Consider the following 57,671-nt stretch of genomic DNA (forward strand, 5'->3'; position numbering starts at 1 on the left):
TTGGAACAGGAAACAGTGCTCGTCTCCGGTGGCCGCCGGGGCCTGGACATCGAACTGGATCCCCGCGACCTGATCCGGCTCACGGGAGCCATCTCGGCACCGATCAGAACGGGCCGGTAGCAGGCACCCGCGATGGTTGGTCCCGGTCCCCTAATCGACGACGAACCTGTTGCGGATTGTGCCGAGCCCCGTGATGCCGCATTCCACAACGTCTCCCGGCTGGAGGAAACGGGGAGGCTTGAATCCGAGGCCGACACCGGGTGGTGTGCCTGTAAGAATCACGTCACCGGTTTCAAGAGTGATGGTGGTCGCCAGATAGAAAATCAGCTCACTGATGTTGAAGATCATGTCGGCGGTGGAACCAGTCTGGCGCGCCTCCCCGTTCACGGTGGAGGTGACACTCAGGTCGTAGGGATCAGGAATCTCTTCTGCCGTCGTCAGCCACGGGCCAATCGGGCAGAACGTGTCGGCACTCTTCGAGCGGGAGAACTGCCCGTCTGACTTCTGAGCGTCACGGGAGGAGACGTCGTTGGCCACGGCATAGGCAAAAACGTGGGCGGCGGCATCCTCGGGGCTGACACGCTTCGCCGGCTTGCCGATGATGACCGCCAGTTCGGCTTCGTAGTCGGCCTGATCCGTTACCCGCGGACCGATGACGACATCAGCGAAAGGTCCGTTGAGCGAGCTGGAGTACTTCGCAAAGATGAGGGGCTGCTCGGGCGGAACGGCTCCCGTCTCCTGCGCGTGACTTGCGTAGTTGAGGCCAACGGCCAGAATTTTGCCCGGGCGGACGACGGGGTTGAGAAGCTCTTCTTGTGCCACCTCGAGGGTGGGCACTGTCCCGGCCAAGCGGTTGTGCACGTTGTTGATGTCTTCAATGAGTGCCCGGGTGTCCGGGTAGCTTAGACCGAGTGAGGTCAGAGACGTCCACTTGCCTGAATCATCGCTGACAATAAAGTCCGGGCCGCCGTCGACCATTGTTCGTGCAATTCTCATCTTGTTTCTCCTGACTGTCCGGCGCTTGCTGCATTTACCTGAATCACAGCAGCGTCTTCCTTAGCCACGGGACCACGCCCCAGGCCGAAGAACTCGGCCGTACTGAGGCCGTCCAGGACCTGAGCTATGAGTTTCTGTTCGCGTTTGACGGTGGCGCGGGTGGAGGCGGCAACGTTTTCCCGCAACTCCCACGGAACAACAACCACACCGTCCTCGTCCGCCACTACAAGGTCGCCTGTGTTCACGCTGACTCCCCCGCACGAAACGCCTGCGCCCCAGGTGCCCCCGCATGCCTTGTGCGGACCGGCGGCAGAGATCGCCGCGCTGTAGACCGGAAAGCCACGCCGACGGATTCCCGCGACATCACGGATAGCCCCGTCAATAACGGCCCCCACCACTCCCCGACGTTGGGCAGCAACCGTCAGCACCTCTCCCCAAACTGCCCGGTCAGCGAATCCGCCCGCATCCACCACGAGCACGGCGCCTGACGGGACAACCTCAAGGGCCTGGTGCAGGGAACCGCTGTCACCCACCACAACCCGCACACAAAAAGCACGGCCAACCAGTCCGCTGCCCGTTTGGGGACGGATGCGGGAGGACATGATCCCCTGGCGCCCATTGCTGTCGGAGATTGCAGGCGTGCCGAAGGCAAGCCACTCCTCTGGCATGGTTTCCCCAGTCATGCATCCATCACCCCTCCACGGGCAATGTTGGAGGCGGGGCCTGGCCCGCCGGGGACGACGAGGTCTGCTTCAAGCCGCCGCCCGCAACCCGGACAATAGAAGTACCGGATGGCAACCATGACCTCCTCCCCCTCGGCGTAGTCCTCTCCGCGAATGGGGCCAATCATGGATGCGGGCATTTCTTCGTAAACGCAGCCGGGCCGCAGATCGGCGGCGGCCGGGCCGAGAATAGTGCCACATCTGACACAAGACATGGTGTCCCTCCCGTGATCGATGGCAACAATGTCCCAATAGTGCACCGCTTCACGTTCAGCACCACTCCCGGGATCAGTGGCGGCCATCCATTGCACCCCCGGGAGCGGATGCTTCTCGACGAAGGGCATGGCCCTGTCCAAACGTTGCTTTCGCAGTTCCTGTCGCGTGACGTCGGTCTGCTCGCGGTCCGGCTCGGGGGTGTTTCCGGCGGTCAGGACAACGCCGTAGGTCCTGGCTGCCTCATCTGCGGAGACAAGCCCCGTTCGAACGTCTTTGAGCACTTTGTCCGGATCCCGGTCCAGCGGATCCCCGAATCCGCCGCCGCCTTGCCAGTTGTGATACTCCACGGTGTTTGGACCGAATTCGATCTTCGAACTGTTGAGCGGGCCAACCGTCCGTTCGCCCTGGATCTGGCCAAGGGTCCCGACGAGACCGGTGTTTTCCGTCTCCTGGTCAAGCCTGGCAGCGTCGAGGAACCGAAGGTAGCGTACGGTGGCGCCGGGCAGCCCTCCGGCCAATCCGATGGCGTTCGGGGTGAGCGATCCCACTCCGGCGAAAGATGTCGACAGCGGGCCCTTGGCCTCGTAGGGAACAATCGCCACCTCACCTGACACTCCACCCCTGAAGCGGCCGGCTCCACCGGAATCAGTCAGTTGGCGACGGAACAGGTACAGAAGCGGGTAGGCGTCTTCTGTCGCTTCGATCGAGGGGATGTTCGCAGTGGTGTTGATGATGATCCCGCCCGTATCGACTCCATCTGCATACGTTCTCGCCCCTGTTCCGGCAGCAAAGTGGCTCGCTTCGGGGGCGACTGTGAACGTTCCGTCCCGGTTCACTCCCACCATGGAGACGCCAAGGGAGGTGGCACACCAGCTGGCCATCGCTTGCTCGTGGTGCTTTGGGCTGGCCAGAAGCATTCGGGACAGCACAACGAGCACGAGGTTCAATGTGACGATGATTGCGGAGATGGTGGACATCGACACCGGGGTGGGGAACTCGGCAGTCACGATGGTGCGGGGCGGCGCCTTGATCTCGACACAGTCGGCAGCGCCGTCGTTCCATGTCAGGTCGTACCCAAGCGCGATGCAGACGCCGGATAAGACGGCCGCCCGAAGCCCTCCGAACGCAGTGTTGGCAAAGCCCTCCACCTGCGCGTCGGAACCTGCAAAGTCGAGGGTCAGGTGGTCGCCTGTCTTCGTCAGGGTGCAAACGATCTGACGGACGTTTTGCTTATGTCCATCGTGGTCCAGATACTGCACTTCGCGCCACTGACCGTCCGGCAACGACCGGAGCCGGGAACGCATCCGCCCGGCAACATGGCCGATGCCGCGACGCATTACCTCATCAACAACAGAAGGCCCCACCTCGTCGGCAACCTCCAGCAATCGGGTGCGCCCGACCTCATTGGCCACAAGCTGCCCCCGCAGGTCCAGTTCGGCCAGGGGTTCGCGCACCTGGGCCATGATGAGGTCGACGATGTCCTCCCGAATCTCGTGGGCTTCTACGATTTTCGTCGGCGGAAGGCGGAGCCCCTCGTCAAAGACCGACCTGGCGGTCATGTTGAAACCCCCGGGTTCGCTGCCGCCAATGTCGAGCCAATGGCCCGACGAGCCCACCCAGGCACGAAGCTCCCCCGAATGGTGGACCGGCGCGACAGTGGCGACATCCGGTTGGTGCGTCGCCCCCAGGTACGGGTCATTGCAGATGAACATGTCCCCCGGGTTGATGCCGGGATGCTGCTCGCGTTGCTTGATGACCGAGCCAACGATGAGCCTTAGTACATGGGCCTGGGTCGAGATATACGGGCCCATGGCAACCAGCTTCCCGTCCGGTAACGTGATGCCAGTGCTGGCATCATAGGCGCCGACGAGGATCGGCGACCCGGAGGTGCGCATGTACTTGATGCCCATTTCCTCCGTGATATCGAGCAAACGGTGCCACACCACCTCGAACAGCACCGGGTCGATTTTTTCAGTCATCGGTTTCTCCTGCAGCCTCGAGGGAAATAATCAGGTTGCGCAGTTCGTCGACCTGCGCAGTCGCTCCTGGGGGAACTGCGACGCTGGTACCCGGTTGTTCGATGATTGCCGGTCCCGAAAAGTCGTGGCCAATCTCCAATTGGTTGCCGGAGTAGATAGCGGTGGTAATCCAGCCACCCTTCTCGGGCCAGTAGACATCGCGGCGGTGCATCGGAGTGTCCAGCTGCGTTATGGCGGGAGCGGCCCCCTCTTGCCCCACCTCGATCCCGCTGGCGGCAGTTGCATCGACCCCTATCCGCAGAATACGAGGCACCGCATCCTTCAGCCGGGCTGTCTTTCCAAACAGCACTTCATAGCGCTCGCCGAACGCTTTGGTGAAGGCATCAACGATTGAGCCGCTGACTGCATCGTCTCCGTGCAGATGCACACGGACGTCGTGCAGTTGCCGTTCATAGCGCATATCCGCCCACCGCGTAATGCCGATCCGATCGGTGGTGACGCCTTGGGCGTTGAGCGCGGCGATGGCGTTCTCAGCGACGTCTTCGAAGCTTCTGACCAGTACCTCGTCGTCGCGTCCGGCTTCAGTGCTGATGGACCGCTGAACGGTGCGGATAGTGTCCGAGATCACCACACCATAGGCGGAGAAGGCAGTAGCGCTGAGCGGAATCACCAGGCGGGACACTCCGGCTGCCCTGGCATAGGACGCCGCGTGCACAGGTCCCGCTCCGCCATACGCTGCCAGTATGAATTGACGGGGGTCATAACCCCGCTCAAGTGTTGCCTTGCGGATGAGATCCCCCATCTGCGAGTCCACTACTCGGCGGATCCCTGCCGCTGCCGCCACGACGTCCCCATCGAAGAGTGGATCGGCGATGTAATCCTTGATTGCGGTCTCTGCCAGGTCGAGCCGTAACTGGATCCGGCCCTCGAGGAACCGTGTGGGGTCAAGGTAGCCGAGCACGGCGTCCGCATCGGTGACCGTTGGCCTCGTACCTCCCCAGCCGTAACAGGCCGGCCCAGGTGATGCCCCAGCTGACTCCGGACCGATCCGCAGGCGCCCGGCGTCTTCCCAGGCGATACTTCCACCGCCAGCGCCGATGGACACGACGTCGATCATGGGCGAGAGCAGCGTGTATTGGTTGATGATGGTCTCCGGGGCCATCGACCAGCGGCCATCAACGATGAGGCCAACCTTGAAGGTAGTACCACCCACGTCAGTAGCGATGACGCGCTCCTGCTTCATGGCCGCCGCCAGCTTCTGCACGGCAACCATCCCACCGGCCGGGCCGGACTCGATGGTGCTCACAGGGAGAACCGACGGGATATCGCTCACTCCTCCGCCTGCCTGGAAAATGAGAATGGGAACGAGCAGGCCTTCCTCCGTGAGGCGCTGATTCAGTCGCTCAAGGTACTTCTCCAGCGTCGGTGCTATGAATGCATTAACCACCGTCGTCGATGTGCGCTCGTATTCCCCCGTAACCGGCGAGATCTCACTGGACAACGAGACGTGCGCGTCAGGGGCTAAGTCACGGATCACCTCGCGCACCAGCTGCTCATGCTCTGGCCTTTGATGGCTCCACAGCAACGTGACGGCGAACGAGGTGACTCCTTGGTCAAGTAGGCTCCGGACGCCGGACTCTACGTCCTCTCTCCGAAGAGGCTCGATAACCCGACCGGAGCGGTCGACCCGTTCGGGAAGTTCGACGATCCTTTCCCGTGTGACGATCTGCGGCGGTTTATCGGTCGCCCGCAAGTGGCGGCGCTCAGTGAGCCCAAGCCCTGCCACCCGGCCACGCGCACGCATAATCAGGATCTCATCGCCGAAGCCCCTCGTTGCAAGAAGGCCGACCACGGCGCCCTGCTGCCAGGTAAACATCACATTCGTGGTCTGTGTGGTCGCATGCGAGAAGCGCTCGGTCTCTGACAGCAGCTCGGACAATGAAAGCCCGAACTGTTCCGCGGCCCTCGTCACGCCGTCGAGCAGCCCTTCCATCAGGTCCGGCGGCGTAGTGGGCGACTTAGCGATCACTTCGCGCTGGGTTGTCCGGTCAAGAACGACGACGTCGGTAAATGTCCCGCCGATGTCGACCCCAATAACGAAAGGCATTTTGCTTCCTCCATGACTGCCGCAAGGACTGGATCTTCCATGGTGCACAATCGTTTGCGCTAATATACAAACGAAGAACCCCGGGGGTCAAGATCTGTGGCAGCAGTACATTTGGATGTGGTGGAAGCGAATGAAGTTGGGCGAAAGAGAGAGCATGGAATCAACTAATCGCAAGACGACAATCAAGCACATCGCTGAGGCGGCAGGCGTGCATCCTTCCACCGTCTCCCGTGCCCTCAACGGTCTGCAGGAGTCGCGGATACCGCAGGAAACGGTTGATCGCATCCACAAAGCCGCGGCTGAGCTTCAGTACGAACCCAACCCGTGGGCGCAGAGCCTCCGTACCAAGAGGGCCATGATGATCGGACTGGCGATTCCCCGCTTCACCGACTACGTGCTCGCTCAGATGTTTGAGTCCGCGCAAATCCGGGCGACGGAATTCGGGTATGACACACTGACGGCGGGAGCGGAGGTCGGAGGAAAGGGCAATGCCGCGATCAAGGGTTTGATGGACAGACGAACGGACGGTCTGATCCTTGCCACAGCAAAGATCCATGACGAATACCTCGCGGAGATAGAGCGAAGCGGTGTTCCGTTCGTGCTGCTCAACCGCAGGTCCGGTGCCTACCCGGCGGTGACCGGCGACGACGAACTTGGCGGCTATCTCGCGACCCGCCACCTCATTGAGCAGGGCCATCATCGCATTGGCCACATCAGCGGTCCGCTGACCGTCAGCACAGCGGACAGCCGCGCGCGTGGCTATCGGCGTGCAATCGAGGAAGCAGACCTGCCCATCGGTCCTGAATTGATGCAGGAGGGGCGGTTCGACGCCCGGTCGGCTGGTGATGCTGCTGAAGCGCTCCTGAGCCTCCCCGAGCGCCCGACAGCCATCTTTGCGGTCAATGACATCAGTGCACTCGCCGCCATGGCCACCGCCCGCCAACGCGGGCTCGCTGTCCCTGAGGATGTCGCCGTGGTTGGCTACAACGACTCGGAAGTCAGTTCGCTCCTTCCCATCCCCCTCACGAGCGTCCGGGTTCCCCTGTTGGACATGGGGAGCGCCGCCGTCGACCTTCTCCTGGCTCTGATGAACGGCAAGCCTGTCGAATCGATCGTGAAAGTTCCCGAGCTTATTCCCCGGGAGTCGTCCTTGTTCTCCCGGTCCTAGCGTGACCAGGCACACTGGAGGAGCCGATAGACGCAAGCTCTATCCCCCGACCAGGAGCCAGTTGTAAATCTGTGGAACAAAGGTAATAAGAACGGTCAGCGCCAGCAGCGCGATGATAAACGGCGTGACTGCCACCGAGAGCCGCCCCATCGGCACTTTGCTGATGGACATCGCGACAAAAAGGCTTGCCCCGACAGGCGGGGTGGCCAGTCCCAGCGTGAGGGCGAGCACGGTGACGACTCCGAAGTGCACGGGATCGACGCCATAACTGATCGCGGCGGGCAACAGCACAGGGGTAACGATGATGATTGCGGGAACCGGGTCGAGCGGCATACCCACCAGCAGCAGCACAATCAGGGCAATCAGCAGGAACACGGTCTGGCTGTCGGTGATCGACAACATTACTTCCGCTACGAGGCCTGGCAGGCGCGAGTAAGCCAGCGCCCAGTTGAGCACGGACGACGAGGCAACGATGATCATGACCGTAGCGGTCATGACCACTGAAGCTCGAAGCACATGCAGGGCTTTCTCCACGTTCAGTGTGCGGTACACCAGGCCCACGATGAGAGCGTAGAAAACGGCCACCGCCGCCGCCTCGGTTGGAGTGAAGATTCCTCCGAGGATACCGCCGATGATGAGTACCGGCATAAAGAGCGCAATGAGCGCGTCCCGGACGGAAATCGCCAGGTCCTTTCCCTCCAGCACCTGGTCAGGACGCAATTTCGGGGTAACGAAGCCCTGCCGCCTCAGAAGCACGAAGTTGGTGATCATGACGGTGACACCGATCAGGATTCCAGGGATGATGCCGGCGATGAACAGGTCCCCGATGGAAGTCTGGCTTTGAACACCGTAAATGATAAAGGGGATGCTGGGCGGAATGACGGCGCCCATGAGCGAAGCGGCCGTAATCGTTGCCACCGAGAACTCCCGCTTGTACCCGTCCCGTTGCATCTCGGGAATCATGGTGATGCCAACTGCCGCGAGATCGGCTGCAGCAGCACCGCTGACTCCGCCGAAGACCATTGATACCAGTACGGCGACCTGGGCCAGCCCCCCGTAAATCTTTCGCAGGAGATACCGCGTAAGCCGGACGAGCCGTTCAGTAAGCCCGACTTCGTTCATGAGGTAACCTGCGAGGACGAACAGCGGAATGGCCATCAGAGTGAAATCGTCCATTCCCACGAACAGCCGCTGGGCAACTACAGTCAACGGCGCAGGGGTTGCCAGCATGATGTAGATAAGCCCGGTTCCGATGATGACTATCGCCAACGGCACACCCAGGGACATCAGGCCAACGAATCCGCCAATCAAAATGCCAGGCATCAGATCTCCTCCAGTTCAGGGTCAGCAGGCGGAGGAGGGACCGTCGAGAACATGCGGACAATCCCTTGCAACCCCATAAGGGCAAACCCCACCGGAATTGCCAGATAGGCCCACGCAATCTGGATCTGCAACGCCGGGCTCACCTGATTCCGATCGAAATTGGCAGCTGTCCCCTCAGCCCCGTACCAGACGACAGCGACGCTCACGATGACCGTGATAAATTCGCCGATCCTCCTCGCTACCTCGTGGCTGAAACCGGGGATCCTGCCAAGCAGGGATTGGAGCGCGGGATGCTCGCTGCGCCGGTGTGCGCAGGCAAGCCCCAGGAATACCAGCCAGATTGACAGGTATCGGGCCAGCTCCTCGCCCCAACTCAGTGAGGCATTGAGCACGTAGCGGAAGAAAACCGATGAGAGCACCACTCCCACGACGCCGACGAATAGCAGACTGCAGACCCAGAGCAGGACCTTGTCCACCAGGCCGAGAACCCGATCCAGCCCCTTCACCACACGTGCCCCTGGGGTGGACCGGGAGGGTGGGTCGCTTCCGCTCTCGGCCTTGCGGGCAGGTTCTAAGGTCATTCCCTCAAATCCCGGATGGTATTCAGCATCTCTTCTGCATCCAGATCGGCTGCCCATTTGTTCCAGACGGGCTCGAGAATCTCCAGGAAGGCCTGCTCATTGATCTCGGATACCTGTACGCCGGCACCCTTCACCGCTGCGATGGCGTCCTCCTGCAGGTCCACAAAGAACTGGCGTTCGTACGTCGCAGCCTCGGTCATGGCCTCGGAGATAGCCTCCTGCTCAGCCTGGTTCAGCGTGTCCCAGAAATCTGCTGACACGATGACCGGCCGGGGCTCCGCAAGGAATGCCGCCTCCGGAGCAGTGGCATGCTTGATCAGTTCGAAGAGCTTCAGTGAGTTGACGGAGCCCCAGTCCAGGGTTGCACCCTCGATGACTCCCGTCTGGATCCCGGTGTAGACCTCCCCATAGGGCATTGGCGTAGGGTTCGCGCCCAGGGCCCGGAGTGCGTCCGTCAGCGCGGGATTCTCGATGGAGCGCAGCTTGAGTCCGTTGAGGTCGGAGGGTTCACTGATCGGGACATCCACTGTCTGAATGGAGCTGTCTCCCGTGCTGAACCAGTCGAGCACATGGAATTTGCCTTCGTTGCGGATGCGCTCCGCAAGCTGATCGGCTGCCGGCGAGTCAACGATGCGCTGCATGTGCGCCTGGTCCTGGATGAGGAACGGCAATTCCAGCAGGTTCATCACCGGCGCGAGAGTTGCGAGCGCCCCGGCACCCACACCGACATGGATCGAACCGTCCAAAATCGACTCGTTGATATCACGTTCCTGGCCCAGTTGTCCGCCAGCGAAGACATCAACGGTGATCTTGCCATCGGTCTTCTCTTCCACTACCTGCTTGAACTTTTCCGCGCCGTCAAAATAGGGGAACGATTCGGGAGTAATCAGGGCGAAGACGAGCTTCCGCTCACGAATCTCCTCAGAGTTGCCCCCTCCTGGAGCGCCACCCTGACATGCCGTGAGAACGAGTGCTGTGGCCGCGAGCATCGCTGTAGCAATGCCGTGTTTTCTGGTACGCAATTTTCCTCTCCTTGCACTTGATCCGTGTAGACGATTCACAGGTGCTCATGAGGGGTCGCCCAGCCGGCTGTTTTCGACGGCGGACGCGACGCTCAGGTGAGCAGACCTACCTCGATCAGCGTTGAACGAACCTCTTCCTTGTCTTGTTGTGTGACGGCCGGCTCGGGGGCGCGCGTGGTTCCTCCTGGTATGAGTGCCATCTGGACGAGCGCCTCCTTCACCCGGGCAATGAATGAGAATTTGGTTTGCCCCAGGTCGCGGCTGAAAGTGTTGATGAGCGGCACGATCCTGGAGTTCATGTGCTCGACGGCCGCTGTGTGATCCCCGCTTGAGACAAGTCGGTAGAGCTGGGTCCACAAGTGAACGCCAACGTTTCCAATGCCCACCATGGATCCCTGCGATCCATACAGCAGCATGCCAAGCAGTGTGTAGGTGTTGTTATCAGCAAACACTGCCGTCTTGCCTTGCACAGCCTTGTAGTCGGCCTCGTAGGTCTCCATCGAGGTTGCTTCCTTGATACCGATGACATGCTCGATCTCGGCCAGGCGGGCAATGGTCTTTGCCGGGTAGTTGACTCCGGACGACACCGGATACTGGAACACTGTCATTGGCATGTCGATGCCCTCGGCGAGGTCCTTGAAGAACTTCACGACGACGTCTTCATTGTTGATGAACCCCCGCCGAAGGATGTTGTAGAACGGCGTGTTGATTTGGAGCACCGTCGCCCCGGCATCCTTGAGCTGATTGCCGAAAGAGATGGTGTCCTTGGTCGATGTGGGTTCCACTCCCGTCAGGATTGGAATCCTGCCATTGACCACCTCGGCAACTGCACTGACAACTTGCAACTGCTCCTCGCGGTTGAGGCTTGTGACCTCACCGGAATACCCACAGGTGAGTATCCCGTTTACGCCCGGAACGTTCACGACGTGGTCAACATATGACCTCAGCGAAGCGAGATCCAGTGATTCGTCGTCGTTAAAAGGCGTCACGACTGCAGTGACCACGCCCTCCAGTTTGACCTGTTCCATGCTCACTTCCCTCTCTCAGCGCAATCGATTGTGCGGATTGAAAAAAGGATACCTATCAGCGTGTGCGCACTGTCAAGAGGGCCTTTAGTCCCTCCGGGCCATGACCCTTGGCCCGCCCCTTTTGGGCCAGCCCCCTTATGGCCCTACGGCTCCGGAACCACTGCTCCCGGGTTCGTCCTGGGCGCCAGCTGCTGCCGCAGCCATGCCGAAACCAGCGACTCCCAGCGCTGGGGATCAACGTTCCATTCCTTGGTGTGCCTGGCCCGGCTGAAGCTTGCGAAGGTGACCATCTCGGGGTTCTTCTCAGCGAGCTCTGCCGAAGGTCCGTAGGGCACATACTCATCGTCCACACTGTGGATAATGAGAGTCGGAGTCCGCAGCTCGACAGCCCTCGCCACCCAGTCCATGGCTTTGAGGTCCACGGGAGCCGCGAGTCCCGTAAGCCTTCGGCCCAAGCGGTGGCTCATCATCAGCTGGCCATACCTGCCGACGCCAGACGGTATGCGATGAATTTGGGCATGGTGCGCCAGAACCTCCACCCAGTTGATCACGGGAGCATCCAGGACCATGGCACGGATCAGGTGCCGGTAGCGCGACAAATCGGCGGCTTGAAGACAAATCGCCCCGCCCATGGACCAACCAAAAAGGACCACCTCTTTGGCGCCATTGGAGAGGGCATAAGTAATAGCAGCCTCTACGTCGCGCCATTCCGTGGAGCCGAGCCCGTACCGTCCGTCAGGTGCAGATGGTGCCAGGCCGTCATTCCGGTAGGAGATCAGGAGGCTGGTCAGGCCATGCTCCCTCGCTGTGTGGACGGCCCGTAATCCCTCCTGGCGGGTGGCTCCCCTGCCGTGCACCATGATGGCCCAGATGTCCGTTGCCGGCCCGGCCGGAACCGTGATGGCCGGCGCTGATCCGCCGTCGACATCAATCAGCACCTCCTTTGAGGGGAGGCCGATAGCGGCGGGATCGGGGTAGGCAACCCCACTCCACCAACCACGCCTGGCAGTGGCAAGATCACCGCTGTACACCGCCTCCACTTCACGAAGCACCGTGCGCTCCGCGGGCGAATACGACAGGATCCTGCCGATCCGGGCATGGCCGCGGCCGCTGTCAAAGAAGAGTCCGTAGACCCCTTCCACAATGGCGTCATCAGTCGCGTCGAGGATGACCTGCTGCCGGTTGCCTTCGCGAATGACGGCAAGGATTTCCTGGTTCTCGTCACGGATACGGGCAGGGGTTATCACCCTCCGCGCGAAATACAGGGCGAGGGCAGAGGAACCAGCCCCCATCAGACCTGCCAGGCTCGAACCTGCAATCACTCCGCTCAGTGCCCACTTGGCACTCAGGGACTTCGATCCCGCCGTCGAGCGGTCTTTTGCTGAAGTGCCCGGGAAGGGGCGCAATGAAGCGCGGGGGGTCTCGGGGCGGCGCAGCAGAAATGCCATGCAACCATTCTTACCGCTAACTCACATCTGACACATTCCGGACATGCCGCAGCCGCATGTACTGCAGTGATGATGTGGCCGGACTAGGCTGAGGTCATGAACGATCCGATCGTCATCATGACAGAAGAACCGCTGGGTGCGGATGACCGCGTCAACATTGAACGCCTTGTGGACGGCGGTGATATTCCATTGGTGGTGCTTGTTCCGGCCAATACCGAGCGTCATATGCTCGTAGATTTCCTCGAGCACTTGTCGTTGCTGGAGATCGCCAAGGCTTTCCGGGAGTTGACAGCACACACTCCCGATCCCGAGTCTGAACGTGCTGAGGCCGCTGAGACCCTTGCTGTATCCCTTGCCGCTCTGTCCGGAGTGGGCGCAGGCGTGACAGGCGAGGTGGTGGATGGCCGCGCTGTCGACGGACTTGTGTCCAAGGTCAAGGAACTCGGTGCCAGTCAGGCTGTGGTGATTACCCGCCCCCATGCAATAGCAGACACTTTCCACACTGACTGGGCCAACAAGGCCCAGGACAGGCTGGGACTGCCTGTGCTCCATCTCTACGCAGGTTCGGGATTTATCGGCGACTCCTAGACGTTGACCAGGGTATGAGCATTCAAGGAGACCACGGCAACAGCGAGGCGCCCGTTGCGGCCCGGACCGACGAGGAATGGCGCCGGGAACTTTCGCCGGAAGAGTACCGGGTGCTGCGCCAGGCCGGAACCGAGCGGCCCTACACCGGCGAATACTGGGACACCCACACCGAGGGCGTCTACCAGTGCCGGGCTTGCGGGACGGAACTGTTCACCAGCAAGGAAAAATTCGATTCACACTGCGGCTGGCCCTCCTTCTGGGCGCCCTTGGCGGAGGGAAAAGTACGGTACATCCACGATCGCAGCATGGGAATGGACCGTGTCGAAGTGCGCTGTGCCACCTGTGATTCGCACCTCGGGCACGTCTTCGAGGGCGAGGGTTATGAAACCCCCACAGACCAGCGCTTCTGCATCAACTCGGTTTCGCTGCGGTTGGTCAACACCGAAGAGGGCTAAAGGGCGCCGGTCCGGTTTCACCCAGCACTCCTCTTGATCTGGATGACTCTTTCTGTAGACCTTGCCCAAGACTCTCTTATGCTTGATGGGTTTTTGGATTAGGGACTCTGATTGGTTGCTACGCTCGCCGTAGAAGCACCAGCGACCAGAAAGGCCACTGCCACCATGAGCATTCCCGTCATCACCAGCACCGGCGAAGCCGAGGACAAAGCAATCCAGGAAAAAGCAGACGCAGTCCAGGCGACCGCATCGTCCCAGTCTCCGGCACCTGTCACGGCCGCGCATCCCGACTGGGTCCGGTTGAAGACGGCAGCCACAGCGCTGCAGTCTCTGCAGGCAAAGGACGGCTCACTTCCCGAAGTGGTCCACCATACTGAAGCGGCAGCTCATGTTGCTGTTATTGTCGGGTCAATAAACGCCTTAGCGCCGTCGTTCCCTCACGACGCCGCCTATCTGGAACTCCTCGTACAGGACTTCGACGCCTGGGCAGACGGAGGCTTTGGCGTACCTGATTTCCTCGACTCCCTGCTGGCGTTCCAACCGCAGCAGCACCGGGAAAACGGGCTTCAGCATTTGGTCGTTTTCCCCATGTACACGCAGAACGGCAGCAGCAGCCGGCTCGTCGAGGCCGTGCTGATCGAGGTCATCTGGCCTGAATTCATCGCCGACCTTGAGGGCGGCGAGTACTCAAACAGGCTCTTTGTTCCCATCCGCTTCCTGGATTTCACCCCCGGCTACGACTCCAATTCAGCGGTCCTGTTCCCGGAAACAGTAGGCGTCCGGGAAACACCCACCTTCACCTGGGGCGCAATTTTCGCCGACCGGGAAGCCGCCAGGTTCCGTAAGGTGTTGCGCGCCGCCGCCCAAATCACCTCGCTGGAGCTTCCGCCAGAAGCCAGGGAGTTGTTGGAAGACCAGCAACTGACGCAGGAAACCTTCGTGATGTGGGACCTGATTCACGACCGCACGCATATGAGGGGCGATCTCCCTTTCGACCCCTTCATGATCAAGCAGCGGATGCCGTTTTTCCTGTACTCCTTGGAAGAACTGCGCTGTGACCTGACAGCGTTCCGCGAGTCCGTGAAGATTGAAAAGGACGAAAAAGCCAGCCTCGAAGCCCGTCGGCATGCCAAGCTCGTGCAGTACGCCGTGATCTTCGACCGGATCTTCCGCTTTGCCATCACCGGCAGCCGTGTCCGCAACTACGACGGCCTCGGCGGGCAACTCCTCTTTGCCTGGATGCACCAGCACCGGGTGCTGCACTGGACCGACAGCAGCCTCAGCATCGACTGGGAGGAAGTCTCCCAGGTGGTCATCGAACTGGGGCTCCGGATCGAGGAACTGTACTGGCGCTCCATCGACCGCCCCAAAACAGCACACTGGTTGGCAGCCTATGAGCTCGTATCCGGTACCGTGACTCCTAACCCCGCGTCCGTCTGGGCCAAGGGGCCGGAAGCTTTGCCACTCGCCGGGCCACCACGTGGACTCACTGACCAGGTGCTGGACGACGAATTCCCCCTGTCCATGTTCTATGAAGCGCTGGAGAAGAAGATGCGGCCCGTCATCGAATCCACTGCCGGAATCACAGGGACGTTTACCATCACATCCAGCACGGAGGCTTTGAACGCCCTATGAAATCCGGACGCACCCTGAACGTACTCGTCACTGGTGGCAGCGGAGCCTCGGGGGTGGCGACCGCCATGGCCCTGCGGCGCGCCGGCTTCAGGGTCCTCACCGTTGGCTCGGACAAACAACGGATTGTCGCTGCAGCTGCCCAGGCGGGCGAGGGAGTCACCCCCCTCGTCTGTGATCTCGCAAACCTGGCAGAGGTCCAGGCACTGCATTCGGATGTCACGACGGCCCATGGCGGGATCGACGGCGTTATCCACCTAGTCGGCGGATGGCGCGGCGCCAATGGCATCACTACTCAGACGGACGAGGACTGGGACTTCCTGGAACGCAATGCGGTGACCACGCTCCGGAACGTTTCCAGGGTGTTCTACAACGATCTCTCAGCATCGGACACCGGGCGCTTCGCGATGGTGTCCTCCACGGCCGTGACCTCCCCCACCGCCGCAACGGCAAACTATGTGGCAGCCAAAGCGGCGGCTGAGGTTTGGACGATGGCTATGGCTCAGGGCTTCGAGACAGACAAGGACGAGAACGAGGGTCTCCGCAGTGCAGCCGTCGTGTTTGTGGTCAAGGCATTCGTCGATGACGCGATGCGGGAAAAAGCGCCAGAGCGGAAATTCCCCGGCTTCACCGATGTCAGGGACCTTGGCGCTGCAGCCGTTGACCTGTTTCAAACGAACGCTCATGAACTGAACGGGCAGAAACTCCTGCTGGTTCCCTGACTGCTGTCCTTCCCTGACTCGGCGGCTCTTTTCTGACTGCCCTTCGCACACAGTCTGTCCTCGAAGGCACCTTCGAGGACAGACTCCCCGCGCATCCCTAAACTGAAAGTGTGACCAAAGCAATGACATCCACAGTAGAGACTTCTCCCGCCTCTGCCGCTGCCGAAACCTCCACCGGAGCTCAGGAGCAGATGCAGCTGCACGATCCGTCGGTGCGCAGTTTCGCCTCGGACAACTACTCCGGTGTGCACCCTGACGTTCTGGCAGCGCTGGCAGCGGCAAACGGCGGCCATCAGGTCTCCTACGGTGAGGATGACTACACGGCCAGGCTGCAGCTGCTGATGGAGAAGCACTTCGGTGAGGGCATCGAATGCTTTCCTGTTTTCAATGGAACAGGGGCCAACGTTCTCTCCCTGCAGTCTCTCCTGCCCCGCTGGGGCGCAGTGATCTGCGCCGCCACAGCCCACATCAATATGGACGAAAACGGGGCCCCGGAAAGAGTGGGCGGCATCAAGCTGCTCGCGGTGCCCACGGCCGACGGCAAATTGACTCCCGAGATCATCGACCGCGAGGCGTGGGGTTGGGGAGATGAACACCGCGCCCAGCCGCTGGCCGTGTCCATCACCCAAACGACTGAAATGGGGACCTGCTACACCCCTGAGGAAGTCCGGGCCATTGCCGAACACGTCCATGCCAAGGGCATGAAGCTGCACATGGACGGAGCCCGCCTTGCCAATGCGGCAGCCCATCTCCAGGTTCCGCTGCGGGCCTTTACGCGCGACGCCGGGGTGGACATCCTCTCGTTTGGCGGAACCAAGAATGGTCTGCTTTTCGGGGAAGTAGTGGTGTCACTGAATCCGGAAGCTTCCAGCGGCCTGATCTATCTCCGCAAAATGAACATGCAGCTCGCGTCCAAGATGCGCTTCTTGTCAGCGCAGTTCATTGCCCTGCTTGAAGGCGATCTGTGGCTACGGTCGGCGGCGCAGGCAAACGCCATGGCTGCGAGGTTGCGCGCTGGGGTAGAGGATATTGACGGCGTCGAACCCACCCAAAAAACCGAGTCCAACGGCGTCTTTGCCGTCCTGCCTGCGGCAGTGGCGGACAGGCTGCGGAAATCGTTCAGGTTCTATGACTGGAACGAGGCAACCCGCGAGGTCCGATGGATGTGCTCGTTTGACACCACCGAAGAAGACGTGGACTCCTTCGTCGCCGCCATTAAACGGGAGTTGACTGCCGGTTGATCAAAGAACCACGACGGCGAGTCTGCAGGAAAATGCTCCGGCCCTTGCGTACCCTGCGAAGGTGAACGCACTCGCCCAGGTTCCTGCAGAGTTTCTCCACGCTCTGGGGAGCCTTAGAAAAGCTCGTTGCAGAAGTGAACTTCGGCTCGATGAGATCCCAGCGCCTTCACGGCTGGCACCCTACGCAGTTGCCTTGGGAACCGAAGTCATGGCGCCAAGCCATCGTCCGGGGCCGGCGTCGATCCATGGGCCCGCTGCCGCAGCCCTTTCCAGGGCATCCGGCGGCGAGGAGCCCGACGACGAACTGGCCACCGGGCGCTTTATCCTCCTGTACGACCCCGATGGCTCCGCGGTCTGGGATGGGGAGTTCCGCATCGTGACGTATATCCGCGCCCAATTGGAACCGGAGATGGGCAACGACGAAATGCTCGGTTCCGTCGCCTGGACGTGGCTGGTAGAGGCCCTCGAAAACCACCGCGCGCCCTACCGTGCTGCCGGGGGAACAGCCACCCGGGTCCTCTCCGAAAGCTTCGGCACCCTCGCTGACCGCCGGGAGTCAATCGATATCGAACTCCGGGCCTCCTGGACCCCCGCCTCGTCGGACGTCCGCAGCCATCTGGAGGCGTGGTCAGACATGGTGTGTACTTTTGCAGGCCTCCCGCCGCTGCCCGACGGCGTGTCTGCCCTGCCACGCAGGCGGACCCGTTGGCAGTAATGGAGAGGGCGCAGGACATCCGGCCGTGCGTTGTCGGTAAACTGTTGGAATCATGACCCCTCACATTCCGGAACACACCACAGCCGGCGTCCCGGCTGCTGACATCAACCCGCACATCACGGTGGAAGGCTTCGACAGCCTCGTCCCGGAAGTCATTGACCTTGACTCCCCCCGTGACGGCGTGCCGCTCGTTATTGAAACTCCCGCCGGCCTCGAACGCTGTGCCGCTGCGATAGCCGCCGGTACGGGCCCAGCCGGAGTCGATGCCGAACGAGCCTCAGGCTTCCGCTACGGTCAACGCGCCTTCCTTGTCCAGATCCGCCGCGAAGGCTCCGGAACCTGGCTCATCGACCCGGAACCATTTGGGGACCTGCGGATCATCAATGACGCACTGCAGGGGGTCGAGTGGATCCTGCATGCGGCCAGCCAGGACCTGCCCTGCCTCGCGGAACTGGGCATGTGGCCCGACAAACTCTTTGACACTGAACTGGCGGCCAGGCTGGCAGGCCTCCCACGGGTAGGCCTGGCCGCGGTTATCGAGCAGCTGCTGGGCTTTGGCCTCGCCAAGGAACACTCGGCCGCGGACTGGTCCACCCGGCCGCTCCCCGAACCGTGGCTCAGGTATGCGGCGCTGGACGTGGAAGTACTCACGGAGTTGCGGGAAGAACTCATCGACCTGCTCGAGGCAGACGGCAAACTCGGATTCGCGGAACAGGAATTCGCCGCCATCCTCCAAAACGGCCAGGCGCCGCCGCGGATTGACCCTTGGCGCAAAACCTCCGGCCTTCACCAGATCAGGGACCGCCGGCAGCTGGCCGCGGTCAGGGAAATGTGGGTGGAACGGGACTCCCTGGCACGCAAGCGCGATGTTGCCCCCGGCCGGCTTCTCCCGGACTCAGCTCTGGTGGCTGCAGCCAAAGCCATGCCGTCGACCGTGCCGCAACTGTTGGGAACCAAGGGTTTCCACGGCCGGGCTGCGCAACGGGAAGCGCCGCGCTGGCTTCGCTGCATCAGCATTGCCAGGAACCTCGAGGAACTCCCTCCCCTGCACCTGCCCACCAATGCGCCGCCGCCTCCCCGTGTTTGGGCAGACAGGGATCCCGAGGCAGCCCAGCGGCTTGCAACCGCCCGGCCCCTGCTGCAGGAAGCGGCCGACACTCTCAAGCTCCCGGTGGAGAATCTGCTGACTCCGGATTATCTGCGCCGGGTGGCATGGCGCCCCCCGGCCGGGATTGATGAGTCCTCCATCGCGGACGAGCTTCGCAGGCTCGGCGCGCGTGAATGGCAGGTGGGGATCGTGTCACCCCTGATCACTGAAGCATTCCTCAATCCCCAGCCCCTGCCTTTCAAGGAGCCGAAGGAAAACCCGGCAGTAAAAGGCAACACAGACGGTCCGGCGGTGGCCTGACGAAGGCTGCGTCTTCAGGGCAGCGGCCGCCGCGGCCGCTCGACCTTGCAAGCTAAGTTACTCACGAGTAACATGGGTTTCACTTGTCGCCCGGTTCACTGCTGCCCAGGGTCATTTCGGCCCCGGACCAGTGCCGCGGCACCCATGTCTCGATGAGGAGTAGCACGTGAGCCAAAGCAGCGGTAATCCGCGGACCAACCGGAACATCAGGGACATAGTGTTCGTGGACGGTGTCCGGACACCGTTCGGCCGCGCCGGCGAGAAAGGCATCTACGCCGGCACCCGCGCGGACGACCTGATCGTAAAGTGCATCCGGGAACTTATGCGGCGTAACCCTTCGCTCCCGGCAGCACGCATAGATGAGGTGGCGATCGCGGCCACCACCCAAACAGGCGATCAAGGCCTCACCATCGGCCGGACAGCTGCCCTGCTCGCCGGCCTGCCGCGGACGGTCCCGGGATTCGCCATTGACCGCATGTGCGCCGGCGCCATGACGGCAGTCACCACCACTGCAAGCGGCATCGGTTTCGGCGCATACGACGTCGTGATCGCCGGCGGTGTGGAGCACATGGGCAACCACCCCATGGGTGAAGGGGCTGATCCCAATCCCCGCTTCATGTCCGAACGGCTCGTGGATCCGGCTGCACTCAATATGGGCAACACAGCGGAGAACCTGCATGACCGCTTCCCCGCCATCACCAAGGACAGGACGGACGCCTACGCCGTCGCCTCCCAGAACAAACTGGCAGCAGCCTACGGAAGCGGTCAGATCCAGCCAGACCTGGTCCCCGTAGCAACGATGAAACCAGGTCAGGGCTGGACTCTCCACTCCACCGACGAACCGCCACGCCCGGGCACCTCGCTGGAGGACCTCGCCTCGCTGCGGACCCCTTTCCGTCCCCACGGGCGGGTAACGGCCGGCAATGCTGCCGGACTCAATGACGGCGCAACTGCAGCAATTCTCGCTTCGTCGGATGCGGCTGAGGAACTGGGCCTGGCGGTAAAGATGCGCCTTGTTACCTTTGCATTCGCCGGCGTCGAACCCGAGGTTATGGGCATCGGACCTGTTCCTGCCACTGAAAAGGCCCTCAAGAACGCCGGACTGGGCATTGATGATATCGGGCTGTTCGAAATCAATGAGGCCTTCGCGGTGCAGGTCCTCAGTTTCCTGGACCATTTCGGGATCGACGATGACGACCCCCGGGTTAACCGCTATGGCGGTGCAATCGCCGTGGGCCACCCCTTGGCCTCCTCCGGGGTCCGGCTCATGAACCAGCTGGCCCGCCAGTTCGAGGAAGACCACTCTGTTCGCTACGGCATGACCACCATGTGCATCGGCCTGGGAATGGGGGCGACAGTCATCTGGGAGAACCCCCATCACGCGGACTACAGCGGAACGCGTCCCGGCACTGACGCCAACACTGAAGAAACCAGCACCACAACCGAGACTGGAGCCGCAGCATGAGCGCCGCAGATTTCCGCAAGCTTGCCGATCTTTTTCCGAACGAGACAGTCACCCACTCCTACGTCCAGGACATCCAGCTGCCGCCTGCAGCGGGAAAAGTCGGAGGCGAAAGTCCAGGCACGTTCGCCCTGGTGACCCTCGATAACGGGCTCGACCACTCCAAGCCCACCACCCTTGGACCGAATACTCTTGTGGAACTCGGCATGGTTCTTGAGGGCCTGCGGGAACGCGCAGCCCGCGGCGAGATCGTCGGCGTCGGGATTACCGGAAAGCCGTACTACCTCGTCGCCGGCGCGGACCTCTCCGCCGTCAAATCCTTGGACAGCCGGGAACATGGCTTGTGGATGGCCCAGCTGGGCCACGACGTTTACGCCACGCTGGCCAATCTGGGCGTCCCAAGCTTCGCTTTCATCAATGGTGTCGCCTTGGGCGGCGGGCTCGAGATTGCCCTGCAATCGACGTACCGCACTGTTTCCGCCGGTGCGGGGGCACTCGCCCTGCCGGAGGCTTTTATTGGCCTGGTCCCCGGCTGGGGAGGGGTCTACCTCCTGCCACGGCTCATCGGCCCGGAAAATGCCGTCAAGGTCATGATCGAGAACCCCCTCAGCAACAATCGCAGCCTTTCCGGACCCGAGGCCTTCCAACTGGGCGTCGCGGATGCCATCTTCGAACCTGCCGACTTCGTGGAACAGTCCATTGCATGGGCAGCGAAAGTCATCTCAGGCGAGATCGCTCCTGAACGGTCCAGCGCCGTGGACCCAACTGACCCGGTGGTTGCCCGACGCTGGGAAGCCGCCGTGGCGGCTGGACGTTCTTTTGTGGAGGCAAAAACCTCCAACGCTTCCCCGGCGCCCGGGAAGGTCCTGGACATCATGGACGCCAACCGCACCATGCGGCAGCAGGAATCGGCGGAGCTGGAATGCGATACGCTCGCTGATCTCATGCAGACCGATGAATTCCGGTCCACGGTGTACGCATTCCTGGACCTGGTTCAGAAGCGTTCCAAGCGCCCCGCAGGCGCTCCCGACCGGAAACTGGCCCGTCCGGTCACCAAGATCGGCGTGGTGGGTGCAGGGCTGATGGCCAGCCAACTGGCCCTCCTCTTCGCCCGCCAGCTCAAGGTTCCCGTTGTTATGACGGATATCGACCAGGCCAGGGTGGACAAGGGCGTGGGCTACGTCCACGCCGAAGTGGACAAGCTGCTGGAAAAGAAGCGCATCAGTCCTGACGCGGCCAACCGTACCCGCGCCCTGGTAACCGGTTCCGTTTCCAAGGAAGCCTTCGCCGACGCTGATTTCGTCATCGAAGCCGTCTTTGAGGAACTCAACGTCAAGAAGCAGGTCTTTGCGGAAGTGGAGGCCATCGTTTCAGCAGACTGCATCCTTGCCACAAACACGTCGTCCCTCTCCGTAACGGCCATGGCTGAGGACCTGCTGCACCCCGAGCGGCTGGTCGGTTTTCATTTCTTCAACCCCGTGGCTGTTATGCCGCTGCTGGAAATAGTCCGCGCCCCCAAGACCGACGACGCCGTGCTGGCCACCGCCTTCGAACTCGCCAAGGGCCTGAAGAAGACCGCCGTCCTCGTCAAGGACGCCGCTGCCTTCGTCGTCAACCGCATACTCCTGCGCCTCATGGGTGAAGTCACCGCCGCCTTCGACGAGGGAACGCCTGCCGAAGTGGCCGACAACGCCTTGCGGCCCATGGGCCTCCCCATGACTCCCTTCACCCTGGGGGCCATGGTGGGCCTGCCGGTTGCGCAACATGTCCAGGAATCTTTGCATGCCGCGTTTGGTGACCGTTTTGCCGTGTCGCAGAACCTGCAGAAGCTCATCGACAACGGGATCAAATCCATCTGGGCGCCAGGTTCGGAGAAGACGAGCCCCGACGGCAAGCCGGTCATCCCGGCGGAAACGCTGGCGCTGATGTCCTTTGGTTCCTCCCCTTCCACTGCTGTGGAAGTCCTGCACCGCACCCAGGACGCGCTTGCCGAGGAAATCGGGCTCATGCTTGCCGAAGGAGTGGTGGCAGGCCCGGAGGACATCGACCTGTGTGTCATCATGGGCGCCGGCTGGCCGATGTTCCTGGGCGGTATCACCCCGTACCTTGACAGGGTCGGTGCCTCCGAGCGGGTCAATGGCAAGCGCTTCCTCGCACCAGGGGTTGCTTCCCGTCCCGCCTGATACCCCGGGACAGCAAGGGTCAGAGGACGGCTAAAAGACCCGTTGGATAACCCGTCGAAAGACCGTGGTTGCAGCGTGGGAGGCTCCTAAAGTTCGTGGAGCCTTCCACCCCGCAGTCTGAGCACGCGCTGGCTCACTGTTCGGGCATAGGCGAGATCATGCGTGACCACCAGCACAGCAGCACCGCGCAGTGTGACCGTGTCCAAGGCTGTTTGGAGGCGCGCAATTCCGTGACGGTCCAACCCCACCGTCGGTTCGTCCAGGGCGATGACGGCGGGCTGGCGCGCAAGCACCGTGGCCAGGGCCAGAAGGCGCTGACCTGACGCCGGCAGATCGTGGGGATGGGCTGAGGCAACATTTGCCAGGCCCACGTCCTCCAGCGCCTGGATGGCACGCACTTCCGCTTCGGCACCAAACAGGCGGTCAAGCCCAAAACCTACTTCACGCAGCAGGGTCCGCTCGAACAGTTGGTCCCGCGGATGCTGAAAGAGCAGGCCGACGTCTGCGGCGATGGCCCCTGTTGATTTTCCCCGGATGGGAGCCCCTCCCACCAGCACTTCCCCGCGGTCAGGATGCAGCAGCCCGTTGACATGGCGCAGCAGCGTGGATTTTCCGGCTCCATTGGGCCCCGTGATGGCCACAATCTGGCCGGGTCCTACGTCCAGATCCACTTCGGTCAGGACGGCACGCTGCCCGCCTTGCGCGATGGGCAGGGAATAAGTGACGTTCCGGAAGCTCAGGCTGGACGCTTCAGTTCTGGCTCCCGGCGAAACCCTGTTCGCTCCCGCGGGGCTCCCATATGCCGGTTCCGGGGCGGCCGCTTCAGGACCGTAATGTCCATGATGCAATTCCTCCGACGACACCACCACGCCCGACTCTGCCAGGCCCCCGCTGAGCAGCACCTCAGCCGGCATCCCTTGGGCGGTGACCGAACCGCCGTCGAGCACCAGGCAGTGGGTGGCCTGCGAGAAAAGGCGGCCGGCCACTTGTCCGAGATGGACGACGGCGGTCCCCTTGGAAACCAGCCCGGTGATGAGGTCCAGGATCAGTTCGGCCCCCTCCGCATCGAGGGAGGACAAGGGATCATCCAGCATGAGGACCACCGGGTCGAGGATCACGCAGCAGGCGATGGCAAGGCGCCGCAGCTCGCCTCCCGAAAGGCTTCCAGGGTCCCTGTCGAGCAAGGGGGAAAGACCTGTTTGCGCGGCCACGTCAGCTACGCGACGATGCATGTTGTCGCGATCCATACCGCGGTTTTCCAGCCCGAATGCCAGTTCTTCCGCCACGGTGGACCGTATCCGGGAAAGCATTGCAGCGGCATCCTGGGGCACATAGCCCACCTGCCGGGACCAGGCTGCGGGACTGATCCTGGGGTCGTCCTCGGTACCGGCGAAGTCTAGGCGTTGGGCACCGTTGGGGATGCCGTCCCCGCTCAGTGACAGCCGTCCCCTCAGCTGGCCATCGCTTCTGAGCCAGCCTGCAAGCAGCCTGCCGAGTGTTGACTTGCCGCTGCCTGCCCCGCCCAGCACCGACGTCAGCGTCCCTGCCTGCACCGCAAGGCCTATGCCATGTACAGCAGGTGCTGTCTCCCCATGGAAAGTAAAACTTTCGATGCGGGCATCCAGAACCGGCGTCGTCATTCGTTTCCTGCCAACGGCGAGGGAAGAACCGGCACGCCGAACCAGGAAGCACTCAGCCTCAGGATTACTGCGGCAGCAGCCAGCCCCAGAACTGCACGGCGGAATGTTCGCTGCCCCCGGGTATCGGCCACCTCACGGTACGTGCTGTGGGGGCCTGGAGAATTGAATCCGCGCGCATCAAGGGCGTGGGCCCTTTCCGCTGCATCCTGGATGAGTGCCAGCACCAACGGAACCATCTGCAAACGTGCAGCAGCGAGGCGTTGGACCAGGCTGCCACCGAGGACAAGTCCGCGGGCTTCCTGGGCCTGCCGGATCCTGGCCAGCTGCTCCGTGATGGCCGGGGCCAGCGTGAGCGTGGATGCAAGGACATAGCCGAACTGCGGCGGGATCCGGCGGGTGGTCATCGTCGCAACAAGATCCGGAACGTTCACCACGAAAGAAAACAGCAACAGCACCAGGACACAGCCCGTAGTCCGCGTTCCCATCTCAAGGGCGAACGCCAGCCCCTCAACTGTGATCCGGGCCGGTCCCCATCCTGCCAGGACGGTGCGGCCCTCCGGAAAGAACAGGCCGTGCAGTACCAGCAGGGAGAACCAGAGCGGCAAGAGGATGACGGCGGAGGCAGCGAGGACCCGGCGCAGGACCCCCGCACCTACCCCCGCACCGAGGGCAGCCACCGCAACTGCGACAGACACCGGCCAGTTTGACGCCGCCACCGTGAAGGTGGCGGCCGCGCCGCAAGCAGCAAGGGTGGTGAGTGGATTGAGGCGGGAAAGCACCGGCTAGGAAGCGGCTACCGGGGCCTTGCCGGCAAGGACGTTGAAGCGCCGCACAAACGGGAAGCGGAAGGTGGCCCGGCGCGGCAGGGCGTAAACCAGGAGGGCAGCGATAGCAAACACGATGGCCTTATCCATTGGGTCTGAGATCAAGGCCTGCTTGGTGATCGCCGCGAGGAGGGTGTCCCCCATGGCGCGGAAAGCGCTGACAATGGCACCGGTCCCGGCTCCGGAAGTGCCGCCAAAAACAAACGCCGCGATGGGCGCCGAGACCACGCCCGCGATGATGCCTGTGGCGAATCCCGCAACCGGAGCCAGGTAGAAGCGGCGGAACAAACCGTAACGGGCCGCCATCCCGGCCAGGAACCCGATGAGGGCTGCTCCGGCTGCGAACGGCAGGACTGTCGGGTTGAAGAAGGACCATATGATGCTGCTCAAGGCCCCCGTGGCCGCTCCGGCCGCCGGTCCGGCCAGGACAGCGATCAGTACGGTGCCGATGGCATCGAAGTAGAAGGGCAGGCCGGTAGTGCCCATGATCTGACCCAAGGCGATGTTCAGGACCAGCGCAACAGGAATAAGGACCAGCGTGGACGTGGGCAGGGTCGGGAGCACGCCCAGGATCAGAAGGATCGCCCCGAGGAGGAATCCGCCCAAGGCCAGCAGGGTGGAGGCACTCCCCACGCCGTTGGTGATATCCGACGGCTGGGCCAGGACCAGGAAAATAAAGGTGGCCGCAATGGAAGCGGCACCCAGAAGCTCAAGCAGGCGGCGTTTTTTGTCCGCCGCCGCACCAGGAGCGGGAAGAGTAAGGGACTGCTGCGACATGGTGGTTCCTTCGGCTGGGGCCGGTACGCAGGGATTTCCGGGTACTGGCAGGGCACAACGATCCGCCTATGTCACCTCGGCGCGGGTTCCATGATACCGGCTCGCCGCCAGCCGTCCCACAGAATTGATCAGCTCATCGAAGCACTGCCCGGGGTTGTTGCCCGAGACGATCCGCGCGTTCGGCGGCTCGCCCCAGATGCCCCTGAAATCTGCCACCGTGGTGCCCATCAGCAGCGGGGAATCGGTTTCGACATGAACGGTTGCAGGCCTGGTGCTGAACTCTGTCCGTCCCACCGCCACCGCAGCGGCGAAAGCATCGTGCATGTGGGAGATGAACCCTTGGTCATAAAGGCGGTGGAACTCCATGTAGAAGCGGATGGCATCTGACAGGCACGCCACAAGCGGATTGGCTGACTGGCTGCGCTGGCCCTCCGGCTGCTCCGGCAGTACCAGCTCCGGCTCAGGCACTCCGGCGGCTTCCCCCAAACGCCGTACGTGCTCGGGCTGCATTTCAATCCGTTCCGTGGACTCCAGGGCGCAGACTATCGGCAGCTTGTCCAGGGCGACGCCCCGGTAGGCTGCGAAGACCTCCTTGGCCGCGTGCGGATCCACCGAGACGTTCCATTCGGCGGTGGGCGTGGTGTTTCCCTGATAGTTAAAACATCCGCCCATGATCACCAGACCCTTGAGCAAATGAGGCAGCTCCGGCTCGCGGCGCAGGGCCAGCGCGAAGTTTGTCAGTGGTCCGGTGATAAGGCCGGTGAGCTCACCAGGATGGGCACGCACTTCCTCCACCCAGATGTCCACGGCGTGCCGTTCGGAGATCTTCCGGGCCGGAGCAGGCAGCACCGCATAGCCCATCCCCTGCGGACCATGGGTCTCCTCGGTAGTGCGAAGCGGAATCTCCAGCGGCACCTCTGCTCCGATGGCAACCTCGATGTCCGCGGTGCCGCAAAGTTGGAGCAGTGCGAGGTTGTTGAGGGCCACCTGCCGGGCACCGACGTTTCCTGCCGTGCAGGTGATGGCCCGAATGTGCACTTCAGGGCGGGACAGCAGGTAGACGAGCGCCAATGCGTCGTCGATGCCGGTGTCAACGTCAACCAGGAGCTGCCGCATCAGAAGAGGGCAACCTTTGGCGTGAGCGGGAATATGTCGTCCAGTTCAGCGCGTTCCCCGGCCGAGGGCACCCATGCCACGGCTTCGGCATTCTCACGGACCTGTTCAGGCCTGGTGGCTCCGGCTATCACGCTTGCTACTCCCGGCTGCGCCGCCAGCCATGAGAAAGCAACCTGGACTTCGCTGAGGTTCCGTTCCGCGGCAAACATGCTGAACCTGCTGAGCTGGTCCCAGTCGGCCTCGTGAACCAGATGGGTCCGGGTATGGCTCAGGCGTGAACCCTCCGGGGCATCGCCTGGACCGTACTTCCCGGTAAGTAGCCCATTGGCCAGGGGGAAATACGGCAATACGCCGAGGCCCAAGGCCTGCGCGGACGGGATGACCTCGAGCTCGGCCCTTCTGTCCAGCAGGTTGTAGTGATTCTGGGTGGAAATAAAGCGCGCTCCGCCCAGGCTCCGTGCCACGTATTCGGCCTGGGCAATCTGCCAGCCGGCCATGTTGGAGTGGCCGATATACCGCACCTTGCCGCTGGTGACGAGGTGGTCCAAGGCGGCAAGAGTCTCCTCGATGGGAGTAAGCGGATCCGGGGTGTGGTACTGGTAGAGGTCGATCCAGTCCGTTCCAAGCCTGCGGAGGGACGCCTCTGCCGCCTGGATGATGTAACGGCGCGAGCCCCGGGCACCGAAGTCCTTGCCGTTGGCGCCCCGCATGTCCAGACCGAATTTGGTGGCGACTATGGCGTCGTTCCGCCGGCCCGCCAGGGCCTTGCCCAACATCGTCTCGCTGAGGCCTGGATCCCGACCATAGACGTCGGCGACATCGAAAAGGGTGATCCCGGCGTCGAGCGCGGCATGAACGACGGCGTCTGTTGCCTCCTGGGATTCCGTCAGGGTGTTTGCCCGGCCCAGATTATTGCAGCCAAGTCCCACAACGGAGACAGTGAGTCCGGAGGTTCCAAGCCGGCGATATTCAGTCATGCATTCACCCTATAACGCCGGCCCGAACGCCCGCCCAACGTGTGGCTGCGGGTGCTCAACCCGTTTGGCGGGAAGGGAACTCCAGGCCGTGCTCATCCATTGCGTCTTCCAGTTGGGCCATAGTCTTGACGCCCATCCCGTGCAGTTTTGTCAGGTCCGTCTGACCGAACTGCACTACCTGCTCCAGGGTTACCACGCCCGCGTGGGCGAGGGCCCTTCGTGCCGGGGCACCTATGCCCCGAGGCAGTGGTGTGTGGCCTGGTTGGATGGATTTTGGCGTCATAACAGATCCCTTCCAGTGGTTTGATACCCCCTATTAGAGGGTAAAGCCCGAAGCCGGTTTGGGCGAGTGCTTGAGCCTGAAAGCTTCCGGATCAGTGAACGGGGCGGCCCCGATACTGAGCTTCGTGAAGTCCAGATCTTCGCCGCGAATGCACACCTTGATGGCATTTACGGCTTTGTTCACATCAGGACACAGGCAGAAAATATTAAGCTTCGAGTTCCCGAATTCGGAACGGTCCACAATGCCAAGCCCCCGCCAGGCCAGGTGACTGATGAGCGCGTCCTTGGCCTTTTCCTCCAGATAGCGGTCCCGGTCGGTGCCATCCTTGGTTTTGAGGGCATATTGTGCCACCACCCAAAACTGCTCCTCATCGGGGATTTCCGCATAACCGTCCTCTGCGCACTGGGCGGCAAAGGCTGCCATAAGTCCCTCTGCTGCCTCGGCACCGGCGACGTCGGTCTCTTCGGTTTTGCTCTGGTGGCCAACCACGCCGTAGTTCATGACCAATTGGCTGTAGTCCTCATCGAACCAGGCCTCCCTGAAATTCAGGATTCCCTCGTCGTCGCGCTTATAAACCCGGATGATTCCGTTCATGCCCGTCCCTTCTTGAACCATTCCACGGCCGAGCCGTCGAATGGTGCGTGGTGTGCCTTCACGGCCTGGTAAAGCTGTTCGGTTTCGCGCAGGAGGAGCTCGACGACGTCGGCCGGGTAGTCCATCCTGACGCGGTGCTCGTCGAATTCGTCTTCGTCGTCCACGTAGACGCCGCGTTTGGTTGACCTGATGACATCCAGGTCCATGTCGATAACGTGGAACTCAACCGTCCCGGGCCGGATGCTGGTCCATCCATGCTCCAGCGCGAGGTCCACGTACACCCTGAAGTCCCCAGGGTACGTGTCGTCATAAAATGTGGCCACATACTCGCCTGCACGGGGAACCAGCAGCACGGCATCAGACTGTGCATGGAAAGCGGCACCGGGGCGCGAGCAGAAGGAACCGGCGGGCTGGAAGATCCACCAGCCATGCGGGTCCTCGCCCAGATAGGTGCCTGGAACCACCCAGTGGGCACCGCCGTCCCACTTGCGGTTCCTGGCCACCACCAGGTCCCCCCGCTGGACGCTCTCCGGGGGGATGCGCTCGTGGAGTGTCACAGTTTCGGCAGGCTGCCGGTAGTGGGGTGTTGCTGACCTGGAAGGGGACGGGCGAAAGGCACTTTTGTCCCCAGGACCTGGGCCACGACGTCGTGCGTTATCTGCTGGGAAGTCAACCCCACGCGGGCCAGGACCTGGCTCCGTGAGCCATGATCCAGGAACTCGACAGGCAAGCCAACCTCGTTCAGGGCAGTGTCCACCCCGGCCGCGCGCATCTCCTGCCGGATCCGCGAACCCACACCGCCGGCGCGGACGCCGTCCTCAATGCAGATCACCAGCCGGTGCCGTGCCGCCAAGGCCACGATGGACCGGCGGACGGGAAGCACCCAGCGGGGATCCACAACAGTCGTACTGATACCTTGGGCGCCGAGCCTGTTGGAGACATCGAGTGCAAGTTCGGACATGGCGCCAACGCTGACAATCAGGACGTCGTTCTCTGTGGAGCCGGACGGCCGGCGGGCCAGGACATCCACGCCGTCGCTGAGCCGCTCAATAGCCTCGACCTCAGCACCCACGCTGCCCTTGGAGTAGCGGACCACAGTTGGGGCGTCGTCGATGGCCACCGCCTCACGGAGCTCCTCCCGCAGCCGGGTGGCGTCCCTGGGGGCAGCCAGGTGCAGTCCGGGAACGATCTGCACCATGGCCATGTCCCACATACCGTGGTGGCTTGCCCCGTCGGGGCCGGTGACTCCGGCGCGATCCAACACGATGGTGACGCCTGCCTTGTGCAGGGCAACGTCCATCAGCAGTTGGTCAAAGGCACGGTTGAGGAAGGTGGCGTAGACCGCCACAACAGGATGCAGCCCACCGAAGGCCATTCCGGCAGCAGATGTCAGGGCATGCTGTTCAGCAATGCCGACGTCGAAGACCCGCTCCGGGTGCCGCTCGGCGAACTTGTGCAGCCCGACAGGAATGAGCATGGCGCCGGTGATGCCGACGAGGTCCGGCCTCTCATCGGCGATATCGGCAATTTCGTCGGCAAAAACGGAGGTCCACGACTTGGCTCCGACGGGATCCGTGGGCTCCCCTGTTTCAGGGTCGATAATCCCGACGGCATGGAACTGGTCAGCCTCGTGGGCGCGGGCGGGCGCGTAGCCGTGGCCTTTCTCGGTCATGGCGTGCACAATGACCGGTCCCCCATAGTTCTTGGCTGTCGAGAGGGCGTGCTCCATGGCCTGGAGGTTGTGGCCGTCAACAGGGCCGATGTACTTCATGCCGAGGTCTTCAAACATGCCCTGCGGGGCCCACCAGTCCTTGACGCCTTTCTTCATGGCGTGAAGGCTCCGGTACGTGAACTGGCCCAGCGTGCCGCCGTTCTGCAGCCTTTTCTTCCACCAGTCCATGGCGCCTTCGTAGGCGGGCGCAGCGCGGAAGGAATCGATGGTGGGACGCAACGAGGCGAGGTAGTCCGCGAAGCCGCCGACGGTAGCTGCATAGGAACGGCCGTTGTCGTTGACAACAATCACCACGCGGCGGCGCTTATCGGCTGCAATGTTGTTGATGGCTTCCCACGCCATACCGCCGGTGAGGGCTCCGTCGCCCACCACCGCGACGACGTAACGGTCGCCTTGGCCTGTCAATTGCCGGGCGCGGGAGATTCCGTCGGCCCAGGACAACGAGGAAGATGCGTGCGAGCTTTCGACGATGTCGTGCTCGGATTCAGCGCGGTCCGGGTAGCCGGAGAGACCGCCCTCCTGGCGCAGTGTGGTGAAATCCTGGCGTCCGGTCAGCAGCTTGTGGACATAGGACTGGTGTCCGGTATCAAAAACAATGCTGTCGCGGGGGGAGTCGAAAATCCGGTGCACGGCAATGGTGAGCTCCACGACCCCCAGATTGGGACCCAGATGGCCGCCGGTCTGTGAGACGCTGCCGATCAGGAAACTCCTGACTTCTGACGCCAGTTGTTCCAACTGCTCGTCGGAGAACTTACTCAGGTCGTGCGGATCCCGGATGGTTTCCAAAATTCCCAACGGCCCCTCCTTCGGATGATAGACATGCCGTTTAACTCTAACGCCTCGGACTCAAGCGGCGTGCCGGGGCAGCCGAAGGCCCCGGCGGTCTTGGACCGGCCGGGGCCTTCGGTGGTGCGGCTCTGCGCTCACGCTGTTTCCGCCCTTTGGGGGCTCAGCTTGGTGCGCTCACCTCGTACAACTCAATGTGTGCTGATCAGTTGGAGGAGATCTGGCGCAGCACGTACTGCAGGATGCCACCGTTGCGGTAGTAGTCCGCTTCACCCGGGGTATCGATGCGGAGGACGGCGTCGAAGGACTTCACTGAACCGTCTTCAGCGGTGGCTGTGACCTTCAAAGTCCTGGGCGTCGTGCCTTCGTTGAGGGCAGTTACACCTTCAACCGCGAAGACCTCCGTGCCCGTCAGGCCCAGCGTCGCCGCTGACTCCCCTGCAGGGTACTGCAGCGGCAGGACGCCCATTCCAATGAGGTTGGAGCGGTGGATGCGCTCGTAGCTCTCGGCAACGACTGCCTTGACACCCAGCAACGCGGTGCCCTTTGCTGCCCAGTCACGCGAGGAGCCTGAACCGTATTCCTTGCCTGCCAGGACCACCAGCGGAGTACCGGCGGCCTGGTAGTTCTGCGCGGCGTCGTAGACGTAGGCCTGCGGGCCATCAGTCTGCGTGAAGTCGCGGGTGAAGCCACCCTCAACCCCGTCCAGTATCTGGTTCTTGATGCGGATGTTGGCGAACGTTCCGCGGATCATGACTTCGTGGTTTCCGCGGCGCGAGCCATAGGAGTTGAAGTCTTTGCGCTCCACACCGTTGGCCAGCAGGTATTGTCCAGCCGGGGTGTCCGACTTGAACGAGCCGGCCGGGGAGATGTGGTCGGTGGTGACAGAATCGCCCAGCTTCAGCAGGACGCGGGCGCCGGAAATGTCCTGCACGGGTTCCGGCTGCGCCTTCATGCCCTCGAAGTACGGGGGCTTCCGGACATACGTGGAGCTCGGGTCCCAAGCGAAGGTGTCGCCGGCAGGGGTGTCGAGAGCCTTCCAGCGCTCGTCGCCGTCGAAAACGCCCTCGTAGCCGCGGGCGAACATGTCCTTGTCGATCGAGGAGTCAATAACCTGCTGGACCTCAACCGGGTTCGGCCAGATGTCCTTCAGGAAGACGTCGTTGCCGGCTTCGTCCTTGCCCAGGGAGTCATTGTCGAAGTCGAAGTCCATGGTGCCGGCCAGGGCGTAGGCGATGACCAGCGGCGGTGAGGCCAGGTAGTTCATCTTGACGTCCGGGTTGATGCGGCCTTCGAAGTTACGGTTACCGGAAAGCACCGCGGTGACCGACAGGTCGTTGGCCTGGATGGCCTCGGAGATCTCGGCGTCCAGCGGGCCCGAATTGCCGATGCAGGTAGCACAGCCATAGCCGACGATGTAGAAGCCAAGCTTCTCCAGGTACGGGGTCAGGCCGGACTTCTCGTAGTAGTCGGTGACAACCTTGGAACCCGGGGCAACGGAGGTCTTGACCCACGGCTTGGCCACGAGGCCCTTTTCGACGGCGTTGCGCGCCAGCAGCGCGGCGGCAAGCATCACCGAAGGGTTGGACGTGTTGGTACAGGATGTGATCGAGGCGATGGAAACCGCGCCGTGGTCCAGTTCAAACTCGCGGCCGTCTTCAGTTACCACATGCACCGGGCTGGACGGGCGTCCGTGGGAGCCGTTCGCGGCCGATATTACACGCGCGCTTTCCGTGGTGTGGGAATCGGCGTGGGTGAAGGAGGGCGGATCCGAAGCCGGGAAGGACTCCTCCAGCGATTCGTCGACGCTTCCGTCTTCAATGGCGACGTAGTTGTGGATGTCCTTGCGGAACTGCTCCTTGGCATCCGTCAGCTCGATACGGTCCTGTGGGCGCTTCGGACCCGAGATCGAGGGAACAACGGTGGACAGGTCCAGCTCAAGGTACTCCGAGAAACGGATTTCCTTCGAAGGGTCGTGCCAGAGGCCCTGTTCCTTCGCGTAGGACTCCACAAGCGCCACGTTCTCGTCCGAGCGGCCGGTGAGGCGCAGGTAGTCGAGTGTTACGTCGTCGATCGGGAACATTGCGGCCGTGGAACCGAATTCCGGGCTCATGTTTCCGATGGTGGCGCGGTTGGCCAGGGGCACCGCGGCCACACCTTCGCCGTAGAACTCCACGAACTTGCCAACAACACCGTGCTTGCGCAGCTGTTCGGTGATGGTCAGCACGACGTCCGTGGCGGTGGCACCGGCGGGAATGGAACCCGTCAGCTTGAAGCCCACAACCCGCGGGATCAGCATCGAGACAGGCTGGCCGAGCATCGCTGCTTCGGCCTCAATGCCGCCAACGCCCCAACCCAGTACCCCCAGGCCGTTGACCATGGTGGTGTGCGAGTCGGTACCGACGCAGGTGTCCGGGTAAGCACGAAGGACGCCTGCGACTTCGCGGGTCATTACAGTCCGTGCGAGGTATTCGATGTTGACCTGGTGGACGATGCCGGTGCCCGGCGGAACCACCTTGAAGTCATCAAACGCGGTCTGGCCCCAGCGAAGGAACTGGTACCGCTCGCCGTTGCGCTGGTACTCGATCTCCATGTTGCGCTCGAGGGCGCCGGAGTTGCCGAAAGCATCGATCTGCACGGAGTGGTCAATAACCATTTCCGCGGGAGCAAGCGGGTTCACCCTCTTCGGGTCACCGCCCAGCTCCTTTACGGCCTCGCGCATGGTGGCGAGGTCGACTACGCAGGGCACACCGGTGAAGTCCTGCATAATGACTCGGGCCGGTGTGAATTGGATCTCTGTATCGGGCTGGGCGTCAGGATCCCAACCCGCCAAGGCGCGGACGTGATCGGCAGTGATGTTCGCGCCGTCCTCGGTCCTCAACAGGTTCTCTAGCAATACCTTGAGGCTGAACGGAAGGTTTTCTGCACCTTCAACGGAGTTCAACCGGAAAATTTCATATTCGGTTCCGGCTACATTAAGTTTGCCTTTTGAACCGAAACTGTCCACTGTGCTCATCGCAGGACTCCTCTCGCAACAGTTTCATCTTTGTCGCGCGGTAGACAGCTTGCTAGTTAGGTCCTCCTAATTACTGCTAATTAGTCAAGGACTTAAGAATTGCAGGAGGTCAGCCGTGATTACGGCTCGCGACGCGGGACTACTACGCTCATCCTAGTGGCATCATCCCCGCGAGGTCAGCAACGCCGCAGTCTCCAAGTGATGGGTGTGGGGGTAAAGGTCAAACGCCCGTAGCTCCTGCAGGGCCCAGCCCTTGTCCTGGAAGTAACCGAGATCACGTGCAAAGGACGCCGGGTCGCAGGACACATACGCGATGGCCCGCGGGGCTGCGTCAACCAACTGGTGGACCACGGCCTTACCTGCCCCGGCACGGGGAGGGTCCAGAACCAATGCGTCGAAATTCCGTGGCTTGTGGCGAAGCACGCGCTCCACCTTTCCCTGAACGATCTCCACCTGAGGAGCCCCGTGCAGGTTCTTTCTCGCGTCACGGCTGGTGCCGGGGGCGCCTTCGACCGAAAGTACGGAGCCCGTTGTGCCTACAGCGTCCGCCAATGCGGCGGTGAAGAGGCCGGCACCGGCATAAAGATCAGCCACTACGGCCCCGGCCTCGAGGAACCCGCCGTCGTGCAGGAACCCGGTCACTGCTCCCACCAGCGTTTCAGGTGCATCCCGGTGGATCTGCCAGAACCCGTCTCCGGTCACCCTGAACTCATGGCCAGCGGCAGACTCCTGCACCCACGTGCGGCCCTTCAGCTGCTTGAGATCGCCAGTGACGGGGTCAATTGACGCAACGCAGATGTCGTCGGGGAGTTGCGCAATGATCGCGCTGATCCGTTTTGCCTTGGTTCCGGGAGCGGGTGCCAGCAGTACCAGCCGCCGTGATCCGTTGGCCGGGGCAGCCACCTCCACCCGCTCTATGCCCTGAAGATCGATGTCCCAGAGTTTGAGCGAAGTGATGCCCTCGGCGGCCAACGGCATGTCCTGGACGGGGATCACCTGGTCTGACCGATGGGCGTGCATGCCGAGCTTGCCCCCTGCGGTGACGGCGAAGCTCGCACGCGTCCGCCAGGCCAGCCCCGGGACTCCGGTGTGGGCAGCAGTTCCGGCGCGGGCAGCTGCACTGCCTACGGCTTCAACTTCGGTGACAAGCTCGACGCCGGCGAGGCGCTTGAGCTGTTCGGCGAGCACTTCGCTTTTGAGCAACCGCTGGCGTTCCAGCGACACATGGCCGAATTCGGCCCCGCCTACCGGAGGATGTCCGTGCGGCCAGGACCGGAGTGAATCTGCCGCATGCCAGAAGTGCGGAACGCGGTCAGGGGACCGTTCGAGGACCTCAACGACGTCGGCCCGCCAGAATTTGGAGGACTCCCCTGCGTCAGTCAGCCGGATCCGGACCTTTTCACCGGGGATTCCGTGCCGGACGAACACCACGCGGCCTTCATGCCGGGCGACGCAATGACCTCCGTGGGCCACGGGTCCGACGTCGACGACGAGGTCCGCATGGGTGCGGGTCTGGGTAGCGTGGCTCATTGGATATCCTGCAGTTTCTTGGCTTCCTCGGATGATTTCAGCTGCCAGGGAACGCTGGCAACCATGACCCCCGGTTCAAAATGCAACCGGGTCTTGATGCGGAGGGCAGTCTGGTTGTGGACCAGCTGTTCCCACCATTTACCTACGACATACTCGGGGATGTACACCACGATGAGGTCGCGGGGTGAATCGCGCCGCATGTTCTTGATGTACTCCATAATTGGCGTGACCGTTTCCCGGTACGGGCTGGCCAGCACCGTCAACGGGACCGGAATCTCGAGTTTTTCCCAGTCCGCCAGTGTCTGCGCTGTCTCTTCCGGGCTGATGTCCACAGTGACGGCGTCCAGGCGCGAGGGCCGAGAGGCACGGGCGTAAGCCAGCGCACGCAAAACGGGTTTTCGCACATGCGAGACCAGCAGGACAGCATGGACCCGGGTGGGGAGTGCTCGCGGCGTCGAATCCTCATCGACTGCCAGTTCCTTCGCCACGTTGTCGTAATGCGCGTGGATGCTCCACATGACGAGAAACAGCACGAACATCGCAAGCAATGCAATCCATGCTCCCTGCTCGAATTTAGTGATCAGTACGATCGTCAGGACGAGCGCCGTCATTCCGAACCCGATGGTGTTGATGGTCCGGGACTTGATCATCCGCCTGCGGACAGCCTTGTCCCGGACAAGCTTCAGCTCCCGGCCCCAGTGCCTGATCATTCCGAGCTGACTCATGGTGAAGGAGATGAAAACGCCCACAATGTAGAGCTGGATGAGCTTGGTGACGTCGGCATCGAAGGCCAGAATCAGGACCAGCGCCCCGGCGGCAAGGGCCAGGACGCCGTTGCTGAATGCCAGGCGGTCCCCACGCGTCCGCAGCTGCCGCGGCAGGTATCCGTCCTGGGCAAGGATCGAGCCGAGAACCGGAAACCCGTTGAAGGCTGTGTTGGAGGCGAAAACGAGAATCACTCCGGTGGCAGCCACCACGATGTAAAAGAAGATGGACCCGTCGCCGAAGATCGTCTCGGCAATCTGCCCGATGGCAGGTGTCTGGATGTAGTCAGCCGGCGGTGCCTTGCCATCCACCAGGAACTCGGTGGCCGGATCCAGGACGATATGCACTTTGGTTGCGTTGGCCAGATAGATGATGCCGGCGAGCATGGCTGAAGCAATGACGCCAAGAAGCAGGAGCGTGGTCGCGGCGTTCTTGCTCTTGGGTTTCTGGAAGTTCGGTACACCGTTGCTGATGGCCTCAACACCCGTCAGGGCAGCAGCTCCTGAGGAGAAGGCGCGCAACAGCAGGAAGGCGCCGGCCAGGCCAACCAGGCCCTCGTCGAATCCCTCTTCCGGAATAATGGTGAAGTTGGCCGACGGCGCTTCGCCCAGCTGGCCCGTGGCGGCCTGGAACAGACCGACGGCGGTCATGCCCAGGATGGAGGCCATGAAGATGTAGGTTGGCACGGCAAAAACCGTGCCGGCCTCCTTGATGCCGCGCAGATTGACCAGCGCCAGGATAACGACGCCGATCGAGGCCAGCATGGCTTGCTGTCCGTGCAGGGAGGGCACTGCCGTGGCCAGGTAGGCGGCCGCCGAGGACATCGAAACGGCCACAGTAAGGACGTAGTCCACCAGCAGGGCCGAGGCCACCGTCAGGCCTGCATACTTGCCGAGATTGACGTTCGCGATTTCATAGTCGCCGCCACCCGAAGGGTAAGCGTGGACGTTTTGCCGGTAGGACGCCACCACCGTCAGCAAGACCACCATGACGGCCAGGCCTACCCACGGCGAAAATGCGACGGCGCTGACGCCTGCCAGCGCAAGGGTGAGGAGTATCTCGTCCGGGGCATACGCCACCGAGGACAAAGCGTCAGAGGCAAAAATGGGAAGAGCGATCCGCTTTGGCAGCAGGGTGTGGGCCAGCCGGTCATTCCGGAAGGGCCTCCCCACCAGCACCCTCTTGGCGGCGTTCAAAATTGTCAGCACCAGACAAAGCTAGTCGGATTCGGGCGTGATGTCATGACGGCCAAGGCTGGACGGCGGATATGCCCCGCTCCCCCGGGCCCGTCCCTGCTGACGGTCTCTGCCCCCGCTGACGGTAGAGTCGTACCGGCAGCAGGATCAGCATTGAGGAGGAACCGGTGGCCCACTTCGTCATCATGGGTTGCGGACGTGTAGGGGCGACGCTCGCGCACACACTGGAGGATGCCGGCCATTCCGTGGCCATCATTGACCAGGATGACCGCGCCTTCCGCCGCCTTCGCAGCGGATTCTCCGGACGCAAAGTCACCGGAGTAGGGTTCGACCGGGAGACCCTCAAACAGGCCGGAGTGGCTGATGCCTATGCTTTTGCAGCCGTTTCCAGCGGTGACAACTCCAACATCCTGGCTACCAGGGTAGCCAGGGAAACGTTCCACGTTCCCCATGTTGTGGCGAGGATCTACGACCCCGGGCGGGCCGAAATCTACCAGCGGCTTGGAATCCCCACGGTTGCTGCAGTCCGCTGGAGCGCGGACCAGGTGTTGCGTCGCATTCTCCCCGAACAGCACCTCGCAGGAGATTTCCGCGAGCCCTCCGGCCGCCTGGTACTGGCGGAGATCGAACTGGACCCCGCGTGGGTAGGACACCCCCTGACCCAGATCGAAAGGGCCGCCGACATCAGGATTGCCTACCTGACCCGCTTCGGCGAGGGTGTTCTCCCCACGCCCGCAATGTCCTATCAGGACGGTGATACCGTCCACGCCATGCTTCGGGTGGAGCGCAGCGCCGAAGTGGCGCACCTCCTTGCCAAAGCACCTCTGAAGGAGTCTTGAGTGAAAGTCGTCATTGTTGGCGCCGGCAGTGTTGGTTCCTCGATTGCCCGCGAGCTCCTGGCCCACAAGCACGAAATCCTTCTTCTGGACCTGAAGCCGGAGGTGATCGGCCGAAGCGGATTGCGCGGGGCGCACTGGCTCGTTGGTGACGCGTGCGAGCTCAGTACCCTTCAGGACGCAAAGCTCGAAGATGCCGACGTCGTGGTCTCGGCCACCGGGGATGACAAGGTCAACCTGGTGGTATCACTGCTGGCCAAAACGGAGTTCGGTGTTGGCCGCACAGTGGGCAGAGTCAACAACCCCAAGAACGACTGGATGTTCAACGATTCCTGGGGAGTGGACGTAGCAGTCAACACCCCGCAGCTCATGACGGCGCTGGTGGAGGAAGCTGTGGAGATCGGGGACCTCGTCCGGCTCCTCACGCTGCAGACGGGAGTGTCGTCACTGGTTGAATTTACTGTGCCCCACGACTCCTATGCCATCGGGCTGACGGTTGGAGACATCAATTGGCCTGAGGATTCAACTCTGGTGGCTATTTTGCGCGACCAGGCACCCATCACGCCCACCCGGGATGATGTTATTGACGGCGGTGACGAACTGTTCTTCGTCACCACCATCGCTGCCGAGGATGAACTGCGTGCCCTGTTGTCCCCTGACTCGGACCACGAGCAGGAGGAAGGTCCGGCAGAATATTCCGCAGGCGCTGATCAGGCGTCCGAGGCTGTTCAGGCCCCCGAGGACGACGGCTTCGACGGCTGAGCGCTCTCTGCCTCAGGCAATGGGGCAGGCTTTGTTATCAGCCAGGCCACCCAGATGCCGAGGATGTAGAGCGGCGCGCCCATGATGAGCCGCATGGTGGCCAGTGCCGCGAGGCCCTCGCCCCCCATGAAATACAGGGGAACCTGAACCAGCAGCCGAAGCGCGAGGACGGCGACAATCACCCAGGTGCCCAAGGAGTAAGCCCGGACCCGTACCGGGTCCTTGCGCCAATCGAGGCCTTCGTTGCGGATGAATCCAAACAGCAGTCCGGCCACCGGCCATTTAACTGCGATGGAAACGATCATGGCGACGATATACGCGGCGTTGGTGAAGAAGCCAGGGACGTAGAAGTCCTCGGCCTTCCCTGTGGTGTTGGCAAACCACGCTGAAATTCCTACGCCCACGACGCCGGCGAAGGCCTGGGTCAGCGGCCGCCGCTGGATCAGCCTGGCTACGGTAAAGAGGGCGGCTGCTGACAGGGCCGCGACAAGGGAAACCGTCAGATTGGCAGTGATCGTGAAAGAGACCAGAAACACGAGGCCGGGCAGGATGCTCTCGGCAATTCCCTGGACACCGCCCGCGGTCTTGAGTACGTTGATGCGGCCGTCGCTGTGACGGTGGAGTCCGGCCTTTGCCGCATAGCCCTCCGCAAGGGCAGCAACGGTTGGTGACGGTGGGGGCCCATCCAAATTAGGTGCAGGGTTGCCTGAAGCCGGCGTGAGCACGGACGGCTCCTGCGACGGCTCCTCCGTCGCCTTTGGGGCCGGGGATGGCTTCGGGGCCGGAGGCGGCGTTTCGGACTCGGTCATTCGTGCTCCTGGCGGGAAAGTATTTCATAGCGGGGGTTGAACATGGTGGGAAGGCCGTCCCGGAGGGTCAGCATCCCTTGAAGCTGCAGTTCTACGCCGGCAGCGATGCCGGGGACCCGGCGTCGGCCGAGCCAGGTGACGCGCAACCTGGCGGGAAGTGCAGACGCGGCCCCCTTGACCTTTCTTTCTGCCCCTGAGGAATCAACGGACTTTTTTCGACTGCTCAATAGCCCGGCGCTTTTTGTAGCGGTATGGCGGTCCCTGACCACTGCTGTAAAGGAGGCGACGTCGGAAGCGGGAACATAGGTCACTGATTCGATGAAGCCGTGACACACCACTCTCCCCCTCTCCGGCAGTTCACTCACTGACAGGACGGGGCCTTCCGGTACTTGCGCGTGGTCAGCCAATCTGGGTGATCTCAGGTCCGCGTTCAGGCTTCTGGAATTCGGGGGCGCCTTGGGGCGTGGTGGTGGCGTCCTTGGGCAACCGCAACTGCAGGAGATCCCGCGGCGGCATCGGGTTATCACCGCGAACGACGACGATCTGCCGGAAAAGGCCTTCAAGGGCGGCTGCAGCTTCACGGTCGACGGCGGCCTCCCCGCCCAGGACCCCCCGCAGGAACCAGCGGGGGCCATCCACACCGATGAACCGTGCCACCCGGTAGCCGCGGCTGCCATCGGCCTGACCGGCAGGAAGCTTGGCAACAAGCTCCGTCCCGAAGCTGCCCTGCACCTCCTCCACCTGACCGCCCTGCCCACTGACGGACTGGCTGATCTGTTCGCGGATCTCATCCCACAGCCCCTCCGAACGGGGGGCGGCAAATGCCTGGAGTTGGAGGCTTGACCCTTGGAGGTCCATAGTGACAGCGACTACGCGCTGCGTGGCCTCTTCCACCTCGAGCCGAAGCTGAAGCCCTTCTGTGGGCGCAATAAGGAGAGCACCAAGGTCTACGTAGCCGTCCCGGTTCTCAATCTCGGAGGCATCGAACGGACCGCTGGCGCGCCGGCCCGTGGCCACCTCGTCGCCTTCGGAGGTCCCGTCGTCGGTTTCCAGCCACTCTGCCGACTCTGCCGCCTGTTCCTTCTTGGCTTTCCTGCCACGCCCAAAAACCATGGGGTTGTCTCCTTAGTTGTTCTTGTCCCACGTGGGGAGGACACCTGTCCGCGCTCCTGTGAGCCGGTTACGGTGCCGACGCCCGGCTTCTTTGAAACCTGCTGCTGGGTGGGGATTACACCGGGGATTGACCGAATCCACCGGTTGAGCCGAAGCCGCCGCTGCCGCGGACAGAATCACTGAGTTCCCCTACAGCAACGAAGTCCGCATACTCAACGCGCTGAATCACCATCTGTGCAATTCTATCGCCGCGGCTCAATTCAATGGCGTGTTCGCGATCCGTATTCAGAAGCGTCACGGAGATCTCGCCCCGGTAGCCGGCGTCGACGGTCCCGGGGGCGTTGACAATGGTCAGGCCGTACTTCGTGGCGAGGCCTGAACGGGGATGAATGAGGGCAACGTAACCCTCAGGCAAGGCAATTGACACTCCCGTAGGAACCAACCGGCGCTCACCCGGGGCCAACACCACGTCCTCACGGGACCGGAGGTCTGCGCCGGCGTCTCCGGGGTGGGCATACGACGGAACATCCAGGCCGTCGTCGAGCATTTTCAGCTGTACCGTCAAAGTCCTCTTACCGGTTGACGAGGAAGGATCCACCGGCGCATCTTCGGGCACTGTCCGCACCGCTGCTAGTTCATCAGTCACAGTCACTCACTCTATCGTCCGAGCCGGAAATCGACCTAGCCGCCGCTCGTGGCAGGAAGGAGGGGCAAAGATGAATTAGCCTGCGAAAAGTGGAAAGCTTGGCTCATGCCGGAATCCAACGCAGGTTCGCCTGCCCCCAACAGCACTCCCAGCGCCACTGTACTTTTCCGGGAAAAACTTTGGCCCACCTTTTGGATCTGGCTTATCGCGGTGGGACTGGCCGGTGCGGGCATCCTCGTGTTTGCTCCTATCAGCCTGGCTGCGGGCTTCACGGCGGCCGCCGTCCTGTTCGTCATCATGGCAGTCCTTTTGATGACGTCGACGCCCACCATTACCGTTACGCCTGAAACCCTCCAAGTGGGCCGCGCGACCATAGAACGACAGTTCGTTGGCGATGCAACAGCTTTCCGTGGCAAGGAAGCTACTGCGGAACGCGGCGTACGACTGAACGGCCTCGCCTACCTTTGCATCCGGGGGTGGGTGGACCCCGTGGTGCGGATCGAAATCACCGATCCCTCAGACCGCACTCCCTACTGGCTTGCATCCACCAGGCATCCCGACGAACTGCTTGCGGCACTTCAGCGATAACTGGCCCGCCTAGCCCTCGCATTCCTTGCAGAACTTCATTCCGTCCTTCTCCCGGGCCACCTGGGAGCGGTGCCGGACGAGGAAACAGGACGCACACGTGAACTCGTCCGCCTGAGGAGGCAGGACACGAACCAGGAGCTCTTCCCCGGAAAGGTCCGCACCGGGGAGTTCATAGCCCTCGGCAATATCAGATTCGTCCTCGTCCACCACCGCGGTTGGCTTGTCCGTCCGCCGCGACTTCAGTTCTTCAAGGGAATCTTCGCTGAGGTCTTCTTCTGTCTTCCTTGGCGCATCGTAGTCTGTCGCCATGATTTGTTTGCTCACACTCCGCTTTGGTTCGGTTGGATCCCCGGCTTCAGGGGAGCCTGTGGCCGGTTCACCGATGTAAACGTTGCGCCATCGGATTTTGTGCCCGATTTCCGCGCTATTTTTCCCTAAGAGGAATCGGAATGCCAGAACCCCGCCGCAGTTTTTCCGAACCCCGGCAGGGGGCGGGAAGTCGCGGAATATCGCGGCGCGCCATCCGTCCTAACAGCAATTGGTCCTGCCGAGTGGCAGAGTTTCGATTGTTAGTAATGCCAGGGTGGAGGATTTGTATGCAGGATCTAAGGCTTGTAGGCGTCCACGACGACGGAGAGCATCTCCTGTTGAGCGGCACCGGCGGCGAGATGTTCCGGCTGCCGATCGATGAAGCACTCCGTGTCGCGGCCAGCCGCACTTCCGCGAACGCAGCAGCGCGTGCAGCGACCGCGCCCATTGCCATGTCTCCACGTGATATCCAGGCCAAAATCAGGAGCGGTTCAACAGCCGCCGAAGTTGCTGACTTGTCCGGAATACCCCTTGCGAAGGTGCAACGGTATGAGGGGCCAGTGCTTGCCGAACGCGAATACGTCGCCCTGCAGGCCCGCAAGATCGAAGTTGCAGCTCCGGCTCCCGGCCATGACATCTACCGCTCGGCCTTCGGAGACAACCCGGCCTCCCTCGGCGAAATGGTTGCCCACCGCTTGACCGCCTATGGCGTCGAGCCTTCCACTGTCGAGTGGGACTCCTGGCGCAGGCCGGACGGAACCTGGACAGTCGTTGCAAGGTTCGAGGCAAGAACGGGCGGACCGTCGAACATCGGCGAGGAGCCCCCTGCGATGTGGACCTTCAGTCCAAGCAGGAAGTCTCTGCAGAATGCCAACCGCTGGGCCCAGCAACTGAGCGAACTGGAGCCGTTGGACGGACCTCTTCCCGCCCGCAGGCTCACTGCCGTGTCAGACCGGCCGTTCGATTTTGAGACTGATGCCGGCGCTGGCCGGAATGCTTCAGGAAAGCAGGGGAAAGACTCCGACGGGCTGCTCGACATGTTGCGCTCCCGCCGGGGACAACGGCTTGGAGTTGACGAAGACAGCGACGACGCATTGGCGCTCCTGCTGACCAACGGGGTTCCGGCAGCCCATCCGAGGCCTTCGGAAATAGTTCCTGAACCTGACGGTGAACCCGAACCGGCAGGGCCCGACGTCGACGAGGACGCAGCCACGCCGGCAGCACGTTCAGATTTCCACGACCGCAAACGGGATGCCAGGGTGTCCATGCTGTCGCGGCTCAGCCTCGCCCCGCGCACGCAGAGCGACGACGAAGATTCCCTGAAGCTGCAGGACGGCGTCAGTACGGATACACGGGAGATCACCATCGTTCCTGGTCCCCGCCGCCCCGGCGCAGGTGGTGCCGGGAGCTTAGGCAATGCGGGTGGTTCCGGCAGTGAGGCTGGTGCTGGTGGGGCAGCTAAGAATGGGGGTCAGGGCTTAAGCGGTGCCCCTTCGCGTCCGGGCATTGAATCGGGCGGAGACGGATCACGTGATCCCGTTCCTGGCCAGGGGACGAGAAATACCGGCGGCATGCAAAGTGTCGGGCTCGATGAGCTGCTGGGAGGACGCGGTGGACGCCGCTCCGCCGGCGATTCCGCCGGCACCCGGGAACGGGAAGGGAACCGGGAGCGGGACGGAATCCGTGACCGGGACGGGGACCAGCCTGAGCGGCAACCATCCAAACCCAAGCGGTCAAGCGTTCCGAGCTGGGATGAGATTGTGTTCGGAACCCGCGGGGATTGAACGGGTCCTGCCGCCTGAAAGCGCTTTGCTCCTAGGAATCTTTGGCGGGCGGCAAGCCAGTTGCATTCCAGACACAGGCATCAGTATCAAACGGCAGAAGCTGGTCATGTTGGGCCAGGATATTGGCCCCGTGGGCAGTGACCCGGCGCATGTAGTGCCTGCGGCAAAGCGTTTCATACCCCACCACCGGAAGCAGGAGTGACTCTGCGTTTCCGGTTCCGCCGCCTGTCCCCCGGTCGACGTCGCCGACCACTATCTGCTCGCCTTCCACGACCATGACTCCGTCAACAGTGCGCGCATTCTGGGTGGCTCGCCGCCCGCACCAGCACAATGCCTCCACCTGGAGGACCTGGACGCGGTCGGCAAGCTCAATGAGCCGCTGGGATCCGGGAAACAACCGCGTACGAAAATCTGCAGTGATGCCGAAGGCGAAAACGTCGAGCTCCATCTCGTCCACAACGCGGGCCAGCTGTTCCACCTGCAAAGGCGAATAGAACTGCGCCTCGTCACAGATCAGATAGTCAACCCGGCCGCCTTTGGTTCTGCGCCGCACCACCTCGTCCCAGAAATCCGTGGAGTCAAGCACTTCCACAGCGTCTGTTTCAAGACCCAACCGGCTCGAGATACGGGAACCGCCGGCACGGTCATTACGGCTGAATCTGACCCCGCCGCGGCCGCGCGCCCGGTGGTTGTAGTCCATCTGCAAGGCCAGCGTCGATTTGCCGCAGTCCATGGTTCCCGAGAAAAACACGAGCTCAGCCACGGCTGCCCTTTCTGCCCTGAGCCTTGAAGCACAACAGAGGAACTTCACGTTCGGCCTTGGTCAAAGAACCGTGCTGACCAACCACCTCCAGGGCTGTCGGCCGCACCCTGCGGGTGTCGTACAGGGCCAGCGCGTCCCTTGCGGCGATCATGACGTCGCCGATCCTGGGAACGACCTGCTCACGAACCCTGCCGAACAGTCCGGCGGTGATGGCCTCCTCACGGGTAAAAGCCCAGATGCGTTCTCCAAATCTGGAACGCCAGGCTGCCAGCATCCGGTCCCGCCCCTGTTGCCCGAGATCCGGCTCGAGGTAAAGGTGGAGCATCCGGGGCTCGCCCGCTGTATGGCGTACGCCTGCAATCAGGGCCGGATCTGCGGAAAAGTCGAGCCGTTGGGACTCGGGGACGTCCAGCATTCCGTGATCTGCAGTGAGGAGCATTGTGGTGCCGGCCGGAAGGGTGGAACTGAGCCTGCGGACGGTCGCATCCAGTTCTTCCAGCTGATGTTCCCACTGCGGGGACTGGCAGCCATGCCTGTGGCCTGCCTTGTCGAGTTCATTGACGTAGAAGTACATGAGGGCACGATCTGTGCTTTCCATCGCTTCCGCAGCGGCCTCTGTCCTTGCATGGGCAGTGATTCCCGAGACGTGACGGCCACCGCGCAGGGCGGCCTGGGTCATTGGCGAGCTGGTGAACTGGGGAAGGCTGACGGTGACCACGTCCACATGCTCTGCAGCCCGCTCCAGGACAGTCGGGAAGGGCTGCCACGTCTGCGGGTCCACGCAGGAGTCCCAGTTTCCGAGCATATTGACCACTTTGTCCTGGTCAGGGTCCAGGATGTCGTAGCCCACCATGCCGTGCTGGCCGGGCTCAAGCCCTGTCCCGAGGCTGGCAAGGGAAGCAGCGGTGGTGGAGGGAAAGGCCGCGTCCAGCACCACGGGAACGGAGCCCTGACCGGCCAGGACCAGGCTGCGCAGGAACGGTGTGTGGGCAAGTCTTTGCTTCAGCAGGCTGCGTCCCAGACCATCAGCAACAATGACGCAGATCCGCTGTCCCTGTGGAAGGTTGAGACGGTTGTCAAAGCCCTCAATGCCCAGGCTGGCCGCTGCGCTGGGAAACACTTCAGCGACCGAACGGCTTCCGAAGGCCGGGGCGGAAGGAAGGGAGAGAGCACCCGATGTAACCGACGGCGCTGTGGTGGGGATCGGGCCAGGAATTTGCGCAGGCACCATCCTAACGCTGGTGCCCGCGGCTGAGGCGGTTGCCGAAAACGCCCATCCTGGGTCGCGGGTGAGCCGAGCCTGCATGGGCCGTGGGAGTGGAAGATCCGGTGTTCACTGCTCGCAGGGCACGGGCAAAAAGCTTCGCATCCTGGACGGCCTGCAGCCCGTCGGCTTCGGCGCTGATCCGAAGGACAATGTCCTCCTGGGCGATGGTTCCGCTGTAGCCGTGATCGGCTTCGCACTGCGGATCTCCACAGCTGGCCGGCCCGACGTCCAGGCGCTGGCCCCCGGACCAGGCAATCGAGAGAGTTACCTCCCGCACGGGATCCGACGACTTGTAGTTTTGCGGCTGGGCGTACATGTAGCTGAGCACTACAGAGCGGATCTGCGCAACGGGCACGGACTCTGTGGAAATCTGGGCAACGATCTGCTCGCCGGCTTCGTCGAGCTGCTGATCGTCCACATGGGTAATGACCAGCATGTCGTCAGTCAGGACCAGCACGGTGATGTGCCGGCGCACTTCGGCCCGATCGAAGTGCGTTTCCAGATGGACAAGGTGCGCCACGCAGTCCCGCCCGTCCAGGGCGTCATCAACGACGTCGGCCACGAGCCGCGGGTAAAAACCGGCCTGCTGAAGCGCTCCCTCCAGGCTCTGTCCTTGCACGCTGTGGTTGTGTGAGCTGTGGGAATGCGGGACCTGCTGGCCTGGCTGGTTCCCGGTCACGGGCGTTTGCGGCTTCGAGGTGGGAGGCTGGGAGCTCATGACCCCATTTTCACAGATCGGCTGGGGAGTTGCTAACTGCGGGCGTGCAGGACGGCGGTGCCGTACCTATCGGAGCATGATCCTGCGGGCGGTATCGGTGCGCTTGGAAGCGTTGGCAATCCGCACGTCTGCAGCCAGGATGGAGAGCCCTGAGGCGCCTGCGAGTACCGGATTGAACTCCACGAGGGCAATCTCGGGATGATTGTCCTTTAGCATCGTCAAGCGAACGGCCAGGTCTTCCAACGCCGCAACATCCACGGCAGGAAGTCCCTGGTATCCGAAGAGTTTCCGTGCGGCCCGCGGGGCACGAATGAACTCGTGAACGTCCGAAGCCGACAGCGGAGGCACCCGATGGGCCCAGTCATCCAGGAGGTTGACGGCGTCGCCCGCGAGGCCAAACGAAATGACCGGTCCCAGCAATGCATCCTCGATGGCGCGGAACGTACACGCCTGGCCCACCGGCGCCATGGTTTGCACCTCCAGGGTTGTGGAGCCATACGGTTCCAGCACCCGCTGCATCTCCTGGATATTCCGGCGGAGCGATTCGGCGTCCTGGATGTCCAGCCGGACGCCGCCAAGATCCAGCCTGTGCCGAAGGGTGGGATCCGTTGTTTTCAGGGCCACCGGCCAGCCCAGCTTCCCGGCGGCTTCCACCGCCTCATCCAGGGTGGAAAATCCTTCCGACGGGACTACCCCGATGCCGTAGTGCCCCAGCAGTTGCGCCGCCGTGGACTGATCCAACCGGACAAGCTGCTCACCACGCACGCCGTCGAGCAACCCGTCCAGTACTGCGCGGGCAGCCTCAGGGTCGCAGCCCTCGGGCTCCACGAAAAGGCCCTGATCGCGGTTTACCCACTGCACATAGCGAACAACGGCCCCCAAGGCGGCCACCCCCGCCTCCGGGTTGGAAAAGCACGGCAAGGAAAGGCTGGCCGGCGGTTCGGCTGCCACCATCCCCTCCACATAAATCGACGGATCCAGAATGCCCGTGAAGGCGGCGACCACAGGCTTGGCGGCCGCAGCTGAGCACTCGGCCAGCACCTCCGCTATGTTCTCCACCGTCAGTCCCCGGGCAGGCAGCAACGCCACCAGCACTGCATGAACGGACTCTGCAGCCAGCGATTCGGCCAGCGTCCGACGCAGGGCCGGAAGGGCAATAGACATCCCTGAGTCCAGGTCCACGTCCGTTACGGTGTGCTCAACCGCGAGCCCATGGGCCGTCGCGCTGTCAGCCACCACCTTCCCCAGGGCCTGGGAGTTGCTGACCACTGCGATGCCCGGTCCTGCAGGGAGTGGCTGGCGGGAAACAACTTGGGCAACATCCATCAGCTGCTCAATGGTTTCCACCGGAATCACTCCTGCCTGACGCATCATCGCATCCAGCGCGCCCGCGGGTGCCTGGGTGGTCCTGACCGCGTGGCCAGGCGGCAGCTGAAGGCCCATCGAACCGGACTTGGCCACAATGACCGGCTTGGTCAGCGCCAGGCGCCGGGCGAGACGCGAGAACTTGCGCGGGTTGCCGATCGACTCCAGATAGAGGCCCACGGCAGCGGTATCGGCGTCGTCCTCCCAGAACTGCATCATGTCGTTCCCGGATACATCCGCCCGATTGCCTGCAGAGAGGAAGGTCGAGATTCCCAGCCGCCGGCGGCTGGAGGCGGCGTAGAGAGAGACTCCGATAGCCGCGGACTGGCTGAACAGACCCAGCCCTCCCCGCGGGGACAGGCTTGGCGCCATCGAAGCGTTGAGGGACACAGCCGGGTTGGTGTTCACGATACCCAAGGAGGCCGGACCGATAACCCGCATGCCGTTGGCCCTGGCCTGCCGGACCAGTTCGCGTTGCCTGGCCAGCCCAGCTTCGCCAGCCTCGGCGTAGCCGGCGGTCGCCACCACGAGCCCCTTGACGCCAGCAGCGGCGCATTCGTCAACCACCTTGGGAACCTCGTCCTGGGGAACGGCCACAATGGCCAGCCGCACGGCGTCGGAGACCTCGGACAGCCTGCCAAATGAGAGCATCCCGGCCAGCTCAAGTGCCTCGGGGTTGATGGCATAAACAGGCCCGGTAAACCCGCCTTCGATGATGTGTTCGAGGAGCTGATAGCCGATGGAGCCCCATTTGCGGCTTGCGCCGATGACTGCAACAGAGGAGGGCGCAAGCAGTTCCTGGATACTTCTTGCCTCGGCACGGTGCTCGCGGGATTCCATGACTGCCCGGGATTTATCAGTGGGGTCTATGTTGAATTCGAGGCTGACCACGCCGTCGTCGAAGTGACGCTTTACGTCATAGCCGGCGTCGGAGAAGACCATCAGCATTTTCCGGTTCTCGGGCAGGACCTCGGCGCTGAACCGTCTGATTCCCTTTTCCCGAGCGGCCGCGGCAAGGTGCTCGAGCAGGATTGAACCGATGCCCCGCCCCTGGTGGGCGTCGGCGATGTTGAAGGCCACTTCCGCTTCCACCGGATCATCAAGCCGGTCGTACCGGCCGATTCCTATGATTTCGCCGCCAATCGTGATGACCAGCGCCACCCGGTCCTGATAATCGACTTCTGTGAAGCGTTTGAGCTCCTTGGCGCTCAGACGGGATTTGAACGCGAAGAAACGCATGTAGATTGAATTCTGCGATTGCCCGGTATGGAAGGTCTGCACGGCGTCCGCGTCGGAGGGATGGATTGGGCGCAGATGAGCTGTCCCACCATCCCTGAGGACGACATCGGCTTCCCAATATTCCGGATATTCGCCGTCCCCGGGCTGATCCACCATAGGCTTAGCCTAGCCAAAAACTTCCGAGGCGCACCGCCACGGCCTGATAATCAGTTTTATCCGCAGCTTCATACGCAGTTTGTTCACGTACTACCCCCGCAAGATACAGAGGAACCTCCAGCCCCATGGCCCGCCGCCAAGCTCCCGCCGCAGCCGCATTAGCGCAGGACTACACCGAGAACATTGTTGACATTGACGTCACTTCCGAAATGGAAGGCTCATTCCTTGAGTACGCCTACTCGGTGATCTATTCACGCGCCCTTCCCGATGCCAGGGACGGCCTGAAGCCTGTTCAGCGGCGGATTCTGTTCATGATGAGCGAGATGGGCCTCCGTCCCGACCGAGGCCATGTAAAGAGCGCGCGCGTCGTCGGCGAAGTGATGGGCAAGCTCCATCCCCACGGCGATACGGCCATTTACGACGCCATGGTCCGTATGGCACAGGACTTTTCGCTGCGGCTTCCGCTGATCGACGGCCACGGCAACTTCGGATCGCTCGACGACGGTCCCGCGGCTCCGCGGTACACAGAGGCCCGCCTTGCGGCCGCGGCACTGACCCTCACCGACCACCTCGACGAAGACGTGGTCAACTTCATCCCCAACTACGATAACCAGCTGACCCAGCCGGAAGTCCTGCCCGCCGCCTTCCCCAACCTCCTGGTCAACGGTGCCACCGGTATCGCCGTCGGCATGGCCACCAACATGGCTCCGCACAACCTCGTGGAAATCATTACGGCGGCGCGCCACCTCATAGCCAACCCTGACGCCACCCTCGCTGACATCATGAAATTCGTCCCCGGACCCGATCTGCCCACCGGTGGACGGATCGTCGGCCTGGACGGGATACGGGATGCCTACGCCACGGGGCGCGGCTCGTTCAAGACCCGGGCCAAAGTAGAGGTCGAGCAGCTTTCAGCCCGACGCACCGGCCTGGTGGTCACCGAACTGCCGTACATGGTGGGTCCGGAAAAAGTGATCGAAAAGATCAAGGATGCGGTCAACGGTAAGAAGCTGACGGGGATCAGCGACGTTGTGGACCTGACCGACCGCAAGCACGGACTGCGGCTGGTCATCGAGCTCAAGAACGGCTTTAACCCCAACGCCGTGCTGCAGCAGCTCTACCGCTACTCACCGATGGAAGACTCCTTCGGTATCAACAACGTGACCCTGGTGGACGGTCAGCCGCAAACGCTTGGACTCCTCCAGCTTCTGTCGGTGTATGTTGACCACCGCATCAACGTGGTCAGGCGGCGCACCGCCTTCAGACTCGGGAAGAAGAAGGACCGGCTGCATCTGGTCGAAGGCCTCCTGATTGCCATCGTTGACATCGATGAGGTCATCCAGATCATCCGTTCCTCGGATGAAGCATCGGCGGCCCGTGAGCGCCTCATGTCGATTTATGACCTCTCCGAAATCCAGGCGAATTACATCCTGGAACTGAGGCTCCGGCAACTCACCAAGTACTCCCGCATCGAACTCGAAAAAGAGCAGGATCAGCTCCGGCGTGAAATTGAGGAGCTCGAGGCGATCCTGGCTTCGGACGAGCGGCTCCGGGACCTCGTGTCCAGCGAGCTGGCGGAGATTGCGGAGAAGTACGGAACCCCTCGGCGGACGGTGCTGCTGGAATCGGAAGCCGTCTCCCCCACAGTTGCGGCAGCCCTTTCCGCCGGTCCGGGAGCCAAAGGCAAAGCAGTTCCGCTGGCCTTGGAAATTGCCGACGATCCCTGCTGGGCGATCCTGACGGCCTCAGGCCAGATCGCCAGGACGTCCAACCGGGACGATCTCGCAGAGACAGGGCCTCGCACCAAGCACGACGTCTTCCGTTCCGTCGTCAAAACTTCCGCCAGGGGTGAAGTCGCTGCGGTTACATCATTGGGCAGGATGTTGCGTGTCCAGGTAATGGATATGCCGGTTCTCCCTCCGACGTCAGGCCTTCCCAACCTCGCAGGCGGGGTGCCGGCCAAGGACTTCATCACGTTGTTGAAGGGCGAGTCGCTGGTGGCGTTCGCACCCTTGGATGAAGTGCTTGCCATCGGCACGGCGCTTGGAGTGGTCAAACGTGTCCAGCCTGATTACCCTCTGAACCGCGAGGATTGGGAAGTCATCACTTTGAAGGACAAGGACACCGTGGTTGGCGTGGAGTCCGCCGCCGACGACGATCATCTCGTCTTTGTGACCCGCCAGGCGCAGCTGCTTCGCTTCACTGCTGGTGCTGTCCGTCCGCAGGGCAGAACGGCAGGCGGTATGGCAGGGATCAAGCTGGCCGACGGCGACGAAGTCCTGCACTTCGGCACCGTTCGTCCGGACGACGATGACGCCGTCGTCGTGACCATTGCAGGCACCAACGGTGCCCTTCCCGGCACGGCCCCGGGAACGGCGAAAGTCACAGCCCTGACTGAATATCCGCTGAAGGGGCGTGCCACGGCAGGTGTCCGCGCGCACCGCTTCCTCAAGGGGGAAGACGTGCTGCTGCTTGGGTGGGCCGGACACGGTCCTGCCAGGGCATCATCTCTGGCGGGAGTGGCACGGTCACTTCCCCAGGAGCATGGCCGACGCGATGGTTCAGGTATTCCGTTGTCGCAAGCAATCGACGCGATCGGCCCAAGCATGACGTGGTCCGACACCGCTGAGGCTGCTTCCTGAGGTCAACACATTCTGGGCCCTAGACTACTGGCATGCCTATCATCCCCGATGAAAAAGACTGGACCTGGGTGCTGTCCCGGCCCTGCCCCGAGTGCGGATTCGATGCTTCAACGGTGACTCCTTCCACCGTTCCGGGGACAGTGACCAACATGCTCCCGCGGTGGCGGGCAGCCTTGCGCCGTCCGGACGTTGCAGAGCGGCCCGACGACGCCACGTGGTCTGTTCTTGAATACGCCTCCCATGTGCGGGACGTCTTCAGCCTCTTTGACTGCAGGCTCAACCAGATGCTGACGGAGGACAACGCCGGCTTCGAGAACTGGGACCAGGACAAGACGGCCATTGAGAAGGATTATGCCAACGCAGATCCTGCCGTGGTCAGCTCGGAGCTCACAGCCGAGGGGCACCAAGTGGCAGAGTCGTTTGCGGGGGTGCGCCAGGACCAGTGGGGCCGCCGGGGCATCCGCAGCAACGGTTCGGAGTTCACTGTGCTGACACTGGCGCAGTACTTCCTCCATGACGTGGTGCATCACCTTCACGATGTGGACGGGTGAGTCGTGGATGGGTGAGCTTGTGGACGGGTTGCTCGATTGACTTCCGGAATCGTTGACCGGCTCCGCCGGTAATCCTAGACTCGGGGCAACGCCCCGGCGCCAAAGTTTTGCCAGCCACATCACCTCAGTGTCCGATTGAGGGTTCATCCGTTCGTGCGGAAGCAGAAATCGATGACAACACTTCACCAAGGCGACCAGGAATCCACAGTCGATCATGCACTGCAGCAGTTGCGTGGCCGGCTCTCCGGATCGCTGATCGAACCGCAGGACCCGCAGTACGAGGATGCCCGTCACGTGTGGAACGGAATGGTCGATCTCCGTCCCCGCGCCATCGCCCGCGCCGGAGCAGCGGCAGACATCGACGCAGTGCTTGACGCCGTCCGGCAATCCGGTTTGGCCCTAGCCGTCCGCGGCGGCGGGCACAACGTTGCCGGCCACGGCACGGTCGATAAGGGCCTCGTGCTGGATCTGGGTCAACTGCGCGACGTGACTGTGGACCCGCAGCAACAGCTCGTGACCGTAGGGCCCGGGGCGACCCTCGCTGATGTAGACGCGGCGACAACTCTGCATGATTTGGCCGTTCCTCTCGGTGTGATCAGCGCCACCGGTGTAGCAGGGCTGACCCTGGGCGGAGGTGTCGGCTGGCTGACGCGCTCCTATGGACTGACCCTGGATAACCTGCAATCTGCCGACGTCGTCACCGCCGATGGGGAGCACGTTCACACCAGCAGGGAGGAGAACTCTGACTTGTTCTGGGGACTGCAGGGCGGCGGCGGGAATTTTGGCGTGGTCTCCTCCTTCACCTTCCGCGCCCACCGGCTTCCTGATTCGCTTCTGGGCGGGAACCTCTTCTACCGTCCCCGGCACTGGGAGAAAGCCTTGGCCGCCTTCAGTTCGTGGACTCGTGGCCTGCCGGAGGAAATGAACCCGATCATCTCCTTTCTGGTGCTTCCGCCTGAGTTCGGGATGGGCGACGAACCATGGATGATCATCGGATTTGCCTGGGTTGGCGAGAACTATCAGGTCGGGCTTGATTTGGTCGAGCAACTCGCGGTTGAGGCGCCGCCGGACGAGCAGGAGGCAGGGCCGGTCAGGTGGGTTGAATGGCAGAGCGCCATGGACACCGTCTTCCCCAAAGGCTCACGGGGATACTGGAAGAACGTGTCCTTCTCACGGCTGGACGAGGAAGCGATAAAGGTCCTGGTGGGATTCGCCTCCGAGGTGACGTGGCACGGGACCGGGATTGACATCCACCATATGGAAGGCGCGTTCGGGCGTGTGCCGGAGGGCGTCACGGCTTTCCCCACCCGCTCCCCGCGCTACTGGCTCAACGTCTACGGATTCTGGCGGGATGCGGCGGAGGATGAACGGCTGACCGCGTTCGCCCGTAAGGCACACGCACTCATGCACCCCTTTGCCGAGCATGGCGAGTACGTCAACTTCCTCGGGGCCGAACTCCAAACCGGGGAGGAAGATGCAGCGCGCCAAGCTTATGGTCAGGACAAGTATCAGCGGCTTGTGGACATCAAGGACCGCTATGACCCACAGAACATCTTCCGCCTCAACCACAACATCAGCCCAGGGCGTGCGACCTGACGGTCATGCCGCTTTGACGGTTGGGGCCTGCAGTTCCTTATCCCAGGCCATGCTGCGGTTCACAACCGTGTAGCCCATCTCGTGTGATGGGTGGGTGTGATGGGTGGGCGTGGACGGCCCGGCAGCGCCGTCCACGCCCAGCGCTGCTAGCCGGTTACAGTCAGCCTGGCAGGCTCCGTTACCGCCTTGCCATGGGCATTCTGGAACACCGCACGAATCAGGAGTCCGTCCTGCCGACCGGTCACGGGCATAAGATCCAGGATTGAAACGTACGTACCCTCGTCAGTTCGTTTGGTGCCGGCTTTCCCGCCCGCCGGTTTCCACGTAACACCGTTGTCCGAAGACGATTCCCAGACGGCAACGGGTCCTGGCACACCGGTCGCTGTCGCTTTGAAGGCGGCCGGCTTACCGGAATTTCCCGTGACAGGCCGCGGCTGCTTAGTAATCGCAGGAAGGCCGACGGTCTGGTTGAATTCCGGCCAGCCATCCACCCAGGCAATTTTCTGGATCCCCAAGGTGGGGAAATACGGAATGTCCTGGTTGGACGCGTCGTAGTAATGGAAGGCCAGGTAGTCACCGAAGACGGACTGACCGCCAGGACCGGTTACTGCACCGTGGCTGTCCAACACCGCTGAGCCACCGCCACCGAACATGTCTTTGCCATCCTTGTCCAGATACGGGCCGGTGACCGACGTGGATCTTCCCACAGCCACCTTGTAGGTGGAATCGGCCCCTTGGCAGCAGAAGCCGAAAGAAACGAAGAGATAGAAATACTCGCCGTGTTTGGTGATGTAGGGCGCCTCAATGGGATTGCCGGCCATGAATCGGTCTGCAATATTGACCGTCTTCGACTCCCAGTTCGCCACTGGCTTGCCGCTGGGCCACTCGATCGGAACCAGGAAGATGCCGTACCAAAAGGATCCGATCGCCATATACGGCGTACCGCCAGCATCTTCGACGATCCCGGCGTCGATGGCGTTGAACGTCTTGTTCGGGTTATTGGGATCGAGCCCCGTCACTGGGGATGCCACAACCAGCCCCTTGTCCACCCACTCGTAATCCGGGTCGGCTGGATCCAGGGTGGTGTTGGTTGCCAGCGCAGTCAGCGACTTGTTGCCGCCAAAGCGCGACGCCGAGTAGTAGAGGTAGTACGTTCCGTCGTTTTCTACGATCTCCGGGGCCCAGAGGTTGTCCGGGAGCTGGCCGTCTGCGAAGTGATCATCAATCCAGGGTGGAATCCGGTCCCAGACAAACCCGGCGTGCTGCCAGCTTGTGCCGGCGTCGTGCGAGGACCATATCTGGATGGTCCCGCCGCTTTCACGATTGAGGAGTCCTGTCGAGTAGACATACCAGGTGCCGTCTTTATCAATGATCAGCGCCGGGTCATGAATGGGCGAGGTCTCTCCGACGACGGATTTGCCGCCCGGTAAGTCCTCCTGAATGGATTGCCGTTGAGTCTCACGGCTTATGGGTGCGCTGGTCGATTGGTACGACGACGGACTTGCGTTCACTGCCTTCACCGCTTCCGGCGGCAGCGCCGAGGCCGTCAGCGAGAGGCTGAGCAGAGCTGTCAGGCCGACCAGCCCCGCACCCCAAAGACGTGACAGACGTGACTTCATTATCACGTGCTCCTTCCGAAGGTTGGCTTAGAGGGGAGGTTCCGCGACGCAGGATGCACTGGACGACAGAGGAAATTGCAACGTTGTAAAGATGAATATGGCATGGGCGTGGTGAGGAGTCAAGGGTCTTGCGGGAGGCACATCCGGCACAAGTGGAGGCGGACACGAAAAATAGTTAGCGTGAACAATTCCTGAAGTATCAGTCTTGACGCCGAGGCAGGACCCGTGTGATATTTCTTACAACGTTGCAAATCATCCGGGCCCGGATGCCGGTCTGCCTTCACGCCGACCGCTGGCCCTCGTCGTAATACCAACCGGAAGGACTACGTGATGAAGAAGTCACGTCCCATGGCCGCAACCCTGGCATTCGTTGCCGCGGCCGGTCTTATGCTCGGCGGTTGCTCCGCCCCAACCGGCGCAGAAGCCGGCGAAAAGAAGCTCACATTTATGTTCCGAGGCGGGGAGGACGAAAAGAAGGCGTACGAACAGGCTGTCTCCCAATTCGAAAAGGACAACGGCGTAGACGTCGACATTATTGTTACCACCGCTGATCAGTACACCACTAAGTTGAAGGCCGCCATTGCCGGCAAGCAGGTTCCGGATGTGTTCTACATAGGTCCTGGCGATGTACAGGCGTACGTGCAGAACGGGATTGTCAAAGACATCACGGAATATG

The 57,671-nt window shown here is 62.3% G+C and carries 49 protein-coding genes and 1 pseudogene (1 of these 50 running past the window's edge); 19 read left to right on the forward strand and 31 right to left on the reverse strand.

Annotation, left to right across the window (positions count from 1 at the left end; all coding sequences use genetic code 11):
- A pseudogene (locus RIN13_RS01210) lies at nt 1-120 on the forward strand (Cys-tRNA(Pro) deacylase); the annotation flags it as partial.
- Between the two features lie 30 nt (nt 121-150).
- Here RIN13_RS01210 and RIN13_RS01215 read toward each other — a convergent pair.
- From RIN13_RS01215 to RIN13_RS01230, 4 genes are read right to left on the reverse strand one after another with little or no spacing between them, the layout of a single operon-like run.
- A complete protein-coding gene (locus tag RIN13_RS01215; protein WP_309105508.1) occupies nt 151-996 on the reverse strand; it encodes a fumarylacetoacetate hydrolase family protein in 846 nt (281 codons plus the stop codon).
- Nucleotides 993-1,679, reverse strand: coding sequence for an RraA family protein (locus RIN13_RS01220; protein ID WP_309105509.1), 687 nt, complete (start codon nt 1,677-1,679; stop codon nt 993-995). Before RIN13_RS01220 ends, RIN13_RS01215 begins: the two co-directional genes overlap by 4 nt.
- Nucleotides 1,676-3,913: a hydantoinase B/oxoprolinase family protein gene (locus RIN13_RS01225; protein ID WP_309105510.1), complete on the reverse strand. Its 2,238-nt coding sequence runs from the start codon at nt 3,911-3,913 to the stop codon at nt 1,676-1,678. Before RIN13_RS01225 ends, RIN13_RS01220 begins: the two co-directional genes overlap by 4 nt.
- A complete protein-coding gene (locus RIN13_RS01230) occupies nt 3,906-6,020 on the reverse strand; it encodes a hydantoinase/oxoprolinase family protein (RefSeq protein WP_309105511.1) in 2,115 nt (704 codons plus the stop codon). The genes RIN13_RS01225 and RIN13_RS01230 overlap by 8 nt, the downstream gene beginning before the upstream one ends.
- 154 nt (nt 6,021-6,174) lie before the next feature.
- Between RIN13_RS01230 and RIN13_RS01235 the strand changes: the two genes are divergently transcribed.
- On the forward strand, nt 6,175-7,188 hold the full coding sequence (locus RIN13_RS01235; RefSeq protein ID WP_309105512.1) for a LacI family DNA-binding transcriptional regulator: 1,014 nt from the start codon (nt 6,175-6,177) through the stop codon (nt 7,186-7,188).
- Between the two features lie 39 nt (nt 7,189-7,227).
- Here the strand turns inward: RIN13_RS01235 and RIN13_RS01240 are convergent, their stop codons facing one another.
- The 5 genes from RIN13_RS01240 to RIN13_RS01260 form a co-directional block, all read right to left on the reverse strand.
- Nucleotides 7,228-8,511 (reverse strand): TRAP transporter large permease, encoded by a 1,284-nt coding sequence (locus RIN13_RS01240; protein ID WP_309105513.1) that lies wholly within the window; start codon nt 8,509-8,511, stop codon nt 7,228-7,230.
- The gene (locus RIN13_RS01245) at nt 8,511-9,092 is read right to left on the reverse strand and encodes a TRAP transporter small permease (RefSeq protein WP_309105514.1); all 582 of its coding nucleotides are present in this window, start codon (nt 9,090-9,092) and stop codon (nt 8,511-8,513) included. Before RIN13_RS01245 ends, RIN13_RS01240 begins: the two co-directional genes overlap by 1 nt.
- The gene (locus RIN13_RS01250; protein ID WP_309105515.1) at nt 9,089-10,114 is read right to left on the reverse strand and encodes a TRAP transporter substrate-binding protein; all 1,026 of its coding nucleotides are present in this window, start codon (nt 10,112-10,114) and stop codon (nt 9,089-9,091) included. The genes RIN13_RS01245 and RIN13_RS01250 overlap by 4 nt, the downstream gene beginning before the upstream one ends.
- A 92-nt stretch (nt 10,115-10,206) precedes the next feature.
- Entirely contained in the window at nt 10,207-11,142 is a 936-nt protein-coding gene (locus tag RIN13_RS01255; protein WP_309105516.1) for a dihydrodipicolinate synthase family protein, read from the reverse strand.
- 143 nt (nt 11,143-11,285) lie between these two features.
- Nucleotides 11,286-12,590 (reverse strand): alpha/beta fold hydrolase, encoded by a 1,305-nt coding sequence (locus tag RIN13_RS01260; RefSeq protein WP_309105517.1) that lies wholly within the window; start codon nt 12,588-12,590, stop codon nt 11,286-11,288.
- Between the two features lie 96 nt (nt 12,591-12,686).
- On the opposite strand from RIN13_RS01260, the gene RIN13_RS01265 reads away from it, so the two are divergent.
- The 9 genes from RIN13_RS01265 (at nt 12,687) to RIN13_RS01305 (ending at nt 22,996) form a co-directional block, all read left to right on the forward strand.
- Nucleotides 12,687-13,178, forward strand: a complete 492-nt coding sequence (locus tag RIN13_RS01265) for a hypothetical protein (protein WP_309105518.1) — start codon at nt 12,687-12,689, stop codon at nt 13,176-13,178.
- A gap of 14 nt (nt 13,179-13,192) precedes the next feature.
- Nucleotides 13,193-13,633 carry a peptide-methionine (R)-S-oxide reductase MsrB gene (gene msrB / locus RIN13_RS01270; protein WP_309105519.1) on the forward strand — a complete coding sequence of 147 codons (441 nt, stop codon included), beginning with the start codon at nt 13,193-13,195 and terminating at the stop codon, nt 13,631-13,633.
- 165 nt (nt 13,634-13,798) lie between these two features.
- Nucleotides 13,799-15,268 carry a DUF6421 family protein gene (locus RIN13_RS01275; RefSeq protein ID WP_309105520.1) on the forward strand — a complete coding sequence of 490 codons (1,470 nt, stop codon included), beginning with the start codon at nt 13,799-13,801 and terminating at the stop codon, nt 15,266-15,268.
- Nucleotides 15,265-15,987 carry an SDR family oxidoreductase gene (locus RIN13_RS01280; protein ID WP_309105521.1) on the forward strand — a complete coding sequence of 241 codons (723 nt, stop codon included), beginning with the start codon at nt 15,265-15,267 and terminating at the stop codon, nt 15,985-15,987. Before RIN13_RS01275 ends, RIN13_RS01280 begins: the two co-directional genes overlap by 4 nt.
- A 191-nt stretch (nt 15,988-16,178) precedes the next feature.
- A complete protein-coding gene (locus RIN13_RS01285; RefSeq protein ID WP_309105665.1) occupies nt 16,179-17,228 on the forward strand; it encodes a low specificity L-threonine aldolase in 1,050 nt (349 codons plus the stop codon).
- 61 nt (nt 17,229-17,289) lie between these two features.
- Nucleotides 17,290-17,943 carry a DUF3000 domain-containing protein gene (locus RIN13_RS01290; RefSeq protein ID WP_309105522.1) on the forward strand — a complete coding sequence of 218 codons (654 nt, stop codon included), beginning with the start codon at nt 17,290-17,292 and terminating at the stop codon, nt 17,941-17,943.
- A gap of 52 nt (nt 17,944-17,995) precedes the next feature.
- Complete coding sequence (locus tag RIN13_RS01295) at nt 17,996-19,351, forward strand: HRDC domain-containing protein (RefSeq protein WP_309105523.1); 1,356 nt, start codon at nt 17,996-17,998, stop codon at nt 19,349-19,351.
- A gap of 166 nt (nt 19,352-19,517) precedes the next feature.
- Nucleotides 19,518-20,816, forward strand: a complete 1,299-nt coding sequence (locus tag RIN13_RS01300) for a thiolase family protein (RefSeq protein ID WP_309105524.1) — start codon at nt 19,518-19,520, stop codon at nt 20,814-20,816.
- Nucleotides 20,813-22,996, forward strand: a complete 2,184-nt coding sequence (locus tag RIN13_RS01305) for a 3-hydroxyacyl-CoA dehydrogenase NAD-binding domain-containing protein (RefSeq protein ID WP_309105525.1) — start codon at nt 20,813-20,815, stop codon at nt 22,994-22,996. Before RIN13_RS01300 ends, RIN13_RS01305 begins: the two co-directional genes overlap by 4 nt.
- A gap of 86 nt (nt 22,997-23,082) precedes the next feature.
- On the opposite strand, the gene RIN13_RS01310 is transcribed toward RIN13_RS01305, so the two are convergent.
- The 12 genes from RIN13_RS01310 to RIN13_RS01365 form a co-directional block, all read right to left on the reverse strand.
- Complete coding sequence (locus RIN13_RS01310; RefSeq protein ID WP_309105526.1) at nt 23,083-24,636, reverse strand: ATP-binding cassette domain-containing protein; 1,554 nt, start codon at nt 24,634-24,636, stop codon at nt 23,083-23,085.
- A complete protein-coding gene (locus RIN13_RS01315; RefSeq protein ID WP_309105527.1) occupies nt 24,633-25,415 on the reverse strand; it encodes an energy-coupling factor transporter transmembrane component T in 783 nt (260 codons plus the stop codon). Before RIN13_RS01315 ends, RIN13_RS01310 begins: the two co-directional genes overlap by 4 nt.
- Nucleotides 25,416-25,418: 3 nt before the next feature.
- Nucleotides 25,419-26,237 carry an ECF transporter S component gene (locus RIN13_RS01320; RefSeq protein WP_309105528.1) on the reverse strand — a complete coding sequence of 273 codons (819 nt, stop codon included), beginning with the start codon at nt 26,235-26,237 and terminating at the stop codon, nt 25,419-25,421.
- 66 nt (nt 26,238-26,303) lie between these two features.
- Nucleotides 26,304-27,353: a nucleoside hydrolase gene (locus tag RIN13_RS01325; RefSeq protein WP_309105529.1), complete on the reverse strand. Its 1,050-nt coding sequence runs from the start codon at nt 27,351-27,353 to the stop codon at nt 26,304-26,306.
- Nucleotides 27,353-28,330 (reverse strand): aldo/keto reductase, encoded by a 978-nt coding sequence (locus tag RIN13_RS01330; protein ID WP_309105530.1) that lies wholly within the window; start codon nt 28,328-28,330, stop codon nt 27,353-27,355. The genes RIN13_RS01325 and RIN13_RS01330 overlap by 1 nt, the downstream gene beginning before the upstream one ends.
- A 55-nt stretch (nt 28,331-28,385) precedes the next feature.
- Nucleotides 28,386-28,613 carry a hypothetical protein gene (locus tag RIN13_RS01335; protein ID WP_309105531.1) on the reverse strand — a complete coding sequence of 76 codons (228 nt, stop codon included), beginning with the start codon at nt 28,611-28,613 and terminating at the stop codon, nt 28,386-28,388.
- A gap of 33 nt (nt 28,614-28,646) precedes the next feature.
- Complete coding sequence (locus RIN13_RS01340; protein WP_309105532.1) at nt 28,647-29,207, reverse strand: hypothetical protein; 561 nt, start codon at nt 29,205-29,207, stop codon at nt 28,647-28,649.
- A complete protein-coding gene (locus RIN13_RS01345; RefSeq protein WP_309105533.1) occupies nt 29,204-29,764 on the reverse strand; it encodes a DUF402 domain-containing protein in 561 nt (186 codons plus the stop codon). Before RIN13_RS01345 ends, RIN13_RS01340 begins: the two co-directional genes overlap by 4 nt.
- Entirely contained in the window at nt 29,761-31,734 is a 1,974-nt protein-coding gene (dxs, locus tag RIN13_RS01350; protein WP_309105534.1) for a 1-deoxy-D-xylulose-5-phosphate synthase, read from the reverse strand. Before dxs ends, RIN13_RS01345 begins: the two co-directional genes overlap by 4 nt.
- Before the next feature lie 196 nt (nt 31,735-31,930).
- Nucleotides 31,931-34,741, reverse strand: coding sequence for an aconitate hydratase AcnA (gene acnA / locus RIN13_RS01355; protein WP_309105535.1), 2,811 nt, complete (start codon nt 34,739-34,741; stop codon nt 31,931-31,933).
- A gap of 162 nt (nt 34,742-34,903) precedes the next feature.
- Nucleotides 34,904-36,271: a TRAM domain-containing protein gene (locus RIN13_RS01360; RefSeq protein ID WP_309105536.1), complete on the reverse strand. Its 1,368-nt coding sequence runs from the start codon at nt 36,269-36,271 to the stop codon at nt 34,904-34,906.
- Entirely contained in the window at nt 36,268-38,244 is a 1,977-nt protein-coding gene (locus RIN13_RS01365) for an APC family permease (protein WP_309105537.1), read from the reverse strand. Before RIN13_RS01365 ends, RIN13_RS01360 begins: the two co-directional genes overlap by 4 nt.
- Before the next feature lie 155 nt (nt 38,245-38,399).
- Here RIN13_RS01365 and RIN13_RS01370 point away from each other — a divergent pair, with 155 nt between their 5' ends.
- Complete coding sequence (locus RIN13_RS01370; protein WP_309105538.1) at nt 38,400-39,071, forward strand: TrkA family potassium uptake protein; 672 nt, start codon at nt 38,400-38,402, stop codon at nt 39,069-39,071.
- A complete protein-coding gene (locus RIN13_RS01375; protein WP_309105539.1) occupies nt 39,072-39,830 on the forward strand; it encodes a TrkA family potassium uptake protein in 759 nt (252 codons plus the stop codon).
- Here the strand turns inward: RIN13_RS01375 and RIN13_RS01380 are convergent.
- The 4 genes from RIN13_RS01380 to dut form a co-directional block, all read right to left on the reverse strand.
- Complete coding sequence (locus RIN13_RS01380) at nt 39,797-40,639, reverse strand: DUF3159 domain-containing protein (protein ID WP_309105540.1); 843 nt, start codon at nt 40,637-40,639, stop codon at nt 39,797-39,799. The two genes, RIN13_RS01375 and RIN13_RS01380, sit on opposite strands and share 34 nt — an antisense overlap.
- Nucleotides 40,636-41,004, reverse strand: a complete 369-nt coding sequence (locus tag RIN13_RS01385; protein ID WP_309105541.1) for a hypothetical protein — start codon at nt 41,002-41,004, stop codon at nt 40,636-40,638. Before RIN13_RS01385 ends, RIN13_RS01380 begins: the two co-directional genes overlap by 4 nt.
- A gap of 34 nt (nt 41,005-41,038) precedes the next feature.
- Nucleotides 41,039-41,752: a DUF3710 domain-containing protein gene (locus tag RIN13_RS01390; protein ID WP_309105542.1), complete on the reverse strand. Its 714-nt coding sequence runs from the start codon at nt 41,750-41,752 to the stop codon at nt 41,039-41,041.
- 115 nt (nt 41,753-41,867) lie between these two features.
- On the reverse strand, nt 41,868-42,398 hold the full coding sequence (dut, locus tag RIN13_RS01395; protein WP_309105543.1) for a dUTP diphosphatase: 531 nt from the start codon (nt 42,396-42,398) through the stop codon (nt 41,868-41,870).
- A 105-nt stretch (nt 42,399-42,503) separates the two neighbouring features.
- Here dut and RIN13_RS01400 point away from each other — a divergent pair, with 105 nt between their 5' ends.
- Nucleotides 42,504-42,986, forward strand: coding sequence for a DUF3093 domain-containing protein (locus tag RIN13_RS01400; RefSeq protein WP_309105544.1), 483 nt, complete (start codon nt 42,504-42,506; stop codon nt 42,984-42,986).
- Nucleotides 42,987-42,995: 9 nt separating this feature from the next.
- Here the strand turns inward: RIN13_RS01400 and RIN13_RS01405 are convergent, their stop codons facing one another.
- Complete coding sequence (locus RIN13_RS01405; RefSeq protein WP_309105666.1) at nt 42,996-43,295, reverse strand: DUF4193 domain-containing protein; 300 nt, start codon at nt 43,293-43,295, stop codon at nt 42,996-42,998.
- Nucleotides 43,296-43,582: 287 nt separating this feature from the next.
- Between RIN13_RS01405 and sepH the strand changes: the two genes are divergently transcribed.
- On the forward strand, nt 43,583-45,079 hold the full coding sequence (gene sepH, locus RIN13_RS01410; protein ID WP_309105545.1) for a septation protein SepH: 1,497 nt from the start codon (nt 43,583-43,585) through the stop codon (nt 45,077-45,079).
- A gap of 31 nt (nt 45,080-45,110) precedes the next feature.
- Here sepH and RIN13_RS01415 read toward each other — a convergent pair whose 3' ends face one another.
- The 4 genes from RIN13_RS01415 to RIN13_RS01430 all read right to left on the reverse strand — a co-directional run bounded on the left by RIN13_RS01415 (nt 45,111) and on the right by RIN13_RS01430 (nt 50,587).
- Complete coding sequence (locus RIN13_RS01415) at nt 45,111-45,842, reverse strand: thymidine kinase (RefSeq protein ID WP_309105546.1); 732 nt, start codon at nt 45,840-45,842, stop codon at nt 45,111-45,113.
- On the reverse strand, nt 45,835-47,073 hold the full coding sequence (locus tag RIN13_RS01420) for an alkaline phosphatase family protein (RefSeq protein WP_309105547.1): 1,239 nt from the start codon (nt 47,071-47,073) through the stop codon (nt 45,835-45,837). Before RIN13_RS01420 ends, RIN13_RS01415 begins: the two co-directional genes overlap by 8 nt.
- A 1-nt stretch (nt 47,074) precedes the next feature.
- Complete coding sequence (locus RIN13_RS01425; protein WP_309105548.1) at nt 47,075-47,827, reverse strand: DUF5998 family protein; 753 nt, start codon at nt 47,825-47,827, stop codon at nt 47,075-47,077.
- Between the two features lie 66 nt (nt 47,828-47,893).
- Nucleotides 47,894-50,587: a GNAT family N-acetyltransferase gene (locus tag RIN13_RS01430; protein ID WP_309105549.1), complete on the reverse strand. Its 2,694-nt coding sequence runs from the start codon at nt 50,585-50,587 to the stop codon at nt 47,894-47,896.
- Between the two features lie 125 nt (nt 50,588-50,712).
- Here RIN13_RS01430 and RIN13_RS01435 point away from each other — a divergent pair, with 125 nt between their 5' ends.
- The 3 genes from RIN13_RS01435 to RIN13_RS01445 all read left to right on the forward strand — a co-directional run bounded on the left by RIN13_RS01435 (nt 50,713) and on the right by RIN13_RS01445 (nt 55,376).
- Nucleotides 50,713-53,229: a DNA topoisomerase IV subunit A gene (locus tag RIN13_RS01435; RefSeq protein WP_309105550.1), complete on the forward strand. Its 2,517-nt coding sequence runs from the start codon at nt 50,713-50,715 to the stop codon at nt 53,227-53,229.
- Nucleotides 53,230-53,261: 32 nt separating this feature from the next.
- The gene (locus RIN13_RS01440) at nt 53,262-53,780 is read left to right on the forward strand and encodes a DinB family protein (RefSeq protein WP_309105551.1); all 519 of its coding nucleotides are present in this window, start codon (nt 53,262-53,264) and stop codon (nt 53,778-53,780) included.
- Nucleotides 53,781-53,951: 171 nt separating this feature from the next.
- Nucleotides 53,952-55,376, forward strand: a complete 1,425-nt coding sequence (locus RIN13_RS01445) for an FAD-binding oxidoreductase (protein ID WP_309105552.1) — start codon at nt 53,952-53,954, stop codon at nt 55,374-55,376.
- 146 nt (nt 55,377-55,522) lie between these two features.
- Here the strand turns inward: RIN13_RS01445 and RIN13_RS01450 are convergent, their stop codons facing one another.
- Nucleotides 55,523-56,995, reverse strand: a complete 1,473-nt coding sequence (locus RIN13_RS01450; RefSeq protein WP_309105553.1) for a glycoside hydrolase family 43 protein — start codon at nt 56,993-56,995, stop codon at nt 55,523-55,525.
- Between the two features lie 330 nt (nt 56,996-57,325).
- Between RIN13_RS01450 and RIN13_RS01455 the strand changes: the two genes are divergently transcribed.
- On the forward strand, nt 57,326-57,671 hold the beginning of the coding sequence (locus RIN13_RS01455; protein ID WP_309105554.1) for a sugar ABC transporter substrate-binding protein. 989 nt of this gene lie beyond the right edge of the window; only the first 346 of its 1,335 coding nucleotides appear in the window; it begins with the start codon at nt 57,326-57,328; its stop codon lies off the right edge, out of view.

The sequence above is a fragment of the Arthrobacter sp. genome (assembly GCF_031179985.1).
GTDB lineage: Bacteria > Actinomycetota > Actinomycetes > Actinomycetales > Micrococcaceae > Arthrobacter.

Bases quoted from the DNA above. Each gene is read 5' to 3' on its own strand.
- RIN13_RS01285 (WP_309105665.1), top strand. From the start codon at position 16,179: ATGCAGCTGCACGATCCGTCGGTGCGCAGTTTCGCCTCGGACAACTAC.
- RIN13_RS01230 (WP_309105511.1), bottom strand. From the start codon at position 6,020: ATGCCTTTCGTTATTGGGGTCGACATCGGCGGGACATTTACCGACGTC.
- sepH (WP_309105545.1), top strand. From the start codon at position 43,583: ATGCAGGATCTAAGGCTTGTAGGCGTCCACGACGACGGAGAGCATCTC.
- RIN13_RS01275 (WP_309105520.1), top strand. From the start codon at position 13,799: ATGAGCATTCCCGTCATCACCAGCACCGGCGAAGCCGAGGACAAAGCA.
- RIN13_RS01445 (WP_309105552.1), top strand. From the start codon at position 53,952: ATGACAACACTTCACCAAGGCGACCAGGAATCCACAGTCGATCATGCA.
- RIN13_RS01310 (WP_309105526.1), bottom strand. From the start codon at position 24,636: ATGACGACGCCGGTTCTGGATGCCCGCATCGAAAGTTTTACTTTCCAT.
- RIN13_RS01440 (WP_309105551.1), top strand. From the start codon at position 53,262: ATGCCTATCATCCCCGATGAAAAAGACTGGACCTGGGTGCTGTCCCGG.
- RIN13_RS01450 (WP_309105553.1), bottom strand. From the start codon at position 56,995: ATGAAGTCACGTCTGTCACGTCTTTGGGGTGCGGGGCTGGTCGGCCTG.
- RIN13_RS01325 (WP_309105529.1), bottom strand. From the start codon at position 27,353: ATGCGGCAGCTCCTGGTTGACGTTGACACCGGCATCGACGACGCATTG.
- RIN13_RS01335 (WP_309105531.1), bottom strand. From the start codon at position 28,613: ATGACGCCAAAATCCATCCAACCAGGCCACACACCACTGCCTCGGGGC.
- RIN13_RS01435 (WP_309105550.1), top strand. From the start codon at position 50,713: ATGGCCCGCCGCCAAGCTCCCGCCGCAGCCGCATTAGCGCAGGACTAC.
- RIN13_RS01215 (WP_309105508.1), bottom strand. From the start codon at position 996: ATGAGAATTGCACGAACAATGGTCGACGGCGGCCCGGACTTTATTGTC.
- RIN13_RS01430 (WP_309105549.1), bottom strand. From the start codon at position 50,587: ATGGTGGATCAGCCCGGGGACGGCGAATATCCGGAATATTGGGAAGCC.
- RIN13_RS01220 (WP_309105509.1), bottom strand. From the start codon at position 1,679: ATGACTGGGGAAACCATGCCAGAGGAGTGGCTTGCCTTCGGCACGCCT.
- RIN13_RS01320 (WP_309105528.1), bottom strand. From the start codon at position 26,237: ATGTCGCAGCAGTCCCTTACTCTTCCCGCTCCTGGTGCGGCGGCGGAC.
- RIN13_RS01280 (WP_309105521.1), top strand. From the start codon at position 15,265: ATGAAATCCGGACGCACCCTGAACGTACTCGTCACTGGTGGCAGCGGA.
- RIN13_RS01360 (WP_309105536.1), bottom strand. From the start codon at position 36,271: ATGAGCCACGCTACCCAGACCCGCACCCATGCGGACCTCGTCGTCGAC.
- RIN13_RS01235 (WP_309105512.1), top strand. From the start codon at position 6,175: ATGGAATCAACTAATCGCAAGACGACAATCAAGCACATCGCTGAGGCG.
- RIN13_RS01380 (WP_309105540.1), bottom strand. From the start codon at position 40,639: ATGACCGAGTCCGAAACGCCGCCTCCGGCCCCGAAGCCATCCCCGGCC.
- acnA (WP_309105535.1), bottom strand. From the start codon at position 34,741: ATGAGCACAGTGGACAGTTTCGGTTCAAAAGGCAAACTTAATGTAGCC.
- RIN13_RS01255 (WP_309105516.1), bottom strand. From the start codon at position 11,142: ATGGAACAGGTCAAACTGGAGGGCGTGGTCACTGCAGTCGTGACGCCT.
- RIN13_RS01225 (WP_309105510.1), bottom strand. From the start codon at position 3,913: ATGACTGAAAAAATCGACCCGGTGCTGTTCGAGGTGGTGTGGCACCGT.
- RIN13_RS01340 (WP_309105532.1), bottom strand. From the start codon at position 29,207: ATGAACGGAATCATCCGGGTTTATAAGCGCGACGACGAGGGAATCCTG.
- RIN13_RS01265 (WP_309105518.1), top strand. From the start codon at position 12,687: ATGAACGATCCGATCGTCATCATGACAGAAGAACCGCTGGGTGCGGAT.
- RIN13_RS01240 (WP_309105513.1), bottom strand. From the start codon at position 8,511: ATGCCTGGCATTTTGATTGGCGGATTCGTTGGCCTGATGTCCCTGGGT.
- RIN13_RS01405 (WP_309105666.1), bottom strand. From the start codon at position 43,295: ATGGCGACAGACTACGATGCGCCAAGGAAGACAGAAGAAGACCTCAGC.
- RIN13_RS01425 (WP_309105548.1), bottom strand. From the start codon at position 47,827: ATGAGCTCCCAGCCTCCCACCTCGAAGCCGCAAACGCCCGTGACCGGG.
- RIN13_RS01420 (WP_309105547.1), bottom strand. From the start codon at position 47,073: ATGGTGCCTGCGCAAATTCCTGGCCCGATCCCCACCACAGCGCCGTCG.
- RIN13_RS01260 (WP_309105517.1), bottom strand. From the start codon at position 12,590: ATGGCATTTCTGCTGCGCCGCCCCGAGACCCCCCGCGCTTCATTGCGC.
- msrB (WP_309105519.1), top strand. From the start codon at position 13,193: ATGAGCATTCAAGGAGACCACGGCAACAGCGAGGCGCCCGTTGCGGCC.
- RIN13_RS01245 (WP_309105514.1), bottom strand. From the start codon at position 9,092: ATGACCTTAGAACCTGCCCGCAAGGCCGAGAGCGGAAGCGACCCACCC.
- RIN13_RS01295 (WP_309105523.1), top strand. From the start codon at position 17,996: ATGACCCCTCACATTCCGGAACACACCACAGCCGGCGTCCCGGCTGCT.
- RIN13_RS01400 (WP_309105544.1), top strand. From the start codon at position 42,504: ATGCCGGAATCCAACGCAGGTTCGCCTGCCCCCAACAGCACTCCCAGC.
- RIN13_RS01390 (WP_309105542.1), bottom strand. From the start codon at position 41,752: ATGGTTTTTGGGCGTGGCAGGAAAGCCAAGAAGGAACAGGCGGCAGAG.
- RIN13_RS01305 (WP_309105525.1), top strand. From the start codon at position 20,813: ATGAGCGCCGCAGATTTCCGCAAGCTTGCCGATCTTTTTCCGAACGAG.
- RIN13_RS01330 (WP_309105530.1), bottom strand. From the start codon at position 28,330: ATGACTGAATATCGCCGGCTTGGAACCTCCGGACTCACTGTCTCCGTT.